The 57274-nt window shown below is 63.2% G+C and carries 51 protein-coding genes and 3 pseudogenes (1 of these 54 cut by a window edge); 28 read left to right on the top strand and 26 right to left on the bottom strand.

The window, feature by feature from the left end:
• Positions 1 to 245: 245 nt before the first annotated feature.
• On the bottom strand, positions 246 to 1739 hold the full coding sequence (gene tcuA, locus JOE48_RS20160; RefSeq protein WP_210032414.1) for an FAD-dependent tricarballylate dehydrogenase TcuA: 1494 nt from the start codon (positions 1737 to 1739) through the stop codon (positions 246 to 248).
• Positions 1740 to 1854: 115 nt separating this feature from the next.
• On the opposite strand from tcuA, the gene JOE48_RS20155 reads away from it, so the two are divergent.
• On the top strand, positions 1855 to 2508 hold the full coding sequence (locus JOE48_RS20155) for a GntR family transcriptional regulator (protein ID WP_210032412.1): 654 nt from the start codon (positions 1855 to 1857) through the stop codon (positions 2506 to 2508).
• Positions 2509 to 2521: 13 nt separating this feature from the next.
• Here the strand turns inward: JOE48_RS20155 and JOE48_RS20150 are convergent, their stop codons facing one another.
• The 3 genes from JOE48_RS20150 to JOE48_RS20140 form a co-directional block, all read right to left on the bottom strand.
• The gene (locus tag JOE48_RS20150) at positions 2522 to 3829 is read right to left on the bottom strand and encodes an MFS transporter (protein ID WP_210032410.1); all 1308 of its coding nucleotides are present in this window, start codon (positions 3827 to 3829) and stop codon (positions 2522 to 2524) included.
• A gap of 24 nt (positions 3830 to 3853) precedes the next feature.
• Positions 3854 to 5236 (bottom strand): 2-hydroxycarboxylate transporter family protein, encoded by a 1383-nt coding sequence (locus tag JOE48_RS20145; RefSeq protein ID WP_210032409.1) that lies wholly within the window; start codon positions 5234 to 5236, stop codon positions 3854 to 3856.
• 326 nt (positions 5237 to 5562) lie between these two features.
• Positions 5563 to 7164, bottom strand: coding sequence for a porin (locus JOE48_RS20140; protein ID WP_210035930.1), 1602 nt, complete (start codon positions 7162 to 7164; stop codon positions 5563 to 5565).
• Positions 7165 to 7226: 62 nt separating this feature from the next.
• Between JOE48_RS20140 and JOE48_RS20135 the strand changes: the two genes are divergently transcribed.
• Positions 7227 to 7433 carry a hypothetical protein gene (locus JOE48_RS20135; RefSeq protein ID WP_210032408.1) on the top strand — a complete coding sequence of 69 codons (207 nt, stop codon included), beginning with the start codon at positions 7227 to 7229 and terminating at the stop codon, positions 7431 to 7433.
• A gap of 705 nt (positions 7434 to 8138) precedes the next feature.
• Here the strand turns inward: JOE48_RS20135 and JOE48_RS20130 are convergent.
• From JOE48_RS20130 to JOE48_RS20085, 9 genes are all read right to left on the bottom strand, one after another.
• Entirely contained in the window at positions 8139 to 9746 is a 1608-nt protein-coding gene (locus JOE48_RS20130) for a porin (protein WP_210032407.1), read from the bottom strand.
• A gap of 965 nt (positions 9747 to 10711) precedes the next feature.
• Positions 10712 to 12361: a porin gene (locus JOE48_RS20125; protein WP_210032406.1), complete on the bottom strand. Its 1650-nt coding sequence runs from the start codon at positions 12359 to 12361 to the stop codon at positions 10712 to 10714.
• 387 nt (positions 12362 to 12748) lie between these two features.
• Positions 12749 to 13438: a metal ABC transporter permease gene (locus tag JOE48_RS20120; RefSeq protein WP_210035929.1), complete on the bottom strand. Its 690-nt coding sequence runs from the start codon at positions 13436 to 13438 to the stop codon at positions 12749 to 12751.
• A 456-nt stretch (positions 13439 to 13894) separates the two neighbouring features.
• Entirely contained in the window at positions 13895 to 14503 is a 609-nt protein-coding gene (locus tag JOE48_RS20110; RefSeq protein ID WP_210032405.1) for a HupE/UreJ family protein, read from the bottom strand.
• Between the two features lie 70 nt (positions 14504 to 14573).
• Positions 14574 to 15137 (bottom strand): PilZ domain-containing protein, encoded by a 564-nt coding sequence (locus JOE48_RS20105; RefSeq protein ID WP_210032404.1) that lies wholly within the window; start codon positions 15135 to 15137, stop codon positions 14574 to 14576.
• Between the two features lie 552 nt (positions 15138 to 15689).
• On the bottom strand, positions 15690 to 16193 hold the full coding sequence (locus JOE48_RS20100) for an MgtC/SapB family protein (protein ID WP_245252893.1): 504 nt from the start codon (positions 16191 to 16193) through the stop codon (positions 15690 to 15692).
• Between the two features lie 15 nt (positions 16194 to 16208).
• Positions 16209 to 16793 (bottom strand): histidine phosphatase family protein, encoded by a 585-nt coding sequence (locus JOE48_RS20095; RefSeq protein WP_210032403.1) that lies wholly within the window; start codon positions 16791 to 16793, stop codon positions 16209 to 16211.
• Between the two features lie 544 nt (positions 16794 to 17337).
• The gene (locus JOE48_RS20090; RefSeq protein WP_210032401.1) at positions 17338 to 18693 is read right to left on the bottom strand and encodes a hypothetical protein; all 1356 of its coding nucleotides are present in this window, start codon (positions 18691 to 18693) and stop codon (positions 17338 to 17340) included.
• Positions 18694 to 18697: 4 nt separating this feature from the next.
• Positions 18698 to 19474 (bottom strand): hypothetical protein, encoded by a 777-nt coding sequence (locus tag JOE48_RS20085; protein ID WP_210032399.1) that lies wholly within the window; start codon positions 19472 to 19474, stop codon positions 18698 to 18700.
• Positions 19475 to 19752: 278 nt separating this feature from the next.
• On the opposite strand from JOE48_RS20085, the gene JOE48_RS20080 reads away from it, so the two are divergent.
• The 14 genes and pseudogenes from JOE48_RS20080 to JOE48_RS20025 all read left to right on the top strand — a co-directional run bounded on the left by JOE48_RS20080 (position 19753) and on the right by JOE48_RS20025 (position 29637).
• Positions 19753 to 20322 (top strand): recombinase family protein, encoded by a 570-nt coding sequence (locus JOE48_RS20080; protein WP_210035925.1) that lies wholly within the window; start codon positions 19753 to 19755, stop codon positions 20320 to 20322.
• Positions 20323 to 20393: 71 nt separating this feature from the next.
• The gene (locus JOE48_RS30430) at positions 20394 to 21017 is read left to right on the top strand and encodes a cyclin-dependent kinase inhibitor 3 family protein (RefSeq protein ID WP_245252891.1); all 624 of its coding nucleotides are present in this window, start codon (positions 20394 to 20396) and stop codon (positions 21015 to 21017) included.
• Positions 21010 to 21555 carry an ADP-ribosylglycohydrolase family protein gene (locus JOE48_RS30425; RefSeq protein WP_312893309.1) on the top strand — a complete coding sequence of 182 codons (546 nt, stop codon included), beginning with the start codon at positions 21010 to 21012 and terminating at the stop codon, positions 21553 to 21555. The genes JOE48_RS30430 and JOE48_RS30425 overlap by 8 nt, the downstream gene beginning before the upstream one ends.
• Positions 21510 to 21917 (top strand): ADP-ribosylglycohydrolase family protein, encoded by a 408-nt coding sequence (locus tag JOE48_RS30420; protein WP_312893308.1) that lies wholly within the window; start codon positions 21510 to 21512, stop codon positions 21915 to 21917. Before JOE48_RS30425 ends, JOE48_RS30420 begins: the two co-directional genes overlap by 46 nt.
• A gap of 209 nt (positions 21918 to 22126) precedes the next feature.
• A complete protein-coding gene (locus JOE48_RS20070) occupies positions 22127 to 23200 on the top strand; it encodes a patatin-like phospholipase family protein (protein ID WP_210032397.1) in 1074 nt (357 codons plus the stop codon).
• A 380-nt stretch (positions 23201 to 23580) separates the two neighbouring features.
• Positions 23581 to 24315 (top strand): hypothetical protein, encoded by a 735-nt coding sequence (locus JOE48_RS20065; RefSeq protein ID WP_210032395.1) that lies wholly within the window; start codon positions 23581 to 23583, stop codon positions 24313 to 24315.
• 137 nt (positions 24316 to 24452) lie between these two features.
• Complete coding sequence (gene tnpA / locus JOE48_RS20060; protein ID WP_210032393.1) at positions 24453 to 24866, top strand: IS66-like element accessory protein TnpA; 414 nt, start codon at positions 24453 to 24455, stop codon at positions 24864 to 24866.
• Positions 24863 to 25210 carry an IS66 family insertion sequence element accessory protein TnpB gene (gene tnpB, locus JOE48_RS20055; RefSeq protein ID WP_210032391.1) on the top strand — a complete coding sequence of 116 codons (348 nt, stop codon included), beginning with the start codon at positions 24863 to 24865 and terminating at the stop codon, positions 25208 to 25210. Before tnpA (JOE48_RS20060) ends, tnpB (JOE48_RS20055) begins: the two co-directional genes overlap by 4 nt.
• A 95-nt stretch (positions 25211 to 25305) precedes the next feature.
• Positions 25306 to 26634: pseudogene (gene tnpC / locus JOE48_RS20050) on the top strand (IS66 family transposase); the annotation flags it as partial.
• An 81-nt stretch (positions 26635 to 26715) separates the two neighbouring features.
• Complete coding sequence (tnpA, locus tag JOE48_RS20045) at positions 26716 to 27102, top strand: IS66-like element accessory protein TnpA (RefSeq protein ID WP_132368449.1); 387 nt, start codon at positions 26716 to 26718, stop codon at positions 27100 to 27102.
• Positions 27099 to 27446 (top strand): IS66 family insertion sequence element accessory protein TnpB, encoded by a 348-nt coding sequence (tnpB, locus tag JOE48_RS20040; protein ID WP_210032380.1) that lies wholly within the window; start codon positions 27099 to 27101, stop codon positions 27444 to 27446. Before tnpA (JOE48_RS20045) ends, tnpB (JOE48_RS20040) begins: the two co-directional genes overlap by 4 nt.
• Positions 27447 to 27503: 57 nt before the next feature.
• The gene (gene tnpC, locus JOE48_RS20035; protein ID WP_210032389.1) at positions 27504 to 29060 is read left to right on the top strand and encodes an IS66 family transposase; all 1557 of its coding nucleotides are present in this window, start codon (positions 27504 to 27506) and stop codon (positions 29058 to 29060) included.
• A gap of 28 nt (positions 29061 to 29088) precedes the next feature.
• Positions 29089 to 29337, top strand: a pseudogene (locus JOE48_RS20030) (transposase domain-containing protein); the annotation flags it as partial.
• 60 nt (positions 29338 to 29397) lie between these two features.
• Positions 29398 to 29637, top strand: coding sequence for a hypothetical protein (locus JOE48_RS20025; RefSeq protein WP_210032387.1), 240 nt, complete (start codon positions 29398 to 29400; stop codon positions 29635 to 29637).
• A 159-nt stretch (positions 29638 to 29796) separates the two neighbouring features.
• Here JOE48_RS20025 and tnpC (JOE48_RS20020) read toward each other — a convergent pair.
• Positions 29797 to 30480: pseudogene (gene tnpC, locus JOE48_RS20020) on the bottom strand (IS66 family transposase); the annotation flags it as partial.
• 221 nt (positions 30481 to 30701) lie between these two features.
• On the opposite strand from tnpC (JOE48_RS20020), the gene istA reads away from it, so the two are divergent.
• Together istA and istB are read left to right on the top strand one after the other, a co-directional pair.
• Positions 30702 to 32186 carry an IS21 family transposase gene (istA, locus tag JOE48_RS20015; protein ID WP_409518549.1) on the top strand — a complete coding sequence of 495 codons (1485 nt, stop codon included), beginning with the start codon at positions 30702 to 30704 and terminating at the stop codon, positions 32184 to 32186.
• Positions 32183 to 33007, top strand: coding sequence for an IS21-like element helper ATPase IstB (gene istB, locus JOE48_RS20010; protein ID WP_053611553.1), 825 nt, complete (start codon positions 32183 to 32185; stop codon positions 33005 to 33007). Before istA ends, istB begins: the two co-directional genes overlap by 4 nt.
• A gap of 125 nt (positions 33008 to 33132) precedes the next feature.
• Here the strand turns inward: istB and tnpC (JOE48_RS20005) are convergent, their stop codons facing one another.
• From tnpC (JOE48_RS20005) to JOE48_RS19985, 4 genes are all read right to left on the bottom strand, one after another.
• Positions 33133 to 34017, bottom strand: coding sequence for an IS66 family transposase (gene tnpC / locus JOE48_RS20005; protein ID WP_210032382.1), 885 nt, complete (start codon positions 34015 to 34017; stop codon positions 33133 to 33135).
• Positions 34018 to 34074: 57 nt separating this feature from the next.
• Positions 34075 to 34422 carry an IS66 family insertion sequence element accessory protein TnpB gene (gene tnpB / locus JOE48_RS20000; protein WP_210032380.1) on the bottom strand — a complete coding sequence of 116 codons (348 nt, stop codon included), beginning with the start codon at positions 34420 to 34422 and terminating at the stop codon, positions 34075 to 34077.
• Complete coding sequence (tnpA, locus tag JOE48_RS19995) at positions 34419 to 34805, bottom strand: IS66-like element accessory protein TnpA (protein ID WP_132368449.1); 387 nt, start codon at positions 34803 to 34805, stop codon at positions 34419 to 34421. The genes tnpB (JOE48_RS20000) and tnpA (JOE48_RS19995) overlap by 4 nt, the downstream gene beginning before the upstream one ends.
• A gap of 1420 nt (positions 34806 to 36225) precedes the next feature.
• Positions 36226 to 37353: a pentapeptide repeat-containing protein gene (locus tag JOE48_RS19985; RefSeq protein WP_210032376.1), complete on the bottom strand. Its 1128-nt coding sequence runs from the start codon at positions 37351 to 37353 to the stop codon at positions 36226 to 36228.
• Between the two features lie 816 nt (positions 37354 to 38169).
• Between JOE48_RS19985 and JOE48_RS19980 the strand changes: the two genes are divergently transcribed.
• Positions 38170 to 38535, top strand: a complete 366-nt coding sequence (locus JOE48_RS19980) for a hypothetical protein (RefSeq protein WP_210032374.1) — start codon at positions 38170 to 38172, stop codon at positions 38533 to 38535.
• 282 nt (positions 38536 to 38817) lie between these two features.
• On the opposite strand, the gene JOE48_RS19975 is transcribed toward JOE48_RS19980, so the two are convergent.
• From JOE48_RS19975 to JOE48_RS19965, 3 genes are all read right to left on the bottom strand, one after another.
• On the bottom strand, positions 38818 to 39210 hold the full coding sequence (locus JOE48_RS19975; protein ID WP_210032373.1) for a hypothetical protein: 393 nt from the start codon (positions 39208 to 39210) through the stop codon (positions 38818 to 38820).
• A gap of 315 nt (positions 39211 to 39525) precedes the next feature.
• Positions 39526 to 41688 (bottom strand): phage/plasmid primase, P4 family, encoded by a 2163-nt coding sequence (locus JOE48_RS19970; RefSeq protein WP_210032372.1) that lies wholly within the window; start codon positions 41686 to 41688, stop codon positions 39526 to 39528.
• Between the two features lie 579 nt (positions 41689 to 42267).
• Positions 42268 to 43275, bottom strand: a complete 1008-nt coding sequence (locus JOE48_RS19965) for a site-specific integrase (RefSeq protein ID WP_210032371.1) — start codon at positions 43273 to 43275, stop codon at positions 42268 to 42270.
• 276 nt (positions 43276 to 43551) lie between these two features.
• Here JOE48_RS19965 and JOE48_RS19960 point away from each other — a divergent pair, with 276 nt between their 5' ends.
• The 6 genes from JOE48_RS19960 to ggt all read left to right on the top strand — a co-directional run bounded on the left by JOE48_RS19960 (position 43552) and on the right by ggt (position 50761).
• On the top strand, positions 43552 to 45039 hold the full coding sequence (locus tag JOE48_RS19960) for an ABC transporter substrate-binding protein (protein ID WP_210032370.1): 1488 nt from the start codon (positions 43552 to 43554) through the stop codon (positions 45037 to 45039).
• A complete protein-coding gene (locus tag JOE48_RS19955) occupies positions 45039 to 45983 on the top strand; it encodes an ABC transporter permease (protein ID WP_210032369.1) in 945 nt (314 codons plus the stop codon). Before JOE48_RS19960 ends, JOE48_RS19955 begins: the two co-directional genes overlap by 1 nt.
• A gap of 259 nt (positions 45984 to 46242) precedes the next feature.
• Positions 46243 to 47157, top strand: a complete 915-nt coding sequence (locus JOE48_RS19950) for an ABC transporter permease (RefSeq protein WP_210032368.1) — start codon at positions 46243 to 46245, stop codon at positions 47155 to 47157.
• Positions 47154 to 48170, top strand: a complete 1017-nt coding sequence (locus JOE48_RS19945; protein WP_210032367.1) for an ABC transporter ATP-binding protein — start codon at positions 47154 to 47156, stop codon at positions 48168 to 48170. The genes JOE48_RS19950 and JOE48_RS19945 overlap by 4 nt, the downstream gene beginning before the upstream one ends.
• Positions 48167 to 49084: an ABC transporter ATP-binding protein gene (locus tag JOE48_RS19940; protein ID WP_210032364.1), complete on the top strand. Its 918-nt coding sequence runs from the start codon at positions 48167 to 48169 to the stop codon at positions 49082 to 49084. The genes JOE48_RS19945 and JOE48_RS19940 overlap by 4 nt, the downstream gene beginning before the upstream one ends.
• Before the next feature lie 75 nt (positions 49085 to 49159).
• A complete protein-coding gene (gene ggt, locus JOE48_RS19935) occupies positions 49160 to 50761 on the top strand; it encodes a gamma-glutamyltransferase (RefSeq protein WP_210032363.1) in 1602 nt (533 codons plus the stop codon).
• A 247-nt stretch (positions 50762 to 51008) separates the two neighbouring features.
• Here the strand turns inward: ggt and prfB are convergent.
• The 3 genes from prfB to JOE48_RS19920 form a co-directional block, all read right to left on the bottom strand.
• Positions 51009 to 52137, bottom strand: a protein-coding gene (prfB, locus tag JOE48_RS19930) for a peptide chain release factor 2 (RefSeq protein ID WP_210032362.1) whose coding sequence is annotated in 2 segments (ribosomal slippage) — positions 51009 to 52067 and positions 52069 to 52137 — 1128 coding nt in all. Because the reading frame shifts where the segments join, the coding sequence is not laid out codon by codon here.
• Between the two features lie 480 nt (positions 52138 to 52617).
• The gene (locus JOE48_RS19925; RefSeq protein WP_210032361.1) at positions 52618 to 52977 is read right to left on the bottom strand and encodes a hypothetical protein; all 360 of its coding nucleotides are present in this window, start codon (positions 52975 to 52977) and stop codon (positions 52618 to 52620) included.
• 114 nt (positions 52978 to 53091) lie between these two features.
• Complete coding sequence (locus JOE48_RS19920) at positions 53092 to 53304, bottom strand: hypothetical protein (RefSeq protein ID WP_210032360.1); 213 nt, start codon at positions 53302 to 53304, stop codon at positions 53092 to 53094.
• A gap of 321 nt (positions 53305 to 53625) precedes the next feature.
• Here JOE48_RS19920 and JOE48_RS19915 point away from each other — a divergent pair, with 321 nt between their 5' ends.
• Entirely contained in the window at positions 53626 to 53847 is a 222-nt protein-coding gene (locus JOE48_RS19915) for a DUF4287 domain-containing protein (RefSeq protein ID WP_210032359.1), read from the top strand.
• Positions 53848 to 54105: 258 nt separating this feature from the next.
• Positions 54106 to 54405, top strand: coding sequence for a DUF1330 domain-containing protein (locus JOE48_RS19910; protein ID WP_210032358.1), 300 nt, complete (start codon positions 54106 to 54108; stop codon positions 54403 to 54405).
• A 280-nt stretch (positions 54406 to 54685) separates the two neighbouring features.
• Here the strand turns inward: JOE48_RS19910 and JOE48_RS19905 are convergent, their stop codons facing one another.
• Together JOE48_RS19905 and JOE48_RS19900 are read right to left on the bottom strand one after the other, a co-directional pair.
• Positions 54686 to 55903 carry an LL-diaminopimelate aminotransferase gene (locus JOE48_RS19905; protein WP_210032356.1) on the bottom strand — a complete coding sequence of 406 codons (1218 nt, stop codon included), beginning with the start codon at positions 55901 to 55903 and terminating at the stop codon, positions 54686 to 54688.
• A 109-nt stretch (positions 55904 to 56012) separates the two neighbouring features.
• Positions 56013 to 56363 (bottom strand): hypothetical protein, encoded by a 351-nt coding sequence (locus tag JOE48_RS19900; protein WP_210032355.1) that lies wholly within the window; start codon positions 56361 to 56363, stop codon positions 56013 to 56015.
• A gap of 337 nt (positions 56364 to 56700) precedes the next feature.
• Between JOE48_RS19900 and JOE48_RS19895 the strand changes: the two genes are divergently transcribed.
• Positions 56701 to 57274, top strand: the 5' portion of a protein-coding gene (locus tag JOE48_RS19895) for a PHA/PHB synthase family protein (protein ID WP_409518642.1). 1175 nt of this gene lie beyond the right edge of the window; the window shows 574 of its 1749 coding nt (coding positions 1-574); the start codon lies at positions 56701 to 56703; the stop codon falls past the right edge of the window.

Below are 57274 nucleotides of genomic sequence, written 5' to 3'. Positions count from 1 at the left end.
GCCGGCCCGGTCGTTCCGGGGCCGCGAAGCGGAGCCCGGAACCCAGACACGTCGACGCGGCCTGAGGCTGCCCTTTCAGCGGTTCTGGATTGCCCGCCTCCGGCATGCCCTTCCGGGTCCGGCCTCGCCTGCGGCGCCCCGGAATGGCGGCGGGCACAATGGTCCGGCCGGATCGCTTCACCCGCGAAGCGGGCCCTCGGAGGCGGGCCGGAGCAAGGTCGGGCGCGCCGAAGCCGGAGTCCCGCTCAGCCTTTCGCCCCCGCGGCGCCGTAGCCCGCGCGCCGGCCGAACACGACGCCGGAGGTCAGCCCCGAGCCGCCCGGATAGCCGTTGAAGAACACGCCACCGACCATCTCGCCGCAGGCATAGAGCCCGGGGATCGTGCTGCCGTCCGCGCGCTTCACGCCGCCGTCGTCGCCGACCTCGACGCCGCCATAGGTGAACGTGATTCCGCCCGTGACCGGATAGGCCTTGAACGGCCCCGTCCCGATGGTCTGCGCCCAGTTGGACTTCGGCAGAGGAAGCCCCTTGGTGCCGCGGCCGTCCTTCACGGTCGGGTCGAACGGCACGCTCTCGTCCACGGCGGCGTTGAACGACGCGATGGTCTGCCTGGCCGCGTCACGATCGATGCCGTCGAGCTTGTCGATGAGCCCGTCCAGGGTGTCGGCCTCGACGAAATGCGCGTCGTGGAACCGGTACTCGCTGTAGAGCAGGTGATCGACCTTGGCGTCGAAGATCTGCCACGCCACGTGCCCGGGCTGCTCCATGATCGAGCGGCCGAACTGGGCGTAGGTGTAGTTGCGGAAATTCTTGCCCTCGTCGACGAACCGCTCGCCGTTCGCGTTCAGCATCAGGCCCAGGAAGTAGCAGATCTTCCGGTAGTGCTTGCGCTCGCCGTGCGGCAGGTCGAGGTTGCCGTAATCCGGCGTGTGCAGGTCCATCGGCGTCGCGTGACAGCCGCCGTAGAAGCCGTGGGCCTTCGCACCGAGGTCTAGGGCCATCTGAAGCCCGTCCCCCTGGTTGTGCGGCGTGCCGCGGACCCGGGCCTTGTCCCAACCCGCGCCAATAAAGCGCGTGCGCAGGGCGGCGTTCGACTCGAAGCCGCCGCAGGCGAGCACAACGGACCCGGCACGGAACGCGCCCTGCGGCGTCTCCACGCCGACCACGCGTCCGTCCTCGACGAGCAGCCCCGTGGCCGGGCAGCCGTAGCGGATCTCGCCACCGGCCTTGGTGAAGGCCTCCAGCTCCGTCCGGGCGAGGCCGAAACCCTCGTCGTGGGTGGCAAGCGTCAGGCCGCCCCAGAAGACGAAGCGCCCGTCCTTCTCGAACGATTGCCGGGAATAGATCGGCTCGAACTTCACCCCTTGCGTCGCGAGCCAGCGCAACGCCGCGCCGCTCTCGTCGATCAGGATGCGCTGTTCGCGCGACAGCGGCCGCCCGTCGTTGAAGCCGAGCAGGTCCTCCTCGAACTTCTGCGCTGTGTAGGCGCCGAAATCGGTGCGCGGCAGGCGCGGGTCCTCGGGATCGACCAGCAGCGGGATCAGGTCGTCGTTGCCCGCGTAGACGAAGCGCATGGCGCCGGCCGTGTAGGCGGTGTTGCCGCCTGCCAGATCCTTCTCGGCCTTCTCGATCATCAGCACCGAAGCGCCGCGTTCCAGTGCCGCGAGGCCGGCACTCATGGCGGCGTTGCCGGACCCGACCACCACCACATCCCAACGATCATCAGCCGGACGCTGCATGCCTGCCTCCTCTCCACGAACCGCTCTTTCCGTATTGTATACGCCTGTATGCAATCTGCCGCAAGCATTCCGGACCGCGCGGTTTCGCGCTATGGCCAAGCTGAGGAGAGCCGGGATGAAGGCCAGCGAAGCGGAGCGCTCCAGCGGGGCCGGCGCCTATGAACGGCTGCTGCGCGCGATCGAGGAGGGCGAGCTCGCCCCCGGGAGCCGGCTGCGTGAGGCGGACCTCGCCGAGCGCTTCCAGATCAGCCGCACGCCGGTGCGCGAGGCGCTCGGTCGTCTGGAGGCGCAGGGCCTCGTCGCGCATGAGCCGCATCGCGGCGCCAGCGTGGCACAGCTCGACTACGGTCAGGTGAGCGAACTCTACGATCTGCGGGAGGTACTGGAAGGGACGGCCGCCCGCCTCGCGGCGATCCACGCCAGCGCGGTCGAGACCGAGATCCTGGAGGAGATGGTCGACCGGGACCGGACCCTGTTGGGGGACGCGGCGGCGCTGGCGCGCACCAACCGCCTGTTCCACCGTCAGATCCACGGCGCGGCGCGCAACCGCTTCCTGCAGGGCACGCTGGAGACGATGCGCCTGTCCCTGGTGCTGCTGCCGGGCGCCACGACCCTGGCGGCCCCCGATCGTGCCGCCGAATCCCTCGCCGAGCACGCCGCGATCGTGGCGGCGATCCGGGCCCATGACGGTGATGCCGCCGAGGCCGCGGCCCGGGCGCATATCCGCGCCGCCTTCAAGGCGCGGATCCGGATCTGGCAGGAGAGCTGACCGACCTCTGCCCTCAGGCGTGGGCGGGGGCGCGTTCCAGGCTTGCACTGCTCCGGAACAGCGCGAGTGTCGCGACGATGCCGCAGGCCGCCGCGGCCATCAGCCAGTAGCTCGGCGCCGCCCGGTCGCCGGTCTTCTCGATCAGGTAGGTCGAGACCATCGGGGTCGCGGTGCCGAACAGCGCGGTGGCGAGGCTGTAGGCCAGCGAGAAGCCGCTGGCGCGGACATGGGCCGGCACCACCTCGGAGAGCGAGACCACCATCGCGCCGTTGTAGACGCCGAAGAAGAACGAGAACCACAGCTCGACGGCGAGCATCTTGCCGAAGGTCGGGTCGGCCACGAGCCAGTGCAGGGTCGGGTAGGTCGTCAGCAGCGACAGGGTCGAGATCGTCAGCAGCACCGGCTTGCGCCCGATCGCGTCCGACAGGGCTCCGCCGACCGGCAGCCAGATGAAGTTGGTGATCGCTACGAACAGCGTCACGATCAGGCTGTCGGTCTCGGAGAGCTTGAGGACGTTCCTGCCGAAGGTCGGGGTGTAGACGGTGATCATGTAGAAGGTCACCGTGGTCATCGTCGTCAGCATCATGCCGAGCAGCACGATCCGCCAGTTGGCGGCCACCGTGGTCAGGATCTCGCGGGTGGTCGGATGGCGGGTCCGCTTGGCGAATTCCTGCGTCTCTTGGAGCGAGCGCCGGATGAAGAAGATGAACGGCACGATCAGGCAGCCGATCAGGAACGGGATGCGCCAGCCGAAATCGCCGAGTTGCTGCTTGGTCAGGAACGCGTTCAGCCCGTAGCCGATCACGGCGGCGAACATGATCGCCACCTGCTGGCTCGCCGACTGGAACGACGTGTAGAAGCCGCGCCGGCCCGGCGTGGCGATCTCGAACAGGTAGATCGAGACGCCGCCGATCTCGACGCCGGCCGAGAAGCCCTGCAGCAGGCGCCCGGCAAGCACGATCAGCGGCGCCGCGACGCCGATCGTGTCGTAGCTCGGGCAGAAGGCGATGAGCACCGTGCCGCTCGCCATGATGGCGAGCGTGATGATCAGGCCCTTCCGGCGGCCGATCCGGTCGATATAGGCGCCCAGCACGATCGCCCCGAGCGGCCGCATCAGCGCCCCAAGCCAGAACGTGCCGAAGGTCAGGAGCAGCTCGGTGGTCTCGTTGCCCGACGGGAAGAACGCCCGCGCGATGTAGGTGGCGTAGAACCCGAAGAGGAAGAAGTCGAACATCTCCAGGAAGTTGCCGCTCGTCGAGCGAAGGATCGCCCCGATCCTCGACTTGAGCGTGGCCCCGACGGCCCCGGGATCACCGGCCATGACGACGTCCTTTCCGGGTGCCCGTCAGGCACCGATCCACTTCATGGCGATGATCGTGCCGGTGACGGTCAGCGCGCCGCCGATCCGGGTGGCGATCTGCGCGAAGGGCATCAGCGCCATGCGGTTCGCCGCCGTGAGGATCGCAACGTCGCCGGTGCCGCCCTGGCCGCTGTGGCAGGCGTTCACGATGGCGGTCTCGATCGGGTACATCCCGAGCCAGCGGCCGACGAAGAAGCCGACGGTCATCAGCGTCACCACGGTCGACACGATGGTGATCAGGTTCACCAGCGTGAAGGCGGCCATCAGCTCGTTCCAGGGGGTGAGCGCCACGCCGATGGCGAAGAGCAGCGGGTAGGTCATCGAGACCTGCACGAACTTGTAGACGACGAAGCCGCCGGCCTGGAGATGCGGCGACACCGCGCTGGCGAGCTTGGCGAACACGGCCAGGAACAGCATCGCCACCGGCGCCGGCAGGCCGACGAGGTGGTGGGCCATGACGCCGAGCAGATAGAGGGTGATCGCCGTGAGCCCGGCCGCCGCGATCGTGGCGGGGTCGATCTGTCCTTTGGCGGCCTCGGCCCTGGCCTGCGCGTCGCTCGACTTGATCCCGTCCGAGTCGGGCTGGAGCCGCCCCTCGCCGGTGAGGTGCGGGTAGCGCTTGCCGACCGAGTTGAGCGTGCCCGACAGGATGATCGCCGTGAGGGAACCCAGCATCACCGGCGGCAGCACCTGGGCGAAGACCACGCCCTGCTGCAGGCCCAGGATCGCCGCATAGCCGATGGAGAGCGGGATCGCCCCCTCGCCGACGCCGCCCGCCATGATCGGCACGACGATGAAGAAGAACGTCTTGTACGGCCCGAGGCCGAGCAGCGTGCCGACCAGCGTGCCGACCAGGGCCGCCGCCACCGATCCGAGCGCGAGCGGCGCGAAGATCTTGAGGAAGCCCTTGATCAGGACCTCGCGGTCCATGCCGAGGATCGAGCCGACGATGATGGTGGCGATGTAGATGTAGAGGAAGTTGGTGAACTTGGTGAAGTCGGTGATCGCCTTCACCATCTGCGGCGGCACCAGCGCGTAATAGACCAGCGCCGAGGGGATGAAGGTCGCGAAGATCGCGCCGGCGCCGATGTTCTTCAGGATCGGGATCCGCTTCCCGATCTCCGCACAGGTGAAGCCGCCCATCACCAGCACGGCGATCATCGTCGGCCCGTCGGGCTTGATCTCGCCCTCCTGAACCAGAACGGTGAGTAGAATCGCCAGCACGGCGAAAATCGGTAGCGGTATGATGCCGATCTTGAGGTCGATGAGGCGCCACCAGCCTTCCGGCCAGATCCGGGCGGCGCGCGCCTCGGCCGGCGGGCTCTCGACCGGGGCTGGGATCGGCCTCGGCGACGCGGTGCTGGTCATGGACGTCCCCCCGGATGTCTGCCCGCGCGCCGGCAGTCTCGACCTCAGTCTCGCGGCGGCCGAAATCCGCCTCGGCCCGTCAAGGCCCGTACGGGCGGCGGAGATAAAGTGACATTCGGCGTATCAGCGCCGGCCGGGGGCGGCAACGCGCAGCCGGGAACAAAGCGCGCGACCTGTCCCGCGAACAGGGATTAAAAGTTGCGAGCCGGACGTTCTCAGCATCTTTATGCGTGCAAGTTGCCGCGGGCGGCCCAGCTTGGAGCCGGGCCGCGACGACGTGGTGCCGACGCCGGCGCCGAGACCGAAATCCCCGCGCCGGGCAGGGATCAGAAGTCGCGCTGGACGCGGAATCGGATCTGCGTCAGCGAATCCTGCGTCGCGGTGCGCGGGACGAAGGCGCCGCTGTTGATCCCGGCGACGTTGGCATAGGCCGTAGGGCTCTTGTCGGAGTCGATGACCCGGCCACTCTTGACGCCGACCTGCGTGTAGAACGCCTCGACGCCGATATCGAGGTCGCTCACCGGCGACCAGATCAGGCTGGCGCCAACCACGAACTGATAGGTGTCACGCAGCGCTTCGCTCAATTGGTAGAACCGGGTGCCGGGCACACCGACGGCGCTCGAGCCGAACGCGTTGCCGCCGTTCGGATTCGAGAGGCCGAAGAGCGTGCCCTGGGCAAGACGGGCGCTCCGGGTGAATCCCAGCTCGCCGTAGGAGCCGAACAGAGCCGAGCGCCACTCCGGCGACCAGTAATGCAGGTACGAGGCGACCGTCGAGAAGCCCGCCGAGGTCTGGAGCTGTCCGGTGAACGGGTTGATCGTCGCGTCGACGAAGGGCTGGTTGAATTTCTGACCGTCCCAGCCGCTGTTGGCCTGCGCGTAGCAACCGGCCACCATGCAGTATCCGATATACATCTGCCCGCCATTGGCATACGCGCCCTGCAGGTAGAGGGCGTCGCCGGCGCTGACCGCGGGCGCATTGATCTTCACGCCACCCTGCACGGCCCAACCCTGGACAGAGTTGGTGTGCGGGATCCCGGTGAGCACGCCGCCGGCGCCCGTCGCCGTGGCGGTGCTCAGGTTACCGACGTTGATCTCGTGCGTGGCGGCCGAGAGCTGGGCGGAGCCCCAGGCCTGATCGACGCGCAGGGCGGCGACGAAGTCGGGAAGACGCGAGCGCTGGACGCTGTCGACGTTGCCGTAGCGGGACGGGACGCCGTCGGCGTAGCCGACATAGACCGGGCTGATCGCGGGGGTGCTGCCGGTGGGCGCGAAGACCGGCGAGCGGGTGAAGACCGGGTCTTCGATCGACAGGGTCGCCGAGACGCCGTCGCCGAAGGTCGCCGTGTAGGCGAGCAGGTTGGTCGACGAATTATCCGAGCCGGCGGTGGCGCCGTAGAACTCGAAATCGTGGGCGTAGAAGTCGAAGAACGACGACGCGCGACCGGCTGTGAGGCCCGCGAATTGGATGAAGGCCTTGTCGACGTTCACATATTGCTGCGACCGTCCCCGCTCGTCCACGCCGAGGGCGCCGTAGGCTTGGGCGATGCGCAGCTGCGTGCCCGAATGGATGGTGCCGGTGCGCGACGCGGCATCGAGGCGGGCGAAGGCGCGCAGGGTTCCGTAGGCGGTCTGGGTGCGGGCATCGAGGTTGATGCGGAGCTGCCCCCTGTAGCCCGACGTGTCGCCGCCATTGGCCGCCTGCCGGCTGTAGCTGGTCTGATAGCCACCCTCGAATCGGGCGCGGCCCGAGATGCGCAGGCAGGTGTCGGTGCCGGGGATGTAGAAGAAGCCGGCGCCGTAGGCGGTGCAGACCCGGACGTACTCGATCGGAACCGCCTTCTTGACCGGCAGGTCGGCGGCGTGCGCGGCACCCATGACCGCCAACGTCGCAGCGGACCCGAAAAGAAAACGCTCGAACAGACGCATCATGACCCCCGGTCTTTAGAGAACGACAGCAGCTTCGCGAGACGCGGTCCGGATTTGAGAAGATGTTTCCGCATCCCTTTCTGTTTACAGTAGATGTTTTCTGCCTTATCCATGCCGAAATCATCGCGCCTGCGACGCTGCAATGTTCGCATCCGGCATTCAACGAAGAACTTGAAGTGCAGGAAACCAAGAATGATCTTGTTGCAATCGCGCAACGAAAGCCTTTGTCGATTTTTGCAGACCATTTACTGTTTTCAACTTATATATAACGTTCATAAGTATCGTGACTTTTCGAAAAAAAATACATCAGCAAAAAATCGGACTCTCATTTTCTTGGCTGCCGAGCGCGACGTCTTGGCCATAGCGGTCCGATGTTGCGATCGGGGGCCTGACCACGCGGCTATTTGGGCCGTGCTCCGGCCCTCGATGACGTTTGGTGATTCGCTGGCAGCGCCAGACGCCGGCCATCGATCGCGCGGGCACGGGGCCGGCGGCTAAAGCCGTTCTGGACCCGTTGGGTCGGCGTCGATGGACGCGCCCGTGCCGGATGAGGCGGATCCCCTTCCCGGGCAATTCTGGCTTGGGCGCCTCGGTGCGGATCTCGAGCAGGCCCGAGATGCATCGGGACAAGGACGAGGTGAGGGATCAGGTCTGTCCGGGCGAAGCGCGACCCGGGCTGCGCAGGAACGGCGCCTACGACCTTGAAGCCTCTTGTCCGTCACCCCGCGACCCTCTCCCGCATGGGAGAGCACCGTGCCGCGACCGTCACACCGGAGGCGCCCATCTTCCGGGCCGCTGCAACCCGATCGGGAACGGCACGAAGGGTCGGGGCGGATGCTCCCTGCCGCCTGATCAGAGCAGGTCAGGGTGACGCTGCGGGCAGCCAAAAAAAGAGCCCGGCGCAGAGCCGGGCTTCGAAGTCATGCTGCACAGGGCCGCCACCGGGGCTGAAGCTCCGGTGCCGGCGCTGCGGATCAGAAGTCGCGCTGGACGCGGAGACGGACCTGAGAGACCGAGTCCTGCGTCGCGGTGCGCGGTACGAAAGTGCCGTTGTTGATGCCGGCGACGTTGGCGTAGGCGGTCGGGCTCTTGTCGAGGTCGATCGCGCGCCCGCTCTTCACGCCGACCTGCATGTACAGAGCCTCCACGCCGATATCGAGATCGCGCACCGGCGACCAGATCAGGCTGCCACCCGCCACGAACTGGTAGGTGTCGCGCAAGGCCTGGCTCAGCTGGTAGAACCGCGTGCCCGGCACCCCGACGCCGTTGGTCCCGAAACTGTTGGCGCCGTTCGGATTCACGGCGTTGAAGATCAGGCCCTGGGCCAGACGCGCGCTGCGGGTGAAATCCTGCTCGCCGTAGGCACCGAAGATGGCGGAGCGCCATTCCGGCGACCAGTAATGCAGATACGATGCGACCGCCGAGAAGCTGGTCGACGTCTGCAGTTGGCCGGTGAACGGATTAACGGTCGCATCGGCGAAGGTCTGCCCGATCTTCTGAAGCTGGATTAGGGTATTGACCTGGAGATAGCAGCCCGTGAAGGCACAGTAGCCGGTATACATCTGGGCGCCATCCGCGTAGGCGCTCTGGAGATACAGGGCATCGCCCGGCGCGATGAACGGCGTGTTGATCTTCAGGCCACCCTGGACTGCCCAACCCTCGATGCTCTTGGTATGGGCGATGCCGGTGATCACGCCGCTCGCCGCGGGCAGCGGCGCCGCTGTGGTCAGGTTTCCGGTGTTCAGCTCATGGGCCGCGGCTGAGACCTGTGCGGAACCCCAGGCTTGGTCGACCCGCAGCGCGGCGACGAAGTCCGGCAGGCGCTCGCGCTGGATGTCGTCAACCGCGCTGTAGCTGGACGGAGCGCCGTTGGTGTAGCCCACGAAGACTGGGCTGACCGGCGCGGCGCCGGCCGCCGGCGAGAACACCGGGCTGCGGCGGAAGACGGGGTCTTCGATCGAGAGCGTCGCCGAGAGGCCGCCACCGGAAGCCACCGTGTAGGCAAGCAGGTTGGTCGACGAGACATCCGAGCCCATCGTGGCGCCGGCAATCTCGAAGTCGTGGGCATAGAAGTCGAAGAACGAGGAGGCGCGACCGGCGGTCAGCCCGGCGAACTGGATGAACGCCTTGTCAACGTTCACGTATTGCTGCGCGCGGCCGGCCTGATCGACGCCCGTGGCATCGTAGGCCTGTCCGATCCGCGCCTGGGTACCGGAGCGGTCGTAGCCGGTGCGCGAACCGGCATCGAGGCGCACGAAGGCACGCAGTGTGCCGTAGGCGGTCTGGGTGCGGGCATCGAGGTTGAAGCGCAGACGAGCCTGGTAACCCGAATCGTCGCCGGCGTTCGTGCCGGCCTGGCGCGTGTGGACGGTTCTGTAGCCGCCCTCGAACCGGGCGCGCCCCGAGACGCGCAGGCAGGTGTCGGTGCCGGGGATGTAGAAGAAACCGGCGCCGTACGCGCCGCAGACGCGGACGTACTCGATCGGAGCCTCCTTCTTGACCGGCAGGTCGGCGGCGTGTGCGGCACCCATGGCCGCGAATGCGGCTGCGGACCCGAGCAGCGAGCTCTTCAAGAGCGTCATAGATATCTCCAGTCTTTCGAGACCCGATGACGCCATTCTTCCAGCATAAACATGCCGTGAATGGCGATTTATAGTTTGATCGACGCCTCTATTAGCGCAATCAAATGGCCTCTCGCGTCCGAGAGGCCGCTTACATCGGCACAATGTTTGATCGTACGCGTTCCGATCAACTGTGAAGCTTCATGATTGCCAAAAATAGTCCGTTTTGTGGCGCCTCTGCCACAGTTTTAGTCAGCAATGTCTGTTATAGTCAGACGCATTCAAATACAATTAGTCTATAAATTTCCCAGACAGCGTATTTTTATTCAGAACATCAAGATCAATCGAAGCGGATTTACAGGGCCGTGGCCGCGCTCCGCCGCCGAGCACAAAGGATTGCTGCGGCGCCTCGGATCGCGGGGACAAACGGCGCAGAAATGGCGCCCCGAGGCGCGCCGGAAGCAACCGGAACAACGACTCAACGAGAGGCGAGCCGAATCGGCGGGTCGATCAGCGCGGGGCCTCCGACCCGATCGCGGATCAGTCGGCGCTGCGGGGGGATCGATTTCGATTGGCACGGTCGGGGCGCGTTACGCGGCTCCGACCAATTGCACGCGGCTGGACCGCGTTCGGCTCGGGACGCCGCAGCGCGGGACACAGGCCGGCTCGCTCCCGCGACCACACCGCGAGGGCCATCGGGGCGGCGGCGCGATCGCGACGGATGCGGCGCGACGCGATCCGGATGCGACACAGCCTCAAGGGGCGGGCGCTCGGTGGCCGACCGGGAACGGGCAGCCGGAGGCCGGCATCCGGGATGCGGTCACGGCCAACCGAAGCCGTGCGGGGCGCAGGCTGGGGCCCTCGGCATCCGACCGGGCGGGGTCATCCTGGAATGGCTGCGCGCATAGAAAAAGGCCCGGCCGAAGCCGAGCCTTGAGGTCCGTGCAGCACGGGAACCGCCGGGGCCATGGCCCCGGCGTTGTGGATCAGAAGTCGCGCTGAACGCGGATTTTGACCTGCGAGACCGAGTCCTGCGTCGCGGTGCGCGGGACGTAGGTGCCGGCGTTGATCTGGGAGACCAGGTTGTAGGCGCCCGGGCTCTTGTCGAGGTCGATCGCGCGGCCGTTCTTCAGGCCGATCTGCGTGTAGAAGCCCTCCACGCCGATATCGAGGTCCTTGACCGGCGACCAGATCAGGCTGGCACCCGCGACGAACTGGTAGGTGTCGCGCAGAGCCTGGCTGAGCTGGTAGAACCGGGTGCCCGGAACGCCGACGGCGTTCGTGCCGAAGCCGGGGGCGCCGGCGAGACCGCTCACGAGGCCGTAGATCGCGCCCTGAGCCGCACGCGCGCTCTGCGAGAAGCTCTGCTCGCCGTAGGAGCCGAAGACGGCCGAGCGCCATTCCGGCGTCCAGTAGTGCAGGTACGACGCGACGGCGGTGAAGCTCTGCGAGGTCTGCAGCTGACCGGTGAACGGGTTGATCGTCGCGTCCGCGAAGTACTGAGCGAACTTCTGGCCCTGGATGGTGGTCGTGCTCTGGATGTAGGAGCCGGTGTACTGGGAGTAACCGGTGTAGAGCTGCGCGCCGTCGCCGTAGGCGCCCTGCAGGTAGAGGGCGTCGCCCGGGGCGATGAACGGGGTGTTGATCTTCACGCCGCCCTGGATCGCCCAACCCTGGGTGTTCTTGGTGTGGGCCGGCACCAGGATGGGCCCGGCGCCGAGACCGCCGGCATTGGCGGCGCTCGACAGGTTGCCGGAATTCAGCTCGTGGGTGGCGGCCGAGATCTGGGCCGAACCCCAGGCCTGGTCGAGGCGGACGACGCCGACGAAGTCGGGCAGACGCGACTTCTCGATGCTGTCCACCAGTCCATAGCGACCCGGACCAACGAAGATCGGCGTCGGCTGGACGGTCACGCCGAAGTTCGAGGCGCTGCCGGTGGAGACGGTCGGCGAGACGGCGAAAGGCGAGAAGATCGGGGTGCGGCGGAAGACCGGATCTTCGATCGAGATCGTGGCCGACAGGCCGTTGCCGACCGTCGCCGTGTAGGCGAGCAGGTTGGTCGAGAACACGTCGGAGCCCGCAGTGGCGCCGCCGATCTCGAAGTCGTGGGCGTAGAAGTCGAAGAACGAGGAGGCGCGACCGGCGGTCAGTCCGGCGAACTGGATGAACGCCTTGTCGACGTTCATGTACTGCGAGGCGCGGCCGAACTGGTCGGTACCGATGCCGGCATAGGCCTGGCCGATACGCTGCTGGGTGCCGGACTGGCCGACGCCGGCGTAGCCGGTACGGGAACCGGCGTCCAAGCGGACGAAGGCGCGGAGCGTGCCGTAGGCGGTCTGGGTGCGGGCATCGAGGTTGATGCGCATCCGGCCCTGGTAGCCCGCGGTGTCGCCGATGTTGTTGCCGTACTGGCGCGAGTAGCTGGTCTGGTAGCCGGCATCCAACCGGGCGCGGCCCGAGATGCGCAGGCAGGTGTCGGTGCCGGGGATGTAGAAGAAGCCGGCGCCGTAGGCGGTGCAGACCCGGACGTACTCGATCGGAACCGCCTTCTTGACCGGCAGGTCGGCGGCGTGCGCGGCACCCACCGCCGCGAATGCGGCTGCGGACCCGAGCAGCGAGCTCTTCAAGAGCTTCATAGATATCTCCAAAGCTTCGAGACCCGATGATGCGGACGTGCCCGGTTTTCCGGGTCTAGCCGCACGTTCTGTAGGTTTGGCCTGCGTCTTGAGCGGCAGGCTCCTGCGGGCTCTCGCTTGGCGATGCCCCCGTGCACCTTCACCATGGGCGAACAGGTTTCGGCCGGCAACGAGGATTCTGATCTGGCTTGGCTGTTCCGACGCGATGTTGCCGCCTGGCAACAATTCCGGGGTGACTTAGCCGGCAATTCCGCAATCACCGCAGCCGGATGCCAATTCGCAGCGCGTTTCTGGCGCGTTTTCGCTCACGAAATGCCCGGCCTCCCGTTTCCGGCAGTCCGGGCGCGATTCGCGGGCGGTACCCGCCCGGTCCGCGGTCGCGATGGGTCACATCGGCGGCGTCAGGCCATCCTTGCCGACGGCCACGCGGCGGGCCGTGATCGTGCCGTCCGTGTCGCGCCCCACCACGACGAAGGCTTTGGCGCCGGCCGTGAGAGCGGCCTTGTCGGCCGGCTCGAAGGTCACCACCGGCGCCTGGGGCGGAACCAGGATCTGGATGGACTGGCCCTGGCCGTAATCCACCGTCAGCGTGCGCTCCGCGCCGCCGCCGCTGGCTTTGACGGTGCCGTTTGTCATGGTGCTCTTGACCCGGGGCGCGTCCGGCGCGGTGGAGGCCGGTGCCGCCGTCACGGTGCCGTTGGTCATGGCGCTCTTGACCTGGGAGCCGCCGGCCGTCCGGTCCGGGATCATGTCCCAATCGTAGTGTCCCTCTCCGGTGCCGCGCATCGCCTCGGGGAAGAGCACGACCTCGAGGGCCACCGGCGGCTCCCCCTTTGTGGCGGTGCCGATGAACACGCCGTCCTTGATCTGATCCAGGTGGGCCGGCACGACCCACGAGACCTTGGCATCCGAAGCCAGCGCGATTCGCTCGGACTTGCCGTCGGCCGTCTTCAGCGTGAAGCCGTTGCCGTCGGGCGCCTCGATCGTTCCGCGCAAGCGCTCGACCTTCGTGGCGGCCCGCGCTCCGGTCGCGGCGGTCAGCAGGCCCGCCAGGGCGAGCATAAAGAGTTTCGACATCATGGGATCCCTTCGCCGGCAGGATTGCCGCGGCGGGCGGGACCTGGGGCAGGAAGCGCCGGTGTCAGCCCCGGCGGCCCTGTGACATCGCGACCGGTTCGGAGCGCGGACGCTCAATCGGGCTGCCGGAGCCGTGCCTGAAACGGCGCGGCCGACGCCTCCGCGGCCGCCTCGAGGGCCCGGTACTGCGTCGCCGGACGCCGGGCGCCGGCCCGGTCCGACCGCCGGTCTGCGCCTCGACGACCGGGGGGCCGAACCCCGTGTTCATCGCCTCCACGAGCAGCCACGCGCAGCGGTCGGACATCCCCCGCGCACGGCCCGCAGCCGCGATCGAGCCGTGCTCTGCGATCAACGCCAGAAGGCGGACTTTGCCGAGCCCGAGCCGGTGCCCGGGACCGAAATCGATGCGGATGCTCAGACGCGGCGAGCATTCCGCCGGAGTGTCGACGACCCCGCTCAGGCGGGAAGCGCCAGCATGGCGAGCCCGACCGCGGCGACGCCCGCCCCAAGGGCCGGGGCGGTGCGGCCGGCACCGAAGCGTGTCGCGCCGATCCCGAGGCCCATGCCGGCCGCGTGGAGAAGCGCTGTGGCGGCCAGGAAGCCCAGACCGAAGGACAGACCGGAGGCGGTCTCCGGCATCTCGGCGCCGTGGGCGTAACCGTGGAACACCGCGAACACCCCGACCAGGGCAGTGAGCAGGGCGACCGGTGCCCGCAGGCCGACAATAGCCGCGAGGCCGAAGACGACGATCGAGAGCGCGATGCCGGTTTCGGCATAAAGCAGCGCGATCCCGGTCATGCCGAGCCCGGCCCCCGCGCTCATCAGCACCAGGAACGCCAGCGGCAGGGCCCAGAGCGCCCGCCCGCCGCGCAGCGCCGCCAGCAGGCCGACCGCGACCATCGCCAGGATGTGGTCGGCGCCCATCAGCGGGTGCAGGAATCCCGCCTGGGCACCGCTGGCGACGCCGTGACCCGGATGCGCGAGCGCCGCCTGCGGCAGCAGCGCAAGCGCGGCGGGAAGCGCGGCCAGAGGAGCGGCGAGTCGAACTGTGAGCAGGCGCTTCATGGGAGGTCCTTCGCTGGTCCCGGGAAGATGTAGCGCCGTTTCTAGGCCGGAGCGAGGGCCGCCCGCGCCGCTACAGAGTCATCGCCTCGTGGACCGCGCTCGGCTCGAACGGCTCCAGGAAGGCGGCCCCGACCCCATGGGTGAAATGACGCATCACCCGGGCAAGCTTCCGCCCGACCTGGATCGTTGCGCCGATCTCGAGCGATTGCTCGACCAACAGCGCGACGCCGGAGGCCGAGATGTTGAGCACGTGCCCCGAGACGCCTCGGCCGCCATCCAATGTGACCTGGACGACCTTCTGCTTCGGCACGATGCGGTGATGCGTGCGCACGACCTCGGGCCGCAGATCCTGAGCCCGCGCCAGCGTGACGAACTGGCGGGCCAGATCGGTCAACGCCGAGCGACCGCCCCGGACCGAGACGGTGAATTCCTCGCCGACCGCCCGGTCGATCCGCGCCTCCAGAAGGCCGATGTGGCGGATGCTGCAGGTGAGATCCTCGCCCGGGCTCAGCCGGGATGAGGACCGGAAGCGGATGCCATCGGTCGAGACATCCGTGGTGATGGCATAGAATTCCCGTCGACGCTGGTTCCAGCACAGGGCAGGCAAGATGACGTGATGTCGTTGGCCATTCATGCCCGTCAACGCCGTACCTGAAACATGGCTGCGTTGTCCGCTGGATCGACCTGACGACACATTCAGGAAGTCCGTAAAATTGAGATCATCCTCGATCTCGTGTGGTCTCTTCTTTGGAGCGCGTCCGACTCAAGGGTTCATTCGGAAACCCGCCGGAGGCGGGATGTCATGACAAAGCGCTGGAGCGGCGCAGCCGGTTCTAGTGCATACAAAATGCATATTGACCGATTGGCATGGATGCTGCCTTGGGATTGTACGCTCGTAACGTCAACCTACAATCAAAAAACCATCTTCTTTTCAGGGCCTTAGGGATGCTTAGTCTACCATTTCTGGCCATCGAACGGAAGGTGAAAAAGAAGCAGTTTTCGAGGGTCGGTGTGACAGATTGTGACCGAAGGATCGCGCACGAATCATAGCGGGAGGCCGATTCGACGTTCCCCCACCAATAGGATGAGCACCAGACAGCCATAGGAGTGAGCATCAGCCGACGATCCGAGAATGGCCCGAAGCTATAGGGGATCGCTGTTGTACGCTTCGAAGGACCACCACGAACTAATCGGGTGATGCGCCCTTCTGACGTGAGACCTCTGTTTCCTCCGTGTCCTTCCCTAGCTTCTTCGCCCACCATACGTCTATGATGCGGTCGATACGGCCACCAATCCCCAGGAGCAGGAGCAGCAGAATCAGCCCAACCGTAACGGGCAAGTAGGCGCCGAGACCGCACGCAATACCGAGAGCGGCCGTCACCCATATGGCGGCTGCTGTGGTCATTCCATGGACGTGCGATTTGCCGGCGCCTTTGACAATGACACCCGCGCCCAGGAAGCCAATGCCAGTGATGACGCCTTGAATGGCTCGGCTGGCGTTCGCATCGGTGTCAGCTGGCGAGAATCCAGAACCCGCCATCGTCACAAGAGCAGCCCCGAGACCGACCAACCCAAGCGTGCGAACACCGACAGGCTTGGCGTGCATCTCCCGATTGAAACCGACCACCATGCCGGCGACCACAGAGGCCCCGAGACGCAGGCACAGGTCGGTCGCGGTCATCATCATCATCGGCGGACCGCTGATTCAGCCCTCAAGCTTGGAAAAGGGTGCGTCGCTGTCCCCACTCATCAGGCGCGGAGAGAGTTGGCGAAATGACCACGGAGTGTCGGGAACAGCCCTATCGAACCGGAGCGCCACGTCAAAACGGTCCGAATCCCACTTGGTAGGAACGCCGGGAATGATCTGATCACCCTTCAAGGCGGGGATCAGATCCGTAACGATGGCCTTGTGCTCCCAGAAGACGATCACGACCCCGGTCAGCTTCCGAATCTCTTCCTCCAGCTCGTGTTCCTGTGAGACCTCATAGTCAGCTTTAAGACGGAGCTGTAGGCGTTCGGCCAAAGGTGTCGCTGTTTCGAACGGACGGTGGCTGAACTTTGCCTTCTTCGTCACCGGCTCAGGCTTGGCCGCATAGATGACGTTGGGGCGGGGATAGTCGGCGCTGGACAGGTCCGACCCGAATAAGGCCGCCCAAGCCCCCGCCCTTTGCCATCCCCGGATCACAAGCGACTTATCGTCGGTGATGCCGTCAGCCGTAGTGCCATCGCCAGGAAAGCTACCGCCCGGCTTCTCAGCGTGACGGATGAACATGACGGTCAGTGCGGACATGGGGGCTCAGTGACTCAGTTGCTGGTCGCTTGGTGATGTGTCGGTTCCGGGTAGGAGATAGAGGCCGTTATCAAGCCTCACAGGGCAACGAAGACGGCCGAACCCCGAACCGTCCCGATCCACTCCCATCTCATTGAACAGGGCTTTCGGGCGTTCGTGGAAGCGTGCGGCCCCGGTCAGCTGTTCTTCGAACCTACTCGACACGGAAAGCGGTCCCTGACTACTCCGGGGGAACTGAGAGGGCACAAGGTCGGCAAGTGGGTGCGTGCGGCCATCAACCTCGATCCGGGCGTCGATCCCAATCACGGCTGGCGGCACACATGGAAGACCCGTGCCTTAGGAGCTGGCATCGAGGAACGTCTACGCGACGCCATCACCGGCCATCGTGTTGCATCTGTGGGTCGGCGATATGAAACACCCACCCTCGAAATGCTGACGGACGCGATAGACCGCTTCCCTCGTTATAATACCACTGGTGGAATAGCGGACGGAGCATGGTTGAAGCTTGAGCCAATGTTCATACGATATTAGGGCGAGCAATGAATCACCCATCAAGCATGTCATATCCAAGTGGAAGGAACTTCGTTAATTCGTCGACGTGGCCAGTCTGGAATTCATCTTTGCAATACAGACTCCAGGCCTCAAGGAAGCTCCTGTTCATCCTAGCAGGCGAATAATACGAGTTGACGCGCATATTAATCGCCGGACCGACGCGCTGCAATTCAAGTTCGAGTCTTCTACATGCAAAACTTATCATTGAGAGTGACAATAAAGACGTCTTTGAAATCTCGTTTGGCTCAAGGTCCCTTCGATATATTGACCCAAGTTTTTGAGCATAGTCCTCCGGCAGTCTTGACAGATCAACAGAGACTATTGCAGCATGTAAACGGAATCGAGTATTATGAGTTGCATCCATCAATGAACCGAAAATCATGTATCTGAACAACATTGCACTGACCAGCGAAACGCTTTCCGCACCAACAATCCTGCGGGCGGTACTAAATGATATCGCCTTTATGCCTATGGAAGGATCCAAAAGTTCATCCAAAGCGTTCTGCTGAGATAGGCCGTAACTAAGATGACGCTCGGCAGCTTCCGGGATTAGAATCATCGACGACTTAAAATATATATAACTTCTGCACTCCGGGTGATCAAGTATTGCCGGATCAAAATCGAATTGTCCGGCCTTGATACTCTGGATGATTTGAGACTCGACGTGAGCATCTTCTTCAAAGCTTACGCTCACACTATCAAGGGATGTAAATTTTTTGAAAGTTTCGCTAACCCTACTACCCAACGCTCTCCTGATTTGCTGAGAAGCCGTTTCGGGAATTTTTATGCTTATTTGCTGACCACTTATAGATATGCGAGTCATCGCAATAATTTCATGCTGATCTTGTGGAAAGGCCTCGTATAGGTCTTCCCGGATGATATTGTTTTCTAAAAAAAACTTTCGTGTAGCCACGAGATTTGCCGGAGTCTCCGCAAAAATTTTCATTTTGAGACGAGTCACCTCATTTTTATCCTCCACGTATTTCGCGACGCTGGACGCAAATGCAGGCGTCATTTCTAACTCGCCGACATCAAGATGCTCTTTCATTTTAATTTTTAGAGCTTCCTTATTGCCAAAGAAGGGCGCCGAACCGCCTGCAAAGATTCCAAACAAAACAGGGTCACCAATACGCCTTATAACAATTTCGGGATAGACAATTTTTCGGATGATGGGTGGCGCTTTGTCGAACGAAATTATTTCATCGTTTATTCCGGCGACCTGAATCAAAAGTGCATCACTATCTAAATCCTGAAATACCGGAATTAAAAAAGTAGGTGGATCTATGTCTATTTCTAAGTATCCGATAAGTTTTTTTGGAGCGTCGCATTCATTAATATCGTCAGACATATGTCTACACTCTATTGCTTACAATGAAGTTCTTCACTTTTTCATATATTGTATTCATAAGCTCAGAAGGCTTATAAGTTGCTGGCATATCGTACATGATAGCAGTGGCGGCAAATTCGTTTTCAATGTTAGTTATTACTTCGGCAGTAAAGAAGCGCGACGGCAGGATCACGGCTCGAAGCTGCCCAGCGATGTCAATGTCTTTATCGAATTGCACTTCCACAGCATTGACCCTTTCGTCTAACGCTGAGTTAGATCGATGGTGAACAAGATGGTAGTATGCCTCGACATAATGCTTTTGAGATTTTTGCAATTCGTCCAAATCAACAACGCCATGACTTGGTCTATTGTCCAAGTAAGACATCTCGTCTCCATAGAAGCATTTAATCAACTTCATCGGAGAGTCGGGATCTACGTCAAGAGCAAATCTACTCCTATCCATGCTCTTGTGAATTGTTTCTTTCAGCATACCGTCATGGTGCGCCCCCGTATCGAACGGCATGATTCGATATGCGCTTCCCAATAGATCCCTATCGAATATAAGACAAACTGGCGCAAAAAAAGAAGCTGACGTATGATTTATATTAGAGTTTACACGGAAAGATGGTCTACCATAGAACATGTATAACAATTTCTCGCCATTGTAGACGGAGTCTTCTTTCGTTTCAAGACGCTTGCTATCTCTAATAAGCTGCAATGTGAACTTGTCGGTTGTGTGAACCAGCGGCAACTCGCCTCTGTCGCAGCTAAATTCTCTAATATAATCCATCAAGTCTGACATCGCGCTCTTATTCCTCCGCTTCTGATCTTATTCGGCCAAGCTTTCAATCGATATAGCCGCATCTCACAACTACTTACACCTGTCGCAGAAAGCGTAAGACATTATCGCAACATATCGCAGGCGACGAATACCTGAACGTATGTCATTAGCGTATACTCATAAGAGACATTGGCACGAGACACACCGGGGGCATTCCAGACGTCTTTTTAGCATCGACTCTAGCGTTCCGAGACGGTATGGTGGGAGGGTCTAGAGTCTAACGAGACAGAGAGGCTTCCATCGCTATCTACGGTTATGCCCGGGTCAGCAGTTCATCACAGAGCTTGGCCATCCAGCAAGAGGCTTTGCGTCACTCAGGTTGTGATGTCATCCGATCCGAGACGCAGACGGGCACCAAGCTGGAAGGCCGAATCGAACTGGAAACAATCATACAGTTCGCGCGGGCTGGGGACTCTATAACGGTAACGAGGATCGATCGGTTAGCCCGTTCAGTTGGGGACCTCGCAGCCATCGTGAAGCGGCTCGAAGCGAAGGGTGTTTCCCTCAAGGTGATCGAGCAGCCTGTCGATACGTCCACAGCCGCTGGACGCTGTTTTTTGCAGATGCTTGGGGTTTTTGCGGAGTTCGAAACGGCCATACGGCGAGAGCGGCAACTGGAAGGCGTAGCGAAGGCAAAGGCCGAAGGTGTCTACAAGGGCCGCAAACCGAGCATCGATCCTGAGCGGATAAAGGCTCTTGCTGCACAGGGAATGGGCGCCACTGCTATCGCAAGAGAACTGAAGGTGGCGCGGGCTTCGGTCTACCGCTTGTTAAACAGTCTCGCTCCGTCCCACGTGATGCCTCGATAGCCATACTATAATAACAGCTTACCATTTTCTCTGTCGCTCCGGTGTGTTATGATAAATGCATCGGAGGAAAAATGGCGAAGGACGATATTTGGCACGTCGGGTACGCTGTTTTCGGAAATCACAGCCGACCGAGGACTGAGCGAACGATCAGAAATTCCGTTACACATCCGCTACAGATCGGAACCATACCTGTAGGAGAGAGTGGGGCTCGCCTAGGGATCACATTCTGTCCCGGTAAAGTCGATGACACATCAGCCGGTGGGGCGTGGGAGAGAGACCTACAGGCGGACGTGGCCGTGATCCGCGATTGGGGAGCCTCGTCGGTGCTTACCCTTCTGGAAGCCCACGAGTTCGACCTACTGTCCGTGAAAGGCTTGCCTGAAGCGGTGAGGGATGCCGGCCTTGCTTGGCACTATGCACCCATTCCCGACGTGAGTGTTCCAGGTCCAGCGTTCGATGCAGCTTGGCGAACGATAGGGCCGCGCATCCTCGAACAGTTTCACCAGGGCGGGTCGGTGGTCGTACATTGCCGTGGGGGTCTTGGGCGCGCAGGCATAATCGCGGCCAAGCTTATGGTGATGATGGGCGCGGACCCGAAACAGGCGATTGAACAAGTCCGAGCGGCTAGGCCCGGAGCCATCGAGACGCCCGCTCAGGAAGCCTACGTTCTCCAACAAGGGCTGCTGAATGTCTGAAGCCGTGCGGGATCGAGCCTTGGGCGCGTTCATAGGCCTTGCGGTCGGGAACGCTCTCGGAACCACCCTGGAATTCGAGGTCAGGGATGCGGAGCCACCGGTCTATGACATGGTGGGTGGCGGACCGTTCGATCTGAAAGCCGGGCAATGGACGGACGACACAGCCATGGCGCTATGTCTGGCTGAGTCGCAGATAGCCTGTGATGGGTTGGACGAACGGGACCTGATGGAACGGTTCTGCCGGTGGTATCAAGCCGGTGAGAACTCGTGCACGGGCCGATGCTTCGATATCGTTATGACCACTCGCAATGCGCTGGAACAGTTCCGACGCACGGACGACCCTATAGCCGGACCGACCGATGCCAGGACCGGGGGAAACGGATCGATCATGCGTCTCGCTCCGGTGGCTCTACGCTATTGGAACGATCCCGAACGCTTGAAGGATGCCAGTCGGCGGCAAAGCTACACCACACACACGGTGCGGCCGAAGCCGTGGACGCCTGTGAAGCCCTCGCGACCATCCTTGCCTCTCTCATAGGTGGCAAGTCGCTCAGGGACGTTCTCTCCGCGTCCTATGGCCCATTTTGTCCCGGCGTTCAGGCGGTTATGGATGGTTCGTACAAAGGGAAAGCACGATCCGAAATCCGATCCTCCGGCTACGTCATCCATACCCTTGAGGCTGCTCTTTGGTGCCTGAGCGAGACGAGCACCTTCAGAGATGCAGTCCTCCTAGCGTTCAACCTCGGGGATGATGCTGATACGATTGCCGCTGTGACCGGGCAAATTGCGGGAGCGTTATACGGGATCACTGAAGTGCCCAAGGAATGGTACGATCGGTTAGCTTGGAACCACCGACTGGCAGGAGTCGCCGGACGGACATATGGAGCAGAGCTAAATTAGTACCGACTTCCCACTGGTGCCCGTCCCTGTTATAAAAAATGCTTGTGCCTATAAAATATCTTGCGCTCTGAAGCCTCTGAATTTAAAACTCGACAATAATACCAAAACAATCCGCCCAAACATAATCAGAAATCCAATACCCGTTGTGAAAATCACATAAAAACAAAATCTAAGACAAAGTTCGCTTCGTCTCTTCGAGGAGACCTATTATGTCGCACAGAATAATATTGACGATCGACGGGGGAGGCGTGAGGGGCATCGTTCCAGCTCTCGTGTTGTCCGAAATATATAGAAGGATCAAAAAAATCGATCCGGAGAACATTCGAGGTCTTCACGAGTATTTTGATCTCGTCGTTGGAACATCTGCGGGAGCTATCGTTGCATCGGCAATTACGACCCCGAATGGGCCTGATTCTAATGAAGCAGTTATGCATCCGGATCACGTGGTTGATTTCTTTAGAGAACACGTCAGATCTATATTTCCAAGAACGCTTTTCCAAAAAATTCGCGACGTCCTCAACATAATTGACGAGAAATACGACCATGGATACTTAGATGAAATATTAAAACGCACGTTACGCACTGCCACTATTGGAGAGGCGTTAACGAACGTTGTCTACACTGCTTACGACATAGAGACTAGAAAACCTGTTTTTATGACGAACATTGATGACGAGAAAAACACGACGTCTAGAATGCTTGTGAAAGATGTGGTGCGGGCATCTACAGCCGCCCCGACCTATTTCGCACCTGCACGTATCCTACATGATGATCAGAAATCATACCGGACACTCATAGATGGTGGTGTGTTTATGAATGATCCCGCCCTGGCAGGGCTTCATTTTTCCAATACGCTTGGCTATCCATTAGAAGATCTAACGATCATATCACTCGGAACAGGTCGAGAGTCGCGTCCATACATGTACCACGAGGTAAAGAATTGGGGATTTGTAAATTGGGTCAGTCCAAGACGTGGAGTGCCTCTCTTGTCCATTTTGAGTTCCGGACAAGCAGAGTCGACTTATATGATGCTTAATCAAACGCTTAATCGTCCTGGCGGGACTAGGAGATATATTAAAATTGACGGACAACTTGCAATTGGAAATGACGATCTAGACGACTCAAGTGAAGAAAACATGGCGGAACTTGAGGTATTTGCTAGGATGCTGGTGGACCGTCATGACTCCCAAATAGACGAGATTGCCAACTTGCTCTATAGGAAACTTAATCCGGAGCATGTGTTGCCTGAAAGGGCATTGCCGATCGAGGGCAATGCTGAATAGACCCATAGCTATGACGCGTAGATGCACACCCTGCCGGCGAAATTGTGCTTCGCCGTCGAAACACTTGTGACGGGAGGACGCGGCCCAAACCTGATCTGCAGCAATGCCCCTATGGCTGCGACCATGGCCAGACACGCACTGGCAATCGATGTGGGTTGAAACACGATCACCGAATTCAGTTCGCTTCTCAGTGGGGGATAGCTGTGGCACGTTAATGGTCGGCCAGCGGGACAGTGAGAGGGATGAAAAAGGGCGACAGGGCGGTCTACGGTGACATAATCGTCGCTTAAAAGCTGCCATCCGTGAGGCTCGGGCGATGACCCCTTCTTTGGTGTCGATAGGCGTGTAAGATTGGGCAGATAATCGCGGGCGATAAAACCATGGTCGACCTCTCCGCATTTCTCGGCTTCGCAGACAAATTGCGGATTTCGGTCGGCGAGTTGTTAAAAGCCGAACGGGCAAGAAGAAAGGAAATTGCTGAGTACCTCAATGATGTTGCGGTCCTAATCGATAAGGCCGCCGAGTCGATCAAGCAAGGTTCACCGTCAGACGTTGCGCGGTTAGCATCTGAGATCCGAGTTCATGGGGAGAACGGGTCATCACTTTTTTACGGAGTATTATCCACAAGAGAGAACGAGGAACTTGCAGCACAGATCGTAGATATTGCGAAGGTACTCAAAACCGAACCTTCTGCAATGACGGACTCGTCCCTAGCCACATTAAGCGAAACTGCTGGAAGACTCAAAGGACTAGCGCGCCTGCTGACGGCGCCGTCCCCTCGTATACCACGGACTATGCGCGAGAAAGATTTCTGGAAGGAAATTGATAAGTCATCCAATGCTTCTCACCAGCGATTTATGATAACTGCCGGTTACCTGTCTCCTTTGATTGGTCTCGGTCTAATCCCGCCTTTATTTGGATTAATTGCAGTACTTATTGCAATCCAGAATTATCGATCGAATTTAAAGCGGCACGCAATCGCTCAGCTTGCCCTTACTGCTGTGATCACACCAATCGGAATTTACATTGGGAGTCAAAGTGTCCAATGGGGCTACGACCACGCTGCCCGCCAATCCCCTATTCCAATATTTCGCGACAGAGACATTAAACCCTGAACGCTTCCGATTTCACCTGAGCACCGGATTCCAATGAAACCGGACCGTACGCCTCCGGTGAGAGCCGCCTTGTGAGACGGGGCCTCGTGCCCGACGTCTGACCTTAATGCTGGCGTTAAGGTCATCGGATCAGGGCGATGCGGGTCGAGGTTCTTGGCGGGGTCGAGCGCCGGCGGCGCTGGAGTTTCGAGGAGAAGGCGCGGATCGTCGAGGCGTCTTTCGTGGCCAACACATCGGTGAGTGCGGTCGCGCGCCGCTATGGGATCGCGCTCGGATTGCTGTTCACGTGGCGCCGGCAAGCCCGCGAGGGCCGGCTCGGCGGGGCCGAGCCGGCTCCGGTGTTCGTGCCTGTGGTGACAAAGCCTGAGCCGGCCTCTGCCCCCTGCGTGCCAACCCTGCCGGCATCGGCCGCTGCAGACGAGGGTCCGCGTCGCCGCCGCCGGGCCGGTGTGATCGAGATCGATCTCGGCGGTGGCCGGCGTCTCAAGGTCGATCGGGACGTCGACGCCGAGGCGCTGCGCCGGGTGCTGTCGGTCCTGGAGGAGCGATGATCCCCGTCCCCACCGGCGTGCGAGTCTGGCTCGCGACCGGCCACACCGACATGCGCAAGGGCTTCCCCGGCCTCGCGCTGCAGGTGCAGGAGGTGCTCCAGCGCGATCCCTTGAGCGGGCATCTGTTCTGCTTCCGCGGCCGTCGCGGCGATCTGCTGAAGGTCATCTGGCACGACGGCCAGGGCGCGTGCCTGTTCACGAAGAGGTTGGAACGGGGTCGCTTCCTGTGGCCGAGCCCAGCCGACGGCGTGGTGACGATCTCATCGGCGCAGATGGGCTACCTGCTCTCGGGCATCGACTGGCGTCATCCCCAGGAGACCTGGCGGCCCAGCTCGGTCGGGTGAGGTCGGCCCTTTGCAGGACCGGGCGGGCGTGATTCCCTGCTCCGGTGACCACATCGCCCGAGTCGCTACCCTCCGACCTTGCCGCCGCGCACGCCATGATCCTGGCCGAACGGGCCGCACGGCTGAGCGCCGAGGCAGACCGATCGAGCGGTGCGGCGCTGATCGCGCATCTCAAGCTGCAGATCGAGAAGCTGCGGCGCGAGCTCTACGGCACGCGCTCGGAGCGCGCGGCGCGGCTCATCGACCAGATGGAGCTCGAACTGGAAGAGCTGGAGGCGACGGCCACGGAACAGGCGGCCGCCGCCGAGGCTGCCCTGGCGCGCACGCTGGGGGCCGGCCTGCCGCCCCGCAGGCCGCCCGCGCGCAAGCCGTTCCCGGCCCATCTCCCGCGCGAGCGGATCCTCATCCCGGCGCCGGAGCTCTGCCCCTGCTGCGGATCGGCCAAGCTGTCGAAGCTGGGCGAGGATATCACCGAGACGCTGGAGGTGATCCCGCGGACCTGGAAGGTGATCCAGACCGTGCGCGAGCGCTTCTCGTGCCGGGCCTGCGAGACGATCACGCAGCCGCCCGCGCCCTTCCACGTCACGCCGCGCGGCTTTGCCGGGCCTCACCTCCTGGCGACGATCCTGTTCGAGAAGTTCGGCCAGCATCAGCCGCTGAACCGCCAGAGCGAGCGCTTCGCCCGGGAAGGGATCGCGCTATCGGTCTCGACGCTGGCCGACCAGGTCGGCGCCTGCACGGCGGCGCTCGCGCCCCTGCACGCGCTGATCGCGGCGCATGTTCTGGCGGCCGGGCGGCTCCACGGCGACGACACCACGGTGCCGATCCTGGCCAAGGGCCGGACGGTCACCGGCCGGATCTGGACCTATGTCCGTGACGACCGCCCCTTCGGCGGCCCGGACCCGCCGGCGGCGTTGTTCTACGCCTCAAGCAACCGGGCCGGAGTGCATCCCGAGGCTCATCTGCGCGGTTACAGCGGGATCCTGCAGGCGGATGCCTATAGCGGCTACAACCGCCTCTACGATCCCACGCGCCCGCAAGGCGCGATCCGCCCGGCGCTCTGCTGGGCGCATGCCCGCCGCGGGTTCTTCGTGCTCGCTGACGTCGCAGCGAAGGCACGGCGGGGCAAGACAGCTACGGTGATCTCGCCGATCGCGCTGGAGGCGGTCCGGCGGATCGACGAGGTGTTCGAGATCGAGCGCGGGATCAACGGCCGCTCGGCCGACGAACGTCTGCGGGTGCGTCGTGCCGAGAGCGCGCCCCTCGCGGCCGAACTGGAGACGTGGCTGCGTGAGCAGCGCTCGCGCCTGTCGCGATCCTCGGCTGTGGCCGAGCCGATCGATTACCTGCTGCGACGCTGGCCCGGCTTCACCCATTTCCTGGAGGACGGTCGGATCTGCCTGACGAACAACGCCGCCGAGCGGTAAGCGCTCGTTGGCAGGCGCCTTGCGGGATAAGATCCTGGACTTGGATACAGTGCTGTCGCGAAGGCCTGTATCCGCCCTATGTCTGGACCTACGATCTCGCCCCATATCGTCGTAGCCGGCACGCGTCGCTCGTGGACGCGTGAGGAAAAGCGAGCGATCCTCGATGAGGCGCAGAGCACCACCGCGTCGATCTCGTCTGTGGCACGCCGCCATGGCCTGACGCCATCGCTCCTCTTTCGCTGGCGACGCGAGGCCTGGGATGAGGAGCGGGCGGCGGCCCTGCCGGTTCCGCCTCCCTTCGTACCGCTCGCACTGCCGGCACCGGTGGGGCTGCCGACGCGTGACCAGGGTGCGTCGGGTGGCGCCATCGAGGTGGAACTGGCCGACGGCCATCGGCTGCGTGCCGAAGCGGGTGCCGATCCGGCCTTGGTGCGGGATCTTCTCGCGGCGCTGCTGGATCGATGATCCCCGTTCCCTCGGGCTCGCGCGTATGGCTGGCCACCGGCCACACGGACATGAGGAAGGGCTTCGACGGGCTCGCCGCGCTGGTGCAGGACCACCTGCACCGTGATCCGTTCTCCGGTCAGGCCTTCGTCTTCCGCGGCCGTGCGGGGCGGCTGATCAAGGTCTTGTGGTGGGACGGCCAGGGGCTGTGCCTGTTCTCGAAGCGGCTGGAGAGAGGCCGTTTCGTCTGGCCGGGAACTGCAGGGGCCGCGGCGGCGCTCTCGCCGGCTCAGCTCGCGATGCTGCTGGAGGGGATCGACTGGCGGGCGCCCGAGCGCACGGACCGGCCGCGCATCGCGGGCTGAGAGACGCCGCGCCCGAAGGGGCTGGCGGAGCCGTCTTGGGCAAGCTAAGCTATTGGCATGGCTCTCGATCCTGCCTCGCTGCCGGATGACGTGGATGCGCTCAAACGCATGATCGTCGGCATGGCGAGGGACGCCGTTCATGCCAACACGCTGATCGAGAAGCTCCGCGGCGAACTCGCCAGGTTGAAGCGGGCGCAGTTCGGCGTCTCGTCCGAGAAGCTGCAAGCCCGCGTCGAGCAGCTCGAACTCGCCATCGAGGCCCTGGAGGTCGACGAGGCCGAACGCCTCGCGGCGGCCCCGGTCGTCGCCGAGGCGGTCGAGGCGGCAAGCCGAGGGCCGGGGCGCCGCCCCTTGCCCGAGCATCTGCCGCGCGAGACCGTCGCTCATCCCGGCCCCTGCGCCTGCCCGGCCTGCGGCGGTCGCCTGCGCCGGATCGGCGAGGACGTGACGGAGAGCCTCGATTACGTGCCGGGCCGCTTCAAGGTGGTGCGGCACGTGCGCGAGGCCTTCTCCTGCCGAGCCTGCGAGACCGTGGTGCAGGCTCCAGCGCCCTACCACGCCATCGCCCGCGGCCGTGCCGGCCCCGGGCTGCTCGCGCATATCGCTGTGGCGAAGTTCGACGATCACCTGCCCCTGTATCGTCAGTCCGAGATCTATGCGCGGGACGGCGTCACGTTGCAGACCTCGACCCTGTCCGGCTGGATGGGCGCCACGGCCGCCGCGCTGGCCCCGCTGGCCGATCTCCTGCGCACGGAGGTGATCGCCGGGTCGGACGTCCTGCACGGTGATGATACGACGGTGCCAATCCTGGCGCCCGGGGCGGGGAAGACGAGAACTGGCCGGCTCTGGGCGTATGTGCGTGACGAGCGCCCCCACGGTGGGGTGCGTCCGCCGGCGGCCGTGTTCTTCGCCTCGCCGGACCGGAAGGGCGAGCGTCCGCTCACGCATCTGGCGGCGTTCTCCGGCGTATTGCAGGCGGATGGCTATGCCGGCTTCAACGGGCTCTACGAGGGCCGTCGCCCGGGCGGCGCGTTGATCGAGGCCGCCTGCTGGGCGCACACCCGTCGCAAGTTCTTCGATGTTCATACAAGGACCGGCTCGGCGGTCGCCTTCGAGGCCCTGGAACGGATCGGCGCGATCTACGAGGTCGAGCGATCCGTCAGCGGCAAGCCTCCCGACGAGCGCCTGCGGCAGCGCCAAGCTCGATCCAAACCGCTCGCAGCGGCCCTGAAGGCCTGGGCGGAGACGATCCTGCCGCAGCTCTCCGGCGGCTCCGATCTCGCCAAGGCGTTCCGCTACATGCTGGTGCGCTGGACGGCGCTGACCCGCGTCTTCGACGACGGGCGGATCGCGCTTGACAACAACCCGGCCGAGCGGGCGCTGCGGTCCGTCGCGATCGGGCGCAAGAACTACCTGTTCGCCGGCTCGGAGCGCGGCGCCGAGCGAGCCGCGGCGTTCTACACGCTGATCGAGACGGCCAAGCTCAACGGGCTCGACCCGGAGGCCTACTTGCGAGACGTGCTCACCCGCCTCGCCGATCATCCAGCCAAACGCCTGGCCGAACTCCTGCCCTGGAACTGGTCGCCGGTCACCGCTGGTGCTCAGGCCGCCTAATCAACAGGGCCGCTCGCCGAGCGCTTACGCCGAGCGTTCGCTGAGAGGTTTTGCGCTTGGACGCAAGGCGTGGCTGTTTGCCGGCTCGCGGCGGGGCGCCGATCGGGCCGCCGCCATGGCGACGCTGATTGTGACGGCGAAGTTCAACGGCATCGATCCGCAGGCTTGGCTCGCTGACGTGCTCACCCGCATCGCCGATCACCCGGCGCAGCGCCTGCACGAGCTTCTTCCGTGGCATTGGCGCTCGGCCACCGGCCCGTGTGCCGAGGCCGCCTGAGCCTATCGCGAGCCAGCCTGATCCCTGACGAGACGATCATGCCGCGGCGGACTTGAACCGATGCAGCGCAACAATGTGAGCGCCGTCTTCACGATGGCCCGGGTCGCCGCTGACCTCGGAGCAGACGAAGACGCCCTGTTCGACATCATCGTCGACATGGAGCCTGAGGACGGCCTGATCTGGGTCCACGGCTTGGGCGACGAGGCGTGTCCCGCATTCACCCGCGACGGCATCGACGAGATTGAGGTGCGGATCGCCGCTCACAGAGCGGAAAGAGACCTGCTGCCGCCTAAACCGTAGCCCTCGCGTCCTTCACCGGACGGATACACCGGACCGGTGCAAGGTTGTGTTAATTGTGATTGAGATTGTCGCCGATAGCGAGAAATGCGGCGGCTGTCTGAGCGATCACTCTGTAAAGCTACCGAACTATGGTAAGCGCTCGGCGAGCGGCCCGGTTGATCAGGCGGCCTGAGCACCAATGGCGACCGGCGACCAGTTCCAGGGCAGGAGTTCGGCCAGGCGTTTGGCTGGATGATCGGCGAGGCGGGTGAGCACATCGCGCAGGTAGGCCTCCGAGTCGAGCCCGTTGAGCTTGGCCGTCTCGATCAGCGTGTAGAACGCCGCGGCTCGCTCGGCGCCCCGCTCCGAGCCGGCGAACAGATAGTTCTTGCGCCCGATCGCGACGGACCGCAGCGCCCGCTCGGCTGGGTTGTTGTCGAGCGCGATCCGCCCGTCGTCGAAGACGCGGGTCAGCGCCGTCCAGCGCACCAGCATGTAGCGGAACGCTTTGGCGAGATCGGAGCCGCCGGAGAGCTGCGGCAGGATCGTCTCGGCCCAGGCCTTCAGGGCCGCTGCGAGCGGTCGTGATCGGGCCTGGCGCTGCCGTAGGCGCTCGTCGGGAGGCTTGCCGCTGACGGAGCGCTCGACCTCGTAGATCACGCCGATCCGGTCCAGGGCCTCGAAGGCGACCGCCGAGCCGGTCCTGGCATGAACATCGAAGAACTTGCGACGGGTGTGCGCCCAGCAGGCGGCCTCGATCAGCGCGCCGCCTGGTCGACGACCCTCGTAGAGCCCGTTGAAGCCGGCATAGCCATCCGCCTGCAATACGCCAGAGAACGCCGCCAGATGCGTGAGCGGACGCTTGCAGCGCGGCAATCAGGATGAGACCAGCGCGTCAATCAAGATGAGAGGAACCGCCGATCTGATGACGCAAGGAGGGCAGAGCCCGACCGGAGGCATCGGATCGGCGTCGGCGTGACCTTCAGGGGCACGTCGTCTGGTGATCGCGGCCACCGGGCCAGCTGCGGGTCGTCCTCAGTTTGAGGAGCCTGCCCGTGCCCGGCCGCCACGTGACCGATCACCAGATGAGGCTCTTCATGCAGTTCCGTCAGAGCGACAGCGTCGCTGCGGCCGCCGCCAAGGCCGCCTTCAGTCCCGCCACCGGCCATCGCATTGCCGCCGATCCGCGTCTGCCCTCGGCTAAGAAGACCCCGCGCGGACGGCGTCGGCCCGATCCCCTCGCCGAGGTGTTCGAGGCCGAGATCGTGCCATTGCTCGAAGCCGCGCCCGGCCTGAGGCCGGTGGCCGTCTTCGAGGAGATCCTGCGCCGTCATCCCGATCTCGGTGAAGGGGTCCGACGGACACTGGAGCGGCGTATCCGGGCTTGGCGCGCCGTGCACGGAGCCGACCAGGACGTCATCTTTCGTCAGACCCACGAGCCCGGGCGGATGGGACTGTCGGACTTTACCGACATGGCCGATCTCGGCGTCAGCATCGCTGGGCTGCGCCTCGACCATCGGCTCTACCACTTCCGGCTCGCCTACTCCGGCTTCGAGCACGCCCACGTCGTGCTCGGCGGCGAGAGCTTCGTGGCGCTCGCCGAAGGGCTGCAGAATGCCCTCTGGTCTCTCGGCGGCGTGCCGCGCGAGCACCGCACCGACAGCCTCTCGGCCGCCTTCCGCAACCTCGACGAGGCCGCCCAGGAGGATCTCACCCGCCGCTACGAGGCCCTGTGCGCCCACTACGGCATGACGCCCACCCGCAACAACGCCGGCCTCGCCCACGAGAACGGTTCGGTGGAGGGCCCGCACGGCCACCTCAAGCGGGCCCTCGCCGATGCGCTCCTGCTGCGCACCAGCACCAACTTCCCCGACCTGACCGCCTACCGCACCTTCGTCGACGAGCTCGTCGGACGCCGCAACGCCCGCCAAGCTAAGCGCATCGACAGCGAGCGGGCTGTCCTGGCGCGGCTGCCCGAGCGGCGCTCGTGCGACTACGAGCAGGTCAGCGTGCGCGTCTCCTCGGCCGGCGGGTTCCGCCTGCGCAAGGTGTTCTACACCGTGCCCTCGCGCCTGATCGGCCACACCCTGCGCGTGCGCCTCTACGACGACCGCCTCGACGTCTTCGTCGGCGGATCCCACCTCTTCACCCTGCCGCGGGGGCGGGCTCATCCGGACGGACGGCACGATCAGGTCGTCGACTACCACCACGTCATCCACGCCCTCCGGCGCAAGCCGATGGCGCTGCTCAACCTCGTCTACCGCGACCGGCTCTTCCCGCGGGCACCCTACCGGCACGCCTTTGAGTCCCTGCGCGCCGCGCTTCCGGAACGGCAGGCCTGCCGCATCGCCGTCGATTTACTTGCGCTGGCCCATGACCGCGGCTGCGAGGCCGAACTCGCCGAATGCCTGGCCGTCGAACTGGCCGCCAAGCGCCTGCCCGATCTAGCCGTCCTGCGTGCCCGCTTCGCACCCGATCCGGCTACCATCCCTCACGTCAACGTCGCCCTCGGCTCGCTGGCGAGCTACGAGAGCCTCCTCGACGGCGTCACGACGGGAGGGGCGGCATGAAGGCCCTGGCCCGCACCACCACCGCGGTCGACACCGCCCGGCTCGGGATCATGCTCGGTGAGCTGCGCCTGCCGACCATCAAGACCGTCTGGCCCCGCTTTGCCGAACAGGCCGACAAGGAGGGCTGGCCTGCCGCCCGCTTCCTCGCGGCGCTGGCCGAGCACGAGTTGGCCGAGCGCGACAGACGACGCATCGAGCGTCATCTCGCCGAGGCGCGCCTGCCACCCGGCAAGACGCTCGATGGCTTCGACTTCGCCGCCGTGCCGATGCTCTCGAAGGCTCAGGTCATGGCGGTCGCCGCCGGCGACGCTTGGCTGGCGCAGGGGGCCAACCTGCTCCTGTTCGGTCCACCTGGCGGTGGGAAGAGCCATCTCGCCGCCGCGATCGGGCTCGCTCTCGTCGAGGCCGGCTTCAAGGTGCTGTTCACCCGCACCACCGACCTCGTCCAGAAGCTGCAGGTCGCCCGGCGCGACCTCGGCCTGGAGGCGGCCATCGGCCGGCTCGACCGCTTCGACCTGCTGATCCTCGACGACCTCGCCTACGTCACCAAGGACCAAGCCGAAACGAGCGTGCTGTTCGAGCTGATCAGCGCCCGCTACGAGCGCCGCTCCCTGATGATCACCGCCAACCAGCCCTTCGGCGAGTGGGGTCGGATCTTCCCCGATCCGGCCATGACGCTCGCTGCCGTCGACCGGCTGGTGCACCATGCCACCATCTTCGAGATGAACGTCGAGAGCTACCGGCGTCGCACGGCCCTGGATCGGAAACGCGGTCCTGGTCGACCGCCAACTCGCGCGACAATCAAAACTGCCGATGCGTGACGCTCCGCGACACGAACCTGACCCGACGCCACCTTGCGCCGGTCGATCGACCCGCTCATCATCAACCCGCCGCGACACCGGTCACTCATCCTGATTGTCGCTGACATCTCATCCAGATCGCCGCGCTACAGACGCTCGCCCTTTCGGTCCGGCGAGGCGAAGAACACGGCCGCCGGCGGTCGCGCTCCGCCGTGGGGGCGCTCGTCGCGCACATACGCCCAGAGCCGGCCAGTTCTCGTCTTCCCCGCCCCGGGCGCCAGGATCGGCACCGTCGTATCGTCACCGTGCAGGACGTCCGACCCGGCGATCACCTCCGTCCGCAGGAGATCGACCAGCGGAGCCAGCGCGGCGGCCGTGGCGCCCATCCAGCCGGACAGGGTCGAGGTCTGCAACGTGACGCCGTCCCGAGCATAGATCTCGGCCTGACGATACAGAGGCAGGTGATCGTCGAACTTCGCCACGGCGATATGCGCGAGCAACCCGGGGCCGGCACGGCCGCGGGCGATGGCGTGGTAGGGCGCTGGAGCCTGCACCACGGTCTCGCAGGCTCGGCAGGAGAAGGCCTCGCGCAGGTGCCGCACCACCTTGAAGCGGCCCGGCACGTAATCGAGGCTCTCCGTCACGTCCTCGCCGATCCGGCGCAGGCGACCGCCGCAGGCCGGGCAGGCGCAGGGGCCGGGATGAGCGACGGTCTCGCGCGGCAGATGCTCGGGCAAGGGGCGGCGCCCCGGCCCTCGGCTTGCCGCCTCGACCGCCTCGGCGACGACCGGGGCCGCCGCGAGGCGTTCGGCCTCGTCGACCTCCAGGGCCTCGATGGCGAGTTCGAGCTGCTCGACGCGGGCTTGCAGCTTCTCGGACGAGACGCCGAACTGCGCCCGCTTCAACCTGGCGAGTTCGCCGCGGAGCTTCTCGATCAGCGTGTTGGCATGAACGGCGTCCCTCGCCATGCCGACGATCATGCGTTTGAGCGCATCCACGTCATCCGGCAGCGAGGCAGGATCGAGAGCCATGCCAATAGCTTAGCTTGCCCAAGACGGCTCCGCCAGCCCCTTCGGGCGCGGCGTCTCTCAGCCCGCGATGCGCGGCCGGTCCGTGCGCTCGGGCGCCCGCCAGTCGATCCCCTCCAGCAGCATCGCGAGCTGAGCCGGCGAGAGCGCCGCCGCGGCCCCTGCAGTTCCCGGCCAGACGAAACGGCCTCTCTCCAGCCGCTTCGAGAACAGGCACAGCCCCTGGCCGTCCCACCACAAGACCTTGATCAGCCGCCCCGCACGGCCGCGGAAGACGAAGGCCTGACCGGAGAACGGATCACGGTGCAGGTGGTCCTGCACCAGCGCGGCGAGCCCGTCGAAGCCCTTCCTCATGTCCGTGTGGCCGGTGGCCAGCCATACGCGCGAGCCCGAGGGAACGGGGATCATCGATCCAGCAGCGCCGCGAGAAGATCCCGCACCAAGGCCGGATCGGCACCCGCTTCGGCACGCAGCCGATGGCCGTCGGCCAGTTCCACCTCGATGGCGCCACCCGACGCACCCTGGTCACGCGTCGGCAGCCCCACCGGTGCCGGCAGTGCGAGCGGTACGAAGGGAGGCGGAACCGGCAGGGCCGCCGCCCGCTCCTCATCCCAGGCCTCGCGTCGCCAGCGAAAGAGGAGCGATGGCGTCAGGCCATGGCGGCGTGCCACAGACGAGATCGACGCGGTGGTGCTCTGCGCCTCATCGAGGATCGCTCGCTTTTCCTCACGCGTCCACGAGCGACGCGTGCCGGCTACGACGATATGGGGCGAGATCGTAGGTCCAGACATAGGGCGGATACAGGCCTTCGCGAAAGCACTGTATCCAGGTCCAGGATCATATCCCGCAAGGCGCCTGCCAACGAGCGCTTACGAACTATGACCACATTCTCAATAGCTTCGTAATCCGCTCGCTTTAGGACGCGCTTCGTCACGAGTTCTTCAGCCGACGTGTAGGGATGAAACTCAATGATCCTTCTCCCGATCATTCCCGCCCCCAAGGCGTTTAGCTGTTCCACTGAGGCTGTGTTCAGGTCGATGGTTCCAGCGGTCGTTGCCGACGGATTATTCGCGCTCCCTGATGTGGTGCCTAAATCCGTACTCGCGATTGATGGGCTGTCCGCTTGACGCACAGAAGAACCCGAATCAGTGGACACATCAGGTTTTATAGTTTGAGTGATCGGCGGGACAGTCGGCGAGGATGGACCTGTAGGGGCCGTTGCCATTATCCCCGGATTGGAAGTGGATCCTGGCGTGATGGTGCGGATGGATTGCCCCTTCGCATCGAGTCCAGTCCGCTGCTGTGCAGATAGGGGCACAACGGCTGCCGTTCACTTCTTCTGTCCACTCTGAGGACGTGGCCCGATACCAACCCAAAGCGACGTCAGGGCAACTGCGACGACTGCTAGTCCGGCGCTAAGGGCAAGCGTGGATCGGAACATTCTCTCTCCCGTTTGGCTGATCCTATGGGTACCGCATGGCCGTGGCACCTTCGAGGCAAAGTAGGCCGTCGGATAGACGGATGGTTGGTGATCGGTGTCCCGTTGGCCCGGTGCCCCTCCTACCGCGGCAGTGTATTGTTCAAGAACGGCAGGAACGGTTCGAAGCCCCCTGCCATCCGTACGAAACCGTTTGCGACCGTGGGTGTGGCTCTTATGCGGTTGCAGTGCACTTCTGAGAGAAACGATATGAATGGCGTTTCGCAGCTGACCCCCGGGACGATGCGGACACGATGGGGACTGTGACCGGCCGAACTACAGGGGCGATCTATCGAGTAATCTGTCCGCGATACTCACCTATCCAGGTTCCTACACAATTACTATTTGGCGGCCGTCGAACCGCCCAAGTCCCATTCGCATGAAGCCCATTTATAGCTCCATCACCCACCGCCATTTCGCCGCTCCGCGTTATAACGAAGGAAACTTTCCCACATTGCCTCACGCTTCCCTGAAAAAAATAATTCTCGCTCGGCGCCAAATCGATTATTTTCCCTGCTCGCACTTCAACCGGGTGGGAAAGTTCTTGCCTACAGTGAAAATTTTCGCTCGTAGAACTTCGATAGAAAGCAATCCGCCATCTGCCGTCGCAAGAAGACTGCGCAAAGCCGGTCGTCGTCAGACATAAACTAACACACGTCGCGACAAACCGACAAAATACGATGAGGTTTCTGGTTGTCATGCGCATGGAAACACTCCTCCGACCTCTTTATCGGTCATTCAAAGGGTCTTCCAAAATAGACCAACAATGAAAGCGCGAGCATGTAGACACTGATCAATGACTGAAGGCCGGATAGTGACTTCACCCATCCGGTACCTTTGATTGTATAGTCAAAAGGCGCGAGTCTGTTGATCCAATTACCCACGTTTATGTCTTTCCAACCGATCGCGAAAGCCGAGAGAATACTAAAATGGCCCGCATAGAAGATTGTTTTCCAACCTTTATTTTGCAGAAGAACAGGCTTACAGTCTTCATTATCGTTTGTGATATGGTCTTTGTCAGGCACAAGCCAAACGCCCGATTCTTCGGAAGCTTTCAACATAAGCAGGAAATAGATCAGAGAAAAGGCTGGAAGCAGTACGGCTATGATCAATAGCGGGCGGAAAGGCGCCGCTCCCCAATCGCTCGTAAACTCAACTAAATAATACCACAATAGACCTTCCGGGGTTCCCGATAGTTCCTTTTCTCTTTCCCCTTTTTTGAAGGCGTAAGTAATTTCTCGAACTTGTCTGCGCATGCCCGCCTCGTCGAAGGCTTTGCGAAGAGCAAGGAGTGCCGCCGGGTTTTTCCTAAACTGTAAAGTCTTCAGTCCTTTAACGTCGTCCATTGAACGCACGTCGGGCAGGGAGTCCGGCTCGACTTCAAACGTCGCCTCACTTACGTCAGCTCCAAACATCTTTGCTGATTTGAGATACGCGTCGGACAGCTTTGCGCCTCGCAAACAAGCAAGTGTTAGATCACTCCCTTCCAAATGTGCAGATTGAAGATGAGCTGAAGTAAAATTGGATGACGCCAAATGAGCGCCTTTCAGGTTGATGCTATACAAACTGGCGTTTGCGAAATCGGCGCCGGTGAGACGCGCGCCTTCGAGGTCTTTTTGCACGAGATTTATTGCATTCCCACCAGTTCTAAAAACGCAGTCATAGCATTCTTTTTCCACTAGGAGTTTCTCTATCTCTTCCTCTGTACCGTACACGTCCTGATCAGCATCCTGCAATTTGCCGGCATATTTATTGCAAGTAGGTTCTGTGCTGTGGAGCGCACTTTTCCCCTCCCAAAAACCGCAAGCAGACACCAACTGCACGACTAATAAATACAATGCAATGACGCGGATTGTGGACATCACGATCCTCCGCCTGCCCGAAGTGAATTCATTCTAAACGATCAACTTGTCCAATTCAAGTTAGACTGCTGCTGCATCCTTCAACTTGTGTTTTCGTTGCTGTCATATATTGCGGTAGAGAAATTTTCGATCGTCGGTTGTTTACATCAGACCAGGTGCTTGATTTCTGAGTAAAAAATTATCGTTCTAATCCTAGGCAGCGTGTTGTGAGCCTGCCGTTCAGAGGAAACGGAATCAGCGGATGCATCGGGTTTTATCGTTTGTGCGAGTGACGGGACGGTCAGCGAGGATGGATACGCCGAAACCGTCGCCGCCATGCCCCAATTGGAGATGGACCCTGGCGTGATTGTGCGAATGGGATGTCCGTTCGCATCGAGTCCGGTCCGCTGCTGTGTGGATAGCGTGACGGTCGTTGACGCACGTTTCTCCTGACCACCCTAGAAGCGTGGCCCAAAACCGACCCATAGCGACATGGCGACGACCGCCACCAATGCCAGACTGGCGCTAAGGGACAGCGTGGATCGGTTCATTCGCTCCCGTTTGGCTGGTCCTATGGATGCCGTATGGCCGTGGCACCTTCGAGGCGAGGTAGGCGGGCGGTCAGACGTCAAGGCTTTGGTGTCCCGGTGGTCCTCCCATCATGGCCGAGGATCGTTCAGTAGTGGTTTGAGGGTGACGCAGCGGGCTGCATTAATGACCCTCTCATGCTGCGGCACCGCCTATGAGTCATAGATGGTCGTGTAACCCTTGCACTTGGTGGGAACCACGGTTTCAATTTAGGTTTCATGCGCGTTGGGATTGGTGTAATGTCCGAGCATGAAGCACATCTTTCTCGCCGCAGTTCTTCTAGCTCCGAATGCCGCTCTGGCAATCTCGGATAATCCAAACCTCAACGGCCGCTGGGCCATGAAGGGACAAAAGTGCAATACGTTGGACGGCTGGATGGAAATCCGCCCGGGAAGCTTCAAGCGTCATGAGGAAAGCTGCAAGGTGCTGAAACTCGGACGCGATCGCACTATGCCAAGCCGGGTTTTCGATATGAAGGTGCGATGCGAAAGTGAAGGCGAGGTTTCCACTGAAAATCTCTACCTAGAATTCACTGATCGCACAGACGACATCGTAATGGTCGGATCCAATGATCGACCCAAAGAGGCGCCAGCGCAGTATTTCCGCTGCCGCTGAAGTTCAGTTGACCTGAGCGTCGGCTCGGGTGCGGGTGACTTTGCCGGAATATCCGATCGCCGGCGTTTTTCTATTTCGATTCGGACGTGCTGGATTGGGATCGTTCGCGACCGAAGATGTGGTTCCTACTCGCTTGCAAAGGCATCCTTGAGTGAACGGTGTGGGATGGTTCCCGACAGAGCGGGACGTGACTTGTTACTATCATGAGCCGCTCACTGGACCCGCCCGATAGGAAGAGGCACCGGATAGGGAAGCCTTGAGCTGACGCCTCTTCCTCACGCATCAAGCGGCTTTCAACTCTCGATAGCTACGGCGCCGACAAGGGTTCTTGAGGCGCTTTTCCAGAATTTTGAACTGAGAGGCGGTCTCTTCGCGCTCGATGGCGATAAGGTACCACGACACAGCGAGGGCTTTACGAAGAGTTGCACGATGCTCTCGAAGCACGATGCCGTACTTGTCGAACATACCGGGCAATTCATCGATAAGGCTTTCAAGTTCGATTTCAAGCTGCTTGTACTCTTGTGCCTTTCTACCTTCTGACAGAAAGAACCGGTAGTTGGCTTCGGCGGCACCACGTGAAAGAAGATTACGCAAAACGTATCTAGAATCGCAATTTGTGGTATTGGATGCATTTATGAAATCGTCGAAGATGTGATCGTACTCAGTCGTAATCATTCTATTTTGTCTCTCTTCATGTGAAAATTTTGGTTGGAAAAGCCGGGCAGCAATCTATAAGTGCTTGGAAATTTTGGCCGGGCATTCTTCTGCAATGATTGGGTTTCAGTTTTTTCTCTGCTCCTTGTCTCTCCTTTTCCGAGTGTGTGTTGTTTTGTGATAGTGGATGCAGTGGAAGTTATATACCTTATTTTACAGCAAAGATTGATATATGCGAAGAGAGATAGTCTGCAATTCAGCTTCCACCGCTTCCACTACAACTCCCGCAATCAATCACGACCGAAGGGAGTGAAGGGGCCTCAAGCCCCTTCATCGTTACTTCAGTTTTAGTCCCTGTCGCGCATTGCCAGTGTTCCTACGCAGCACCGGAAATCCGAGATTGGTCAGGTCCTTCCCAAGCATGTTATTATTCACGGGCTCGACAGCATTTTGATAACACCAGCCTTTATAGTTTTCATACAATTCACCCATACTGACACAATAGCCGGGATCCTGTACGCACCTATCCGAGACGAATTTCGAGACGTTATCATTCTCGGCACGGTATTCCTCGACTGACTTCAGAACAGAACCAGGGGGAGCGAGGAAGTCACCCTTCATCGCACCGATTTGTTTCAAGCCATCGAGCGCCCAATTAAATATGCCTGGCAACTCGACCTTCAGCTTTTCGAGCAGCTTAGGATCTCGTTCATGCGGCTCAAAAGTCCTCGTAAACGGGATCACATGTATACGTCGCCAGATAGCATAGTCAGTTCCAGACACTTGCGGCAGGTCATTGGATCCGAACCACAATTTGAACTTGGGTTGCAGATCGAAATAGGATCCATACAGTTTTCTTACCGCAATCGGATCGCCCGCTACCATGCGTTTGATCTTAGCGACCGCCAGCTTATCCCCTGCATCCCCTTCCGAAGCCACGACGAAGCGTTTCCCCGTCAGTGAAGCAAGATCGTCAGTCTTATCATTGCCGAACTTCTGTTGAGTGATGGTATGTGCCGGAACAGCGCCACCGTAAGTTCCCATCAGAGCAGATAATAGTTTCAGTAACACAGACTTTCCGTTCGCCCCTTTGCCGGTTAGGATGAACATGACCTGTGCATCAACACTACCGGTAAGGGTGTATCCTATGGCTCTCTGCAGGTAACTGATCGTCTCTTCATCATCTTCTAGCACCTGATGCACAAACTTCATAAACAACGGACATTCGGACCCTGGAATGAATTTCGAGCCGATGCGTTTGGTCACGTAGGCGTTCGTATCGACCACCTCAAATTTACTAAGGTCAAAGACGCCATTCTCAGTTCCAAGCAGATGATCATCTTCATCGAACAACCGGTCATCTACGCGGAACAACGATTTTGAGATTTCGTACGTCGCGTTAATTTTCGCGACAGACTGTAACCTACGCCGCTTCTCTGGATCCTCTCCCGCATTATTGCAGTAAGGACCCTTGAGAAAATCCGTCACTTCGCCTTTTGCTTCGGTCGCGGTGATCGGCTCGTACACTCCATGAACGTTCTTGTAGAATTGATTTTCACGGTCAGCGAACAGGAGATGGTCCCCTTTCACGACGTTGAACCATTCCGCTAAGGCCACATCGGTATCAAGCTTCATGAACTCGGCGGCGTTGCTTCCGTCCGCCACAACCGACGCCTGCCGAGAGACCATATCGGTCCTCTTAGGCTGTGCCCCACCCATCCATTCGATTAGGGTGCCAACCGCCTTGCCCGAGCCGAGAAGCCTTGTCAGGTCGGCACGCCACTCCACGGGCAAGCTCTCCGCTAGCCTGCTGTAGGTGGTCTCGACAGCGAGCAAACGATCTTCGACCTCATTGTCGCTCGTGACGGCGCAAAGGGTTTGGACGACGGTTTCACATGCCTTCCTGGCGATCCCGTTGAGGGCGCATAGACCGGCGAACCGCAATGCGAGATTGTGGCGACCACCCTCGATCCAGAGTTCGGCCAGCACGCTGACGGCCGCGATGTGGCCGACCAGCCGCAGAAGCGTGGCACTTTCGATCCGAGCCGGTTCGCCGTCCTTTCCTGCTTCGAACCTGACCATGTGACGATCATCAGGGTGAATCGATCCAGCCATCATCGTCTGGCAACCGTCCCCCCGGAATTCGACGAGCATCTTTCCGGTCACAGGATGCGGGAAGCGGACGGTCGTGGTGCTCCCTTCCACGAGGTAGAACCGGTGGGAAGCGGGCCTGGTATCGCGGCCCATGACCATACCTGTGAACGGTAGGATTATCGCTCCGGCGTCGACAGTGAAAGGTCCATCAAGGTCGATATCTACGAGACCGCCTGATGCCGCTCCCGTAAGCACGCCCACATTAATATCAGAGGGAATCGACCCGTGTTCGGCCAAAAAATCATATCCCACACCCCGGTTCTGCCATCCCGGCTGTAGTGGTCTTTTAGTGTTTATATACAGTGGAATGTAAAGAAATTTCGAGTAATTACCTAGATTGTCCAATTTATTATACCATTTTAATCATGCGTCTTCGTCCGCTCCCAAAAGGACCGGTGTAATCGATTATCGCAATGTAAGTTGATCTTTACGTCCGGTGCAACCCGCCGGACAAGGCTACCCGCCCCATCTCCGAGGCAGATATAAGTTGTACAGCGATTCGATGCAAAAGTCAACGAATAATTAAGGTTGAATTATTGTAGGTCCATTATAAAGAACCCGCGCGCGTGCACCACAAACATGCGAATGTCAAGATCAGATCAACAACATTCCGCGCATTGAGCGTTCCAAGTAGGTCATTAGCATAGCAGATGGCTTTTGAAACTGCCAGTTATTCGTTTGACACGAGAAAAGATGCTCTGCGCCCCTGACTTAAACTATAACAGCGATCTGCAGGCTGGCCGGAGGATCATAGGTTGAAAAATATGATCTTAGGCAACAATCTTCGCGTGGAATCTTTTTGGCGTCTCGCGAAGATGCTGCGTGCTTCGGCCACAAACTATAGTAATAGACGCACTTATCACTTTTAGTTGCAAATGGCCGCTGTGAGACAACCACGGCGTGCCGTCCCACGGCATTTAACAGTTATTGGGATTGAGCAGACAGCCGCGCGAGTTTCTCCGCAACGTTTTCAGGCTTTAAATGGGTGTAGCGGGCTAAAAGTTTGGTATCCCGGTGACCCGATATAAGAGCAACCTCTGGAATTGTGAGGCCATTCTCGAAGAACAGAGATATGGCTTCATGTCTGAAATCGTGCCACCTTAGATTTTGTATGCTGAGGATTTCTTTCATGCCGTCCCATCTTGCCGATAGTGTCCAATAGTTTATTGCGAAAACGAACTCGCGCTCGGAACACGAGATATAATGCCTGAGTATCTCCATGGCGCGAGGGCTCAATGGGATAGTCCGAGGATGTCCGTTCTTGGTTTCGGGTATGCGGAGAGTACAATTTTCGAAATTTACGTCCCGCTTACGTATGTTCAACATTTCCCCTTTGCGGACAGCTGTCTCTAGCGAGAATTCGGCCAATCTGACAACGTACATCGCTTTTTCATGGTGTGGTGTCCCGAAGATTTTCGTTCTTTCGGTGTCAGTAAGTCTTCGCTCTCTGCCATTCCTTATGACGGGTTTTTTAACAATCTTGAAGCAATTGGACCTTATTGCATAGCCCCACTCCCGTCGCGCTACTTCAAGTGAATGCGAAAGAAGAGCAAGTTCTCTGACGATAGTGGCGGGTGCTACCGACCTACGTCTGATATTTCTGTACTCTGCGGCTTTGTGCTCTGTAAGGTCTTCAATAAGTGTATGCCATAGAGAACTATTACGAACTGTTTTTATAATCGAGACCTCTCTACTGCTCCACTTTTTCCCCGGTGTGATTTCAGCCTGATATCGCTCTAGAATATGCCCAAGGCTTACGTGTCTCCGTTCGTTGATGAGATTTGGAAAGTCGCCCCTGTCTATCGCCACTTCGATTGAACGGGCCCATCGTAGCGCTTCCGCTTTCGAATCAAACGTCTTCGAAAGCGGGACGTTAGCCTTGATCCGGACTTGGGCCTGAAATCTGCCGTTTCGCTTCCTTATGGTGGCCATCGTTCCTTACTGTGACTGAAATTGTGACACAGCCCTGGAAGCGACAGTCATTTGGACCGCAGGTGAATTGCCGACTGAACGTTAACCCTCTGACATTCAAGCGACTTACCATCGGTCCGAGGGTCCATCTATGCGAGACGAACCAGCTTGACCGATTGGCATGGATGCTGCCTTGGGATTGTGCATACCAAGGCAGCGTACGACACTGCCCGCCGCCCTATGGATCGGTCGCGCCGGTCCACCCTTGTCCCTCGCGCCTGCATCCGGACCGGTCCCATGTTGCGTCTCGCCGCCTGCTTCCTCGCCGGAACCGTCTTTGCCGGGCCCGCCGCCGCGCAGACTTTGCGCTACGGCATGATGGAGGATCCGGACGCGCTCGATCCGACGCTCGCCCGCACCTTCGCGAGCCGGATGGTGTTCGCCGCGCTCTGCGACAAGCTCGTGGATATCGGCCCGGACCTGAAGCCGGTGCCGCAGCTCGCGACCTCCTGGGAGCTGTCGCCTGACGAGAAGGCGCTGACCCTGCACCTGCGCCCGGGGGTGCTGTTCCACGACGGCGAGAAGCTCGACGCCGCGGCGGCCAAGTTCTCGATCGAGCGTCATCTGAAGATGCCGGGCTCACAGCGCCGCTCGGAAATCGCACCGATCGACTCGGTGGACGTGGTCGATGATCTCACATTCCGCATCAACCTGAAGCAGCCCTTCGCGCCGTTGCTCGCGCAGTTCACCGACCGGGCCGGCATGATGGTCTCGCCCAAGGCCGCGGAGCGGCTCGGCGACAAGTTCGCCTCCGCGCCGGTTTGCGCGGGTCCATACAAGTTCGTGGAGCGGGTGCCGCAGGACCGGATCGTGGTCGAGCGCTTCCCCGACTACTGGAACAAGGATGCGATCCAGATCCAGCGGATCGAGTTCCGGCCGATCCCCGACGCGACGGTGCGGCTGACCAACCTGCGCGCGGGCCAGCTCGACCTGCTGGAGCGGCTTGCCCCGACGGACGTGGCGCAGGTGAAGCGCGACGCCAAGCTCAAGCTCGACTCGACCACGGAGCTCGGTTTCCAGGAGATCCTGTTCAACCCCCACAAGGCCGGCTCGCCGGTCTCCGACCCGAAGGTGCGCGCCGCCTTCGAGGCCGCCATCGACCGGAACGCCATCAATCAGGTCGTCTATAACGGCGAGTTCCTGGCCGGGAACCAGTGGGTCAACCCGAAGAACCCGAACTACGTCGCCGAGTACCCGATCCCGAAGCGGGATGTCGCCAAGGCCAAGGCGCTGCTGGCCGAGGCCGGCAAGCCGAACCCGCAGATCACGCTCACCGTCTACGCCAACAGCGAATCTCCGCAGGTTGGCCAAGTGATCCAGGCGATGACCAAGGAGGCGGGCTTCGACGTGAAGATCCAGGCCGTGGACTTCACCACGGCGCTCGATGCCGCCGACAAGGGCAATTACGAGGCGCAACTCTACTCCTGGAGCGGCCGCTCCGACCCGGACGGCAACACGTTCAGCTTCCTCGCCTGCAAGGCGGCGCTGAACTATCCGAAATACTGCAGCCCGGAAGCCGACGCGGCGCTCCAGGCCGAGCGCGGCACGATCGACCCGGCCAAGCGCAAGGCCGCCTGGAAGGCGCTGGCCGATCAGGTGCTGACCGACCGGCCGGGGATCTACATCCTGCACCGCAAGCTGCTCTGGGCCTATAGCCAGAAGATCACCGGCTTCGTGCCCTACCCCGACGGGCTCGTGCGCTTCACCGGCCTGAAGCTCAACTGATGCTGCGGTTCCTGGTCCGACGCCTCGCCCTGGCGGTCCCGACCCTGATCCTCGCTTCGATGATCATCTTCGCCCTGCAGCAATTGCTGCCGGGGGACGTCGCCACGGCGCTCACGGGCGAGGAGCGCGACCCGCAGGTGATCGCGTTCATCCGCGAGAAGTACCACCTCGATGAGCCCCTGCCGGTGCGCTACGCCTACTGGGCCGGTGGCGTGCTGCGGGGCGATCTCGGCGAGTCGATCCGGCTGCAGAAGCCGGTCTCCGAGCTGATCGTCGAGAAGCTGCCGGTGACGCTCGAACTCGCCTGCCTGGCCATGCTGGTGGCGCTCGCCATCGGCGTGCCGATGGGCGTGCTCTCCGCGGTGAAACGCGGTCAGGCGGCCGACACGGTCGCGAACGGCATCGCCCTCTGGGGGTTGTCGGTCCCGAACTTCTGGCTCGGGATCCTGCTGATCCTGCTGTTCTCGGTGGAGCTCGGCTGGCTGCCGGCCTCGGGCTACGTCTCGCCCTTCGAGAGCCTGTCGGAAAACCTCGCCGCCATGGTGATGCCGGCCTTCGTGCTCGGCAACGCCATCGCGGCGGTTATGATGCGCCACACCCGCGCGGCGATGCTGGGCGTGCTCGGCTCGGACTATGTCCGCACGGCCCGCGCCAAGGGCGTGTCGCCGCTGCGGGTGACCCTGCGGCACGCGCTGCCCAACGCCGCGATCCCGATCATCACCCTGGGGGCGCTTGAGTTCGGGCAGCTCCTGTCGGGGGCAGTGCTGACCGAGCAGGTGTTTTCCGTGCCGGGCTTCGGCAAGCTGATGGTCGATGCCGTGTTCAACCGGGACTTCGCCACCGTGCAGGGCGTCGTGATCTGCACCGCCGCCACCTACATCGCCCTCAACCTCGCCGCCGACCTGCTCTCGGCGGCCGTGAACCCGAAGCTGAGGCGGGCATGAGAGCGTTATTCAAGCGCAACGCCTCCCCTCTTCCCTCTGCGGGCGAGAGTGGCCCCTGCGTCAGCAGGGGTCGGATCGGGACGAAGTCCCGCAAGGGGGGAGCGCGGCTTCCGAATGTGGTGCAACCTTCGCGCAGCACTGAGCTTGGCCCTGCACCGTCGCTCTCCTCTCCTGCCGCCCTCCGGGGGCCGACCTCCCCCGCAGAGGGGGGAGGCAGAGAGCGGGTCAGTATCGTCGCTGCCGCCTGCGCGAGCCCCCGATGAGCACCGGCACCCCCATCGCCGAGGCGACCGGCCTCGCCGCCCCCGCGGGAACGCCGGCCCTCGTTCAGGAACCCGGCACCCTCACCGCCTTCTGGCGGCGCCTGCGCGCGCGCAAGAGCGCCGTCGCCGGTCTCGTCATCGTCGGCCTGCTGATCCTGATGGCGGTGTTCGCGCCCTGGGTCGCCCCCTACGACCCGACCGCCACCGACTGGGCCAACGTCCGCGGCGCGCCGAGCCTCGCGCATCCGTTCGGCGGCGACGAAGTCGGGCGCGACGTGCTCTCGCGGATCATCTTCGGCGCCCGGGCCTCGCTCGGCGCCGGTCTCGTCTCGGTGGCGCTGGCGGTGTCCCTCGGCCTACCGCTGGGATTGCTGGCCGGCTACGCGGGCGGCTGGATCGACGGAGCGATCTCCCGGCTCACCGACGCGCTGCTGGCGATCCCGTTCCTGATCCTGGCGATCGCGCTCGCCGCCTTCCTCGGCCCGAGCCTCGTCAACGCGATGATCGCGATCGGCCTCTCGGCGACCTCCACCTTCATCCGGCTGACCCGGGCGCAGGTGCGCGCCGTGGCGGCGGAGGAGTTCGTCGAGGCGGCCCGCGCCATGGGCAACCCGCCCTGGCGGATCGCCCGGGTCCATATTCTACCCAACATCGTTCCGGCGATCCTCGTTCAGGCGACGCTCACCATCGCGGCGGCGATCATCGCGGAGGCGAGCCTGTCGTTCCTCGGCCTCGGCCAGCAGCCGCCCGAGCCGTCCTGGGGGGCGATGCTCAACACCGCCAAGAACTTCATGGACCAAGCCCCCTGGATGGCGATCTGGCCCGGCCTGTCGATCTTCCTGGCCGTGCTCGCCTTCAACCTGTTCGGCGACGGCCTGCGGGACGCCCTCGATCCGAGGCAGCGGACATGACCAAGCCCCTCCTCGATATCCGCGACTTGGCGGTCGCGTTCGACACCGACGGCGGCGCCGTGCACGCGGTCAACGGCGTCTCCTACACCCTGCACGAGGGCGAGACGCTGGGGATCGTCGGCGAGTCCGGCTCCGGCAAGAGCGTGCATGTGCTCGCCATGCTGGGACTGATCCCGCGCCCGCCCGGCCGTATCACCGGCGGCCAGGTTCTGTTCGAGGGCCGAGACCTGCTCGCGCTGAAGGAGCGGGAGCTCCGAAAGATCCGCGGCGGCGAGATCGGCTTCGTGTTCCAAGACCCGATGAGCTCGCTCAATCCCGGCATGACCGTGGCGGCGCAGATCGTCGAGCCCCTGCGCATCCATCTCGGGCTCGACGCCCGCGCGGCCCGGGCCCGGGCCAAGGAACTGCTCGACCTCGTGCGCATCCCGAACGCGGCCGCGCGCCTCGACCAGTACCCGCACGAGTTCTCCGGCGGCCAGCGCCAGCGGGTGATGATCGCCATCGGCCTCAGTTGCCGGCCGAAGCTGCTGATCGCCGACGAGGCGACCACCGCGCTGGACGTCACCGTCCAGGCCGAGATCGTCGCCCTGGTGCAGGAGTTGAAGCGCGAACTCGGGATGGCGATCATCTGGATCACCCACGATCTCGGCGTGGTGGCCGGGATCAGCGACACCGTACAGGTGATGTATGCCGGCCGGATCCTCGAACGCGGCCCGGTCGACGACATCTTCGCCGATCCGCGCAACGCCTACACGCTGGGGCTCCTGCGCTCCCTGCCGGATCTCTCCGGCGGCCGGGCGGGTCGCCGCCGCCTGCACCAGATCGAGGGTGCGCCCCCGGACATGCGGCATCTCCCGGCGGGCGATCCCTTCGCGCCGCGCAACGCCTTCGCGACCGCGCGCTGCCGAACCGAGATGCCGCCCCTGGCGCAGGCGCCCGGCGCCGCCCCCGGCCATCTGGTCGCCGCCTGGTACGACCTGCCGAAGCTTCTGGCCGCGGAGGCCGCCCGATGAGCGTGCAGGATTATCCGATCGTCTCGGTGCGTGACCTGTCCAAGCATTATCCCCTGCGTTCGTGGTGGGGCGGCAAGGCCTCGGTGTTCCGCGCCGTCGAGGGCGTGAGCTTCGACATCCGCCCCGGCGAGACTTTGGGTCTCGTCGGCGAGTCCGGGTCCGGCAAGTCGACCATCGGCCGGGCCGTGACAATGCTCAATCCGCCGACTTCGGGCACCATCGCGTTCGAGGGCACCGACCTCGCCAAGCTCTCGGCAGGCGCCATGCGCAAGATGCGCGCCCGGATCCAGACCGTGTTCCAGGATCCCTACGCGGCCCTCAACCCGCGGATGAGCGCGGGCGACTACGTCGCGGAAGCGTTCAAGCTGCACCGGCGCGACATGCGCGGACCGGAGCGGCGGGAGGCGGTCGCGGCCCTGTTCCAGCGGGTCGGGCTCGATCCGCGCTTCATGGGCCGCTACCCGCACCAGTTCTCGGGCGGCCAGCGGCAGCGCATCTGCATCGCCCGGGCGATCGCCCTCAAGCCCAGCTTCATCGTCGCCGACGAGCCGATCGCGGCGCTGGACGTCTCGATCCAGGCGCAGGTGGTGAACCTGCTCCAGGACCTGCAGGACGAGATGGGCCTGTCCTACCTGTTCATCTCCCACGATCTGCGGATGGTGCGCTACCTCTGCCACCGGGTCGCGGTGCTCTGGCGCGGGCGGATCGTCGAGCTGGCCGAGGCGGATGCCCTCTACGCGGATCCGCGCCATCCCTACACGCGCCGCCTGCTCGCCGCGGTGCCGGTGCCGCACCCGGCCGAGGAGCGCGCCCGCCTCGCCGCCCGCGACCTCGCCGGCCACGACCAGCCGCCGGACGGTCCGCTCACCGAAGTGGCGCCGGGGCATTGGGTGGCGCTGCCGCATGTCGGGTGATTATGGCGCGCGCATCTCCCCGCCCCCTTGCGGGGAGGGGAAACACTGGACGACTCAGAAATTACAGGACATCCCGTGAGAGACTTCTCCACCCCCGGCCGCTCCCCGGTCTACGCCGCCAACGCGGCCGTCGCGACCTCGCACCCGCTATCAACGCTCGCCGCCATCGAGGTGCTGCGCGCCGGCGGCAATGCCGTCGATGCCGGGATCGCGGCGGTGGCCGTGCAATGCGTGGTCGATCCGCTTATGACCGGCATCGGCGGCGATTGCTTCGCGCTCTACGCCCCCGCGGGCGCAACCAAGCCCATCGCCCTCGACGGCTCCGGCCGGGCGCCGGCCGCTGCGACGCCCGACTGGTACGCCGAGCACGGCGTCGCGATCACGCCGACCTCGCCGCACGCGGTTACGGTACCGGGCGCGGTCGCGGCCTGGGACCTGCTGGTGCGCGAGCACGGCACCCGGTCCCTCGGCGAGTTGCTCCAGCCGGCGATCGGCTACGCGGAGAACGGGTTCGTCGTGCAGCAGCGGGTCGGCTGGGACTGGCTGCGCGGCGCCGAGCGTGTGGCCGCCGATCCCGACGCCGCCGAGACCTACCTGCCCGGCGGACAGGTGCCGGCGATCGGCAGCGTCGTCCGCCTGCCGAAGCTCGCGGCGACGCTCCGGACGATCGCCGAGGCGGGGGCGCGCGCCTTCTACACGGGGCCCGTCGCCGAGGACATGGTGAGCCGGCTGAACGCACTGGGCGGCCTGCACACCCTGGACGACTTCGCCGCCGCCCGGCCCGACGTGGTCGTGCCGGTCTCGACCCGCTACCGCGGCTACGATGTCTACGAGTGCCCGCCCGCCGGCCAGGGCCTCGCGGCGCTGATGATGCTGAACGTGCTGTCGCACTACGATGTCGGCGCGCTGTCGGAGCTCGACCGGCTCCACCTCTTCGCCGAGGTGTGCAAGCAGGGCTACCACCACCGCGACGTGCTGTTCGGCGACGCGGCCCTCGCCAACGTGCCGGTCGAGCACCTGCTCTCCGACGCGTGGAAGGCCGCCGCCCATGGTGCGATCGACATGGGCCAAGCCCGAGCCCCTGAGATCTACCCCGAGATCGCCCGGGAAGTCGCCGAGGGCCGCGCCCACAAGGACACCGTCTACCTCTGCGTGGTCGACCGGGACGGCAACGCGCTGTCGCTGATCAACTCGATCTTCCAGGGCTTCGGCTCGGGCATCCTGGCGCCCGAGAGCGGCGTTCTGCTCCACAATCGCGGCCTGTCCTTCCGCACGGAGGGCGGCCACCCGAACAGCGTCGGGCCGGGCAAGCGGCCGATGCACACGATCATTCCCGGCATGCTGATGAAGGATGGGCAGGCGGTCGCGCCGTTCGGCGTCATGGGCGGACACTATCAGGCCATGGGCCATGTCGAGCTGCTCTCCGGTCTGCTCGACCGGGGGCTCGACGTGCAGGAGGCCCTCGATGCCCCGCGCAGCTTCGCCTATGGCGGCAGCCTGGAGGTGGAGGGCGGGATCCCCGACGCGGTCATGGCGGGGCTGAAGGAGCGCGGCCACCCGGCGATCCGCGCGCCGCTGCCGCTCGGCGGCGGGCAGGTCATCTGGATCGACCGCGCGGCCGGCACGCTGGCGGCCGGATCGGACCCGCGCAAGGATGGGGCGGCGCTGGGGTATTGACGGGCCGGCAAGCGCGGCGCCGCGGAATCCCCTTCCCCCCTCTGTGGGGGAGGGGATCCCCAGCGTCAGCAGGGGTCGGGCCGCGACGTCGTCCAGCAAGAGGCGTGCACCGGTTCCGGAAAAGGCAGCTTACGCAGCGGGCGGAGCTCTGTCCCGCACCGTTTCTCCCCTTTCCCGACCCGCTTCGCGGGCCACCCTCCCCCCACAGAGGGGGGAGGGAGAGGAGCGTAACTGGCTGCTTCTCAACTCAGTCGATATCCTCGACCGCCTCGACGCCGCCGAAGACCCGCTGGGCGAGCGAGGCTTCCATGAACGGGTCGATGTCGCCGTCGAGGACCTCGTCCGGATCGGTCGACTGGGTGCCGGTGCGTAAATCCTTCACCAGCTGGTACGGCTGCAACACGTAGGACCGGATCTGGTGGCCCCAGCCGATATCGGTCTTGGAGGCGGCCTCGGCGTTGGCCTTCTCCTCGCGCTTCTTCAACTCCGCCTCGTACAGTCGGGCGCGCAGCATGTTCCAGGCGGTCGCCCGGTTCTTGTGCTGCGAGCGCTCCTGCTGACACGCCACCACGATCCCGGTGGGATTGTGGGTGATGCGCACCGCCGAGTCGGTGGTGTTGACGTGCTGGCCGCCGGCGCCGGACGACCGGTAGGTGTCGATCCGGCAATCGGATTCCTTGATCTCGATCTCGATCCGGTCGTCGATCACCGGGTAGACCCAGACGCTGGCGAAGCTGGTGTGCCGCCGGGCGCTGGAATCGTAGGGCGAGATCCGCACCAGCCGGTGCACGCCGGACTCCGTCTTCAACCAGCCATAGGCGTTGTGGCCCTTGATCAGGAGCGTGGCGCCCTTGATCCCGGCCTCTTCGCCGTCGGTCATCTCGACGACCTCGACCTTGTACTTCCGGCGCTCGGCCCAGCGGGCGTACATGCGCTGGAGCATGTTGGCCCAATCCTGGCTCTCGGTGCCGCCGGCGCCGGCATGGACCTCGAGATAGGTATCGAACCCGTCGGCCTCGCCGGACAGCAGGGTCTCCACCTGCCGGCTCGCGGCCTCCTTCTCGACCGCCAGGATCGCGGCCTCGCCCTCGCGGATCGAGGATTCGTCACCCTCCATCTCGCCGAGTTCGATCAGCGTGGCGCCGTCCTCGAGATCGCGCTCGAGCTTCTTGATCGCCGTGACGGCCTCGTCGAGCTGCTGGCGCTCGCGCATGACCTTCTGGGCGGCCTCGGCATCGTTCCAGAGGTCAGGATTCTCGGAAGCCGCGTTCAGCTCCGCGAGGCGTTTATCGACTGTATCCCAGTCAAAGATGCCTCCTCAGCAGCCCTATAGACTGCTTGGCGGCATCCGAGGCTTGCTCGATCTCGGCGCGCATCTGGTTTTTTGGGAATGAGGTGCAGGAGAGAGGGGTCGTGTCGGGCCGGGGTGATACCTCCCGGGGCGCGCCCTGTAAACGCCGCCGCATCGTCGTCAGCACGGGTTCCCCCCGCGCGCAGGGCCGGAGGCGTTACCGATCCGGTTGAGATGGGGTTGATGGACGTACCAGACGAGGCGCAAGTCCCCTCTCCCGCGCGGCAGAGGGACAGGATGAGGGATCGGGTCTGTCCGGACGCGGCACGACCGGCACGCAAGGCGGTGGTGCGGTCGTGCCTGACGCTTCTCGCCCCCTACCCTCTCGCGCACGGGAGAGGGGCACGTCGCTGTCTCGTCCGAGGGCGCCCATCGTCTGGATCGGCGCAACCCGATCGAGAACAGCACTCGTCGTGCCGACCCGAGCCGACGGCGTGGCGGGCGCGAGCGCCCGAGCCACGGATCCCGTAAGGGATGCTGCCTCCGGCGGGCGCCTTGCGGCGGCTCAGTACCGCGGCGGGATGATGTAGGACGGGGCGATCACGTATTCCTTCGGCCGCTTGCGCGCGCCGAAGCGGCCTTCGGTGATCTGGTCGTTGAAATAGTCGAAGCCGGTATAGCCGAAGCCGCCGCCGTTCATCACCTCGGCCACCGGCACTGGCGGGACGGCGAGGTCGGGGCGTCCCGGCGGCACGATCACCTGGCAGCAGCCCTCCGTCTGCAGGACCGTCGGGCCGTTCGGGGCGGTGAACACGAAGGCCCGCGGCTGGTAGGGCGCGGGCGGATAGGCCGAATCCGACGCGGAGGCGCCCTGCCCCGCCACGAGGGCAAGCAGACCGGCGGCGATCAGGGTCTTGGTGCTCACGCGATGCTCCGTCACGGGGGCCGGCCGGGCCGGCAATTGTCCTACAGTCTAGCTGATCGCGGGCGGATTGTCCGGCCTGTCCGAGCCGACCGGTTACCGAAATGCTGGGCCGGATCAGCCGCGGGCGCGCAGGACAACCTGCGGGCTCGCCGGCACGGGGCGGCAATCCGTCATGAAGGTGTTGAGCGGTAACGGCTTCGAGTCGCACGCGTACACGTCCGCCGGGCCCGGGGCGGGCACCGGATCGCGGGCGATGATCGGGTTCGGCGCGCAGGCCGAGGCCGCGGCGGCCAGCAGCAGGGCGGCGATCAGGTTCAGGCGGCGCATGCGGCTCTCGGGACGCGGGAAGACCCCCGCGCCTGACCCTGGCCATCACGATCCGCCCTGACAAGCGCCGGCGCCGGGCAAGGACGCCTTTGGCGGAGTCTGTCGCCCCGCGGCAACAATCCGGGTCGAGCCGCCGGTGGTGAGGTCCGCCGCCGGGGACACGGTCACGTCGCCGGCGCCGGATCGCATGCGGGGACAGATTTTCGGGCGATGGGTTGCCTTTGAGCGGGTCTTGACGGGCAACGTGCATGAACCGGTAAAGTGCTTTGCGCTGTGGACGGCCGCAGGACCGAATTGCCGGCAGACAGCATCGTCCGGAGCATGCTCGCCGTGCCTGCTGAAGCCACCAAGGGACCGGCCTCGTACTTCCCATCCATCGAGAAGACGTATGGGCGCCCCATCGGCGAATGGCTGCAACGCGTGCGCGACAAGCTTCCGGCCAAACACATGGACCTGGTCGCGATGCTGAAGACCGAACATGGAATGGGTCACGGACACGCCAATGCGATCGTGGCGGCGGTCCTGGCTGCAGAGAAGCGGTAATCGCACGCGGGGAGCCGGCGCTTGCCGCTTCCGAGTGGCGGAGTCGACAAACCAGACGCCACTCGCATACGGGGCGCTCCACGGACCATCGGCTCACGTATCGGCGACAACGTACGCCGCCCGGCGACATGCACCTGACAGTGAAGGGCAATAGTGTTTCCATCCCTTGTTCATCGAAAAATTTGCAAGTAAGATGCAAATCATCTGATTTGACCGAGTGCATCGAAGATTCCCAAGGCTTGCATGGGAGTGAACGCAATGACTTCCTATCTCATTGTGGATATTGATGTGCGCGATCAAAAAGAATTTGACCGCTATCGAGAGCTCGTTCCTCCGGTCATCGCCAAATTCGGTGGTCGTTATCTTGTTAAAGCTGGCAAATTACAGCCCATAGAAGGAGATTTTGGCTTCAAGCGGCTGGTAATAATTGAATTTCCTTCGGCCGACGCTGCTCAAAAATTCTACAACAGTCCCGAATATGCACCGCTGCTGAAGCTGCGACTGGACAGCGCGCCGTCAAGGATGGTGCTCGTGGATGGCTGGATTGCCGCTGAATAGCGCGATCAGGCCAGAGCCCAAACTTTCGACGCGAAGGTTCCGCCGTTCCGGCTGCCGAATGAAGCGGCGAGGGATCGCCGATAAGAGCGCCCTCGGATAGCACGCTTGCACTCTGGATTCGTCCAGTGGGGGGTCGAATGCAGACCCGCGCGACGGCTAGTGAACCTCGTCTGCCGACGAAAAAAGCCGCCGCCCCGGCAGCACCGGGGCGGCGGCTAAAGATCTTCGCGAAATCGCGCGATCTCGAGACGAACCGGATCCCGATTCGCCGGACGGCGCTTCAGCCGACCCGGGCCATCGGCATGACGTTGTGCAGGGTCTTGTCGCCACCGTCGAAGAAGCGGCGGACGTTGCGGGCCGCCTGCCGGATGCGCTGCTCGTTCTCCACCAGCGCGATGCGGACGTACTCGTCGCCGAACTCGCCGAAGCCGATGCCGGGCGCCACCGCCACGTCGGACTTCTCCAGGAGCAGCTTGGAGAATTCGAGGCTGCCCATCTCGCGGTAGCGCTCCGGGATCGGGACCCAGGCGAACATCGAGGCCGCAGGCGACGGGATCGTCCAGCCGGCCTTGCCGAAGGATTCCACCAGCGCGTCGCGGCGCTTCTTGTAGATGCTGCGCATCTCGTGGATGCAGTCGTCCGGCCCGTTGAGGGCGGCCGTCGCGGCGACCTGGATCGGCGTGAAGGCGCCGTAATCGAGGTAGGACTTCACCCGGGTCAGCGCCGCGAGCAGGCGCTCGTTGCCCACCGCAAAGCCCATGCGCCAGCCGGCCATCGAGTAGGTCTTCGACAGCGAGGTGAACTCCACCGTGCAGTCGATCGCGCCCGGCACCTGCAGCACGGAGGGCGGCGGGTTGCCGTCGAAATAGACCTCCGCGTAGGCGAGGTCCGACAGCAGGATCAGCTCGTGCTGCTTCGCGAAGGCAACGAGGTCCCGGTAGAAATCGAGGCTCGCGACGTAGGCGGTCGGGTTCGACGGGTAGCAGACCACCAGGGCCACCGGCTTCGGGATCGAGTGGCGCATGGCCCGCTCGAGCGCCGGGAACATCGCCGGGGTCGGCTCGGCCGGCACGGAGCGGATGACGCCGCCGGCCATCAGGAAGCCGAAGGCGTGGATCGGGTAGCTCGGGTTCGGGACCAGCACGACGTCACCCGGGGCGGTGATCGCCTGGGCCATGTTGGCGAAGCCTTCCTTGGAGCCCAGGGTCGCCACGACCTGCGTGTCGGGATTGAGGCTCACGCCGAAGCGGCGCTGGTAGTAGCCGGCCTGCGCCCGGCGGAGGCCCGCGATGCCCTTGGACGCCGAGTAGCGGTCGGTTCGGGGACGGCCGGCGGTCTCGCACAGCTTGGCGATGACGTGCTTCGGCGCATCGAGATCCGGATTGCCCATGCCGAGGTCGATGATGTCGGCACCCTGTGCGCGGGCGGCGGCCTTGATCCGGTTGACCTGCTCGAAGACGTAGGGCGGCAGTCGCTTGATGCGGTGGAAGTCGGTCATGGGCCTGTCCATCGGCGCGTCCCGAATCTGGCGTCTTTCGTCGGTGCCGGTCGCGCGAACCATCTGCCGTAGCAGATTTGCGCGCCGTCGCCGACCCACAAAAGCGAGGCTATTGCGGTGGCGCCGGAGCCGGTTTGATCGTGGCCGCGGCGCCTTGACCGGCACTCGCGGCGGCGCGCCCGCGCGCCTCGTTGCGCCCGCGGGCGCCTTCCAGCTCCGCCTCCAGAGCCTTCTGACCGGTGACCGACTTGGCCCGGACCGGGCGCTTCGGCGCATCGACGCCCACCGGCATGAAGTCGGGCTGATCCTTGCCGCGGGACTCCGCGACGAAATCCGGCGCCGCGACCTTCCGTGGCCCATAGCCTGCATCGGAGGCCAGGGTGCGCACGACGTCGCCCGAGCAGGCCGCCAGAGATCCCACCAGGAGCGCCACGACGGCCGCACCGGCGATCCGAGGCATCGTGGCGCCGCGATGCGCACGCGCGACGGGGTTCAAAATGGCGCGCTCCATCGTCACATGCCCAAATCACATGCCCAAATCACATGCCCAAATCACATGCCTAAGTCACATGCCCATGAGAAGATCGGCCGGATGTTTCGGCGCGGATCGGAGCCGGGCTGGCGAAACATCTGGCTCACTCCTTATTTTGTCGGAAACGAGGCCCGCGCCATCGGGTCGACAGACCAAACACAGGGAGGCACGCTTGACGAGCCCGCAGGCGCCGGATCGGACCGCACCTCCGAAGACGGTCTCAACCGGTGCGAGGACGGACGGGCTTCAGGCCCCACCTCCGGATATCGAGGCGCTGACCCGCAACGCGGGCCAGTTCGTGGAGGCGATGGGCCGCAACGTCGCCCGCCTCCTCACGCCGGAAGGGCAGGCCGGCGGCCCCGGCGACGAGATGAACGAGGCGGCCAAGGTTCTCGGAAAGGTGGCCGAGACCTGGCTCGCCGACCCCAGCCGGAGCGCCGAGGCGCAGGCACGCCTGTCGCAGGCCTTCCTGACGCTGTGGGGCTCGACCTACCTGCGCCTGCAGGGCCAAGCCGCCGATCCGGTGGCGCTCCCCGAGCCGCGGGACGGACGCTTCGCCCATGCCGAGTGGTCGACCAACCCGTATTTCGACTTCATCAAGCAGGCCTACCTGCTCGCCACCCGCTGGGCCGAGAGCCTCGTCGACGAGGCCGAGGGCCTCGACGCGCACACGCGCCACAAGGCGCAGTTCTATCTGCGCCAGTTCACCAGCATGCTCTCGCCCTCGAACTTCCTGCCGACCAACCCGGAGCTGATCCGCCACACCCTGCAGGAGAACGGCGCCAACCTCGTCCGCGGGCTGAAGATGTACGAGGAGGATCTGGAGGCCGGCGGCGGGC

This window comes from Methylobacterium sp. PvR107, from assembly GCF_017833295.1.
GTDB lineage: Bacteria > Pseudomonadota > Alphaproteobacteria > Rhizobiales > Beijerinckiaceae > Methylobacterium.
The sequence above is the reverse complement of the archived record's forward strand: the minus strand, read 5'-3'. Positions and strand labels throughout refer to the sequence as shown.

Coding starts and splice junctions, on each gene's coding strand:
- JOE48_RS20110 (WP_210032405.1), bottom strand. CDS start 14,503: ATGAAGCGCCTGCTCACAGTTCGACTCGCCGCTCCTCTGGCCGCGCTT.
- istB (WP_053611553.1), top strand. CDS start 32,183: ATGAAGGCCCTGGCCCGCACCACCACCGCGGTCGACACCGCCCGGCTC.
- JOE48_RS19975 (WP_210032373.1), bottom strand. CDS start 39,210: ATGATTACGACTGAGTACGATCACATCTTCGACGATTTCATAAATGCA.
- JOE48_RS19910 (WP_210032358.1), top strand. CDS start 54,106: ATGACTTCCTATCTCATTGTGGATATTGATGTGCGCGATCAAAAAGAA.
- JOE48_RS20100 (WP_245252893.1), bottom strand. CDS start 16,193: ATGATGATGATGACCGCGACCGACCTGTGCCTGCGTCTCGGGGCCTCT.
- JOE48_RS19950 (WP_210032368.1), top strand. CDS start 46,243: ATGAGCACCGGCACCCCCATCGCCGAGGCGACCGGCCTCGCCGCCCCC.
- JOE48_RS19905 (WP_210032356.1), bottom strand. CDS start 55,903: ATGACCGACTTCCACCGCATCAAGCGACTGCCGCCCTACGTCTTCGAG.
- JOE48_RS20155 (WP_210032412.1), top strand. CDS start 1,855: ATGAAGGCCAGCGAAGCGGAGCGCTCCAGCGGGGCCGGCGCCTATGAA.
- JOE48_RS20150 (WP_210032410.1), bottom strand. CDS start 3,829: ATGGCCGGTGATCCCGGGGCCGTCGGGGCCACGCTCAAGTCGAGGATC.
- tcuA (WP_210032414.1), bottom strand. CDS start 1,739: ATGCAGCGTCCGGCTGATGATCGTTGGGATGTGGTGGTGGTCGGGTCC.
- JOE48_RS19945 (WP_210032367.1), top strand. CDS start 47,154: ATGACCAAGCCCCTCCTCGATATCCGCGACTTGGCGGTCGCGTTCGAC.
- tnpA (WP_132368449.1), top strand. CDS start 26,716: ATGTCTGGACCTACGATCTCGCCCCATATCGTCGTAGCCGGCACGCGT.
- JOE48_RS19915 (WP_210032359.1), top strand. CDS start 53,626: ATGCTCGCCGTGCCTGCTGAAGCCACCAAGGGACCGGCCTCGTACTTC.
- JOE48_RS30425 (WP_312893309.1), top strand. CDS start 21,010: ATGTCTGAAGCCGTGCGGGATCGAGCCTTGGGCGCGTTCATAGGCCTT.
- JOE48_RS19900 (WP_210032355.1), bottom strand. CDS start 56,363: ATGCCTCGGATCGCCGGTGCGGCCGTCGTGGCGCTCCTGGTGGGATCT.
- JOE48_RS19960 (WP_210032370.1), top strand. CDS start 43,552: ATGTTGCGTCTCGCCGCCTGCTTCCTCGCCGGAACCGTCTTTGCCGGG.
- JOE48_RS20065 (WP_210032395.1), top strand. CDS start 23,581: ATGGTCGACCTCTCCGCATTTCTCGGCTTCGCAGACAAATTGCGGATT.
- tnpA (WP_210032393.1), top strand. CDS start 24,453: ATGCGGGTCGAGGTTCTTGGCGGGGTCGAGCGCCGGCGGCGCTGGAGT.
- JOE48_RS20135 (WP_210032408.1), top strand. CDS start 7,227: ATGTTTCCGCATCCCTTTCTGTTTACAGTAGATGTTTTCTGCCTTATC.
- JOE48_RS20120 (WP_210035929.1), bottom strand. CDS start 13,438: ATGTCGAAACTCTTTATGCTCGCCCTGGCGGGCCTGCTGACCGCCGCG.
- tnpB (WP_210032380.1), bottom strand. CDS start 34,422: ATGATCCCCGTTCCCTCGGGCTCGCGCGTATGGCTGGCCACCGGCCAC.
- JOE48_RS20140 (WP_210035930.1), bottom strand. CDS start 7,164: ATGCGTCTGTTCGAGCGTTTTCTTTTCGGGTCCGCTGCGACGTTGGCG.
- JOE48_RS19980 (WP_210032374.1), top strand. CDS start 38,170: ATGAAGCACATCTTTCTCGCCGCAGTTCTTCTAGCTCCGAATGCCGCT.
- JOE48_RS20095 (WP_210032403.1), bottom strand. CDS start 16,793: ATGTCCGCACTGACCGTCATGTTCATCCGTCACGCTGAGAAGCCGGGC.
- JOE48_RS19965 (WP_210032371.1), bottom strand. CDS start 43,275: ATGGCCACCATAAGGAAGCGAAACGGCAGATTTCAGGCCCAAGTCCGG.
- JOE48_RS19940 (WP_210032364.1), top strand. CDS start 48,167: ATGAGCGTGCAGGATTATCCGATCGTCTCGGTGCGTGACCTGTCCAAG.
- JOE48_RS20085 (WP_210032399.1), bottom strand. CDS start 19,474: ATGTCAGACTTGATGGATTATATTAGAGAATTTAGCTGCGACAGAGGC.
- tnpC (WP_210032389.1), top strand. CDS start 27,504: ATGGCTCTCGATCCTGCCTCGCTGCCGGATGACGTGGATGCGCTCAAA.
- tnpB (WP_210032380.1), top strand. CDS start 27,099: ATGATCCCCGTTCCCTCGGGCTCGCGCGTATGGCTGGCCACCGGCCAC.
- JOE48_RS20125 (WP_210032406.1), bottom strand. CDS start 12,361: ATGAAGCTCTTGAAGAGCTCGCTGCTCGGGTCCGCAGCCGCATTCGCG.
- JOE48_RS20070 (WP_210032397.1), top strand. CDS start 22,127: ATGTCGCACAGAATAATATTGACGATCGACGGGGGAGGCGTGAGGGGC.
- tnpC (WP_210032382.1), bottom strand. CDS start 34,017: ATGGCTCTCGATCCTGCCTCGCTGCCGGATGACGTGGATGCGCTCAAA.
- JOE48_RS19920 (WP_210032360.1), bottom strand. CDS start 53,304: ATGCGCCGCCTGAACCTGATCGCCGCCCTGCTGCTGGCCGCCGCGGCC.
- JOE48_RS20130 (WP_210032407.1), bottom strand. CDS start 9,746: ATGACGCTCTTGAAGAGCTCGCTGCTCGGGTCCGCAGCCGCATTCGCG.
- JOE48_RS20025 (WP_210032387.1), top strand. CDS start 29,398: ATGCAGCGCAACAATGTGAGCGCCGTCTTCACGATGGCCCGGGTCGCC.
- JOE48_RS20145 (WP_210032409.1), bottom strand. CDS start 5,236: ATGACCAGCACCGCGTCGCCGAGGCCGATCCCAGCCCCGGTCGAGAGC.
- JOE48_RS19985 (WP_210032376.1), bottom strand. CDS start 37,353: ATGTCCACAATCCGCGTCATTGCATTGTATTTATTAGTCGTGCAGTTG.
- JOE48_RS19955 (WP_210032369.1), top strand. CDS start 45,039: ATGCTGCGGTTCCTGGTCCGACGCCTCGCCCTGGCGGTCCCGACCCTG.
- JOE48_RS20090 (WP_210032401.1), bottom strand. CDS start 18,693: ATGTCTGACGATATTAATGAATGCGACGCTCCAAAAAAACTTATCGGA.
- JOE48_RS20105 (WP_210032404.1), bottom strand. CDS start 15,137: ATGAATGGCCAACGACATCACGTCATCTTGCCTGCCCTGTGCTGGAAC.
- tnpA (WP_132368449.1), bottom strand. CDS start 34,805: ATGTCTGGACCTACGATCTCGCCCCATATCGTCGTAGCCGGCACGCGT.
- tnpB (WP_210032391.1), top strand. CDS start 24,863: ATGATCCCCGTCCCCACCGGCGTGCGAGTCTGGCTCGCGACCGGCCAC.
- istA (WP_409518549.1), top strand. CDS start 30,702: ATGAGGCTCTTCATGCAGTTCCGTCAGAGCGACAGCGTCGCTGCGGCC.
- JOE48_RS30430 (WP_245252891.1), top strand. CDS start 20,394: ATGGCGAAGGACGATATTTGGCACGTCGGGTACGCTGTTTTCGGAAAT.